The following is a 57,671-nucleotide window of genomic DNA, read 5'->3' as shown; positions in this document are numbered from 1 at the left end:
CCCCAACCCTTGGACCTGCAAAAGCCACAGTGGATGCTGTCAGGAGGAGCCCCCCTAAAAAAATGTTTGATAAGAATTTCATGGCAGTGGATTAAATGGCTGTTACTTATTGAGTTTTACATTACGAACTGCCTCTTGTTTGGCAGACTGGATTGACACTTTTTTCTGGATTTTGTCTTTCCCTGAAGTTACTTCTAAGGTGTATTCACCTTCTTCGAGCTGACTTACGTCAAAACGCGCATCGTACTTTTCTGACTTTTTGCTCATTACATCTTCGTGCAAGATGTTTTGCTTTGCATCGCGGAGGGTAATGACGGCCCTTTCGCCCTGTCCTTTACGCACCGCCATCTGAATTTTGGCTTCCTTTGTAGTAAATACGCCGATTTGAATCGGTTTCGCTTTTTTCTCTTCTGTTGGATCAGAAGCAAAAGTGGCAGTTGAACCAAGCGCTAAAGCGCAAACGAGTGTTGTTACGAAAGTTTTCATGGTTTTGGAAATTTAAAATTGGCTGTGTTGTGTATGATTAAAATTTGATTTTCAATGGCTGTTGTCTTAATGACGTTACAAAGATGCTTGTTTTATTTAGTACCTTGCAATACAAAGTACACAAGCGGTACTTAAAAAGGATGGGTGGCAAATGCCTGTTTTGTTATGTAATGAGGGAAATTTGAGTGAATGAATTACTTGTCTTCATGGCTGTAAAAAAAAATCTTGATGGCTGTTGTTAAATACTGTCTATCGTTCAAAAGGTTACATCGCTGTTATAATTATTTACTTTCAAAGGTTGTGCCAGTTATGCCACTCACCTTATCTTGTTGATTATCAATTAGTTGTAAAATTTTAACTATTTTAAATTTGTCCGTTTCCGAACATTTTAAATTGCAATAGCGGACACTTCGCTTTGTTTATGCTGTCATTCAGTAATTTCAATGAACCCTTCTGGTTGTTAACGCAATCTAATGATGCAAATGTATAACGGAAGGTTGCATCCAAGAATAAAAATGTGTTAAATCATCCTTTTCGGGGGATGAAACGTTTAAAATATCTTACAAGTCGTCTCGAAACGAACTTTAAAAGGATGCATGTCGTTACGATTTTCATGGCTATTTTTGCAGCCACAATATTTTTTTCAACTAATTCGGCGGACTTTGAATCCGTTTAGAACACACAAATGAGCAAACACGGACGTATTTTGGTCGCCATGAGTGGCGGCATCGACAGCTCTCTCGCATCTGTCTTATTGCACGAGCAAGGCTACGAAGTAATTGGCATGACCATGAAAACCTGGGACTATGCCAGCAGCGGCGGTACCAAAAAAGAAACGGGTTGCTGCTCGCTCGATTCTATCAACGACGCCCGCACCATTGCCGTTGAGCTTGGCTTCCCTCATTATATATTAGATATTCGTAACGAGTTTGGTGACTATGTAATCGACCACTTTACGGGTGAATATTTGGAAGGACGCACGCCCAACCCTTGCGTGTTGTGTAATACCCACATCAAATGGGATGCGCTCCTACGCCGCGCCGACCGCCTCGACTGTGAGTTTATTGCCACAGGACACTACGCCAACCTCCGCGAAGAAAACAGTCGGTTTGTCGTATCAAAAGGCATTGATGCTTGGAAAGACCAGAGTTATGTGCTTTGGGGTGTATCGCAGGAGAGCTTGGCACGCACGAAGTTGCCTTTGGGGAATTTGCACAAAAGCGAAATCCGTGAAATGGCCAAAGAGCGTGGTTTTATGGATTTGGTCAACAAATCGGAAAGCTATGAAATTTGTTTTGTGCCCGACAACGACTACCGTGGCTTCCTCAAACGCCGCTTACCCGAGCTCGAAGGACAAGTAGCGGGCGGAAATTACGTACTCCAAGACGGAACTGTGGTAGGAAAACACGAAGGGTATCCTTTTTACACCATCGGGCAGCGCAAAGGCTTAGGCATCGCGTTGGGGTATCCTATTTTCGTGACTGAAATTCGCAAAGAAACCAACGAAGTAGTGCTAGGTCGCGACAAAGAACTTGAGCGAAATGGCATGTATGTTTCAAAACTAAACCTTCAAAAATACGCACGTATTGAGTCGCCCATCGAAACCATCACGAAAGTACGGTACAAACACGACGGCGCTCCTGCCCTCATTACCCAAGTCGAAGACGACCGCATCAAGGTTCGTTTCCACGAATCGGTAAGCGCCATTGCTCCAGGGCAGGCGGCAGTTTTCTACGAAGGCGACGACGTGGTAGGCGGAGGCTGGATCAGCAAAAGCTTCAATGAAGAATAGTTTTTAATGTCGAACGTCGAGTGCAGAATGTCGAATTGAATGTCGAGCGTCGAGTGCAGAATGTCGAATGGATTTTTATTCGACATTCTGCACTCTGCACTCGACATTCTGTTATTGGCATTTTTATTAGCGTATTGCGTTCTTAATCTCTTCTCCTAGTTGTTTCATTTTTCGTAGTGAGCTTGCAGAGTTTTCCCGTTTGTCAAATTTAATTCTCAACTTCCCAGGAGATGATTTGATGTAAAAAAACATGTCATTTCCAGGGTTAATGTCACCGTCTATTTCGGCATTCACAAATGACATCCCCGACGGGTCAAGGCATTTATCCAAACACTTTTGAACGTTCCTTGCTTTGTCCTTGGGATAATCTGCCGATACTTTATAGATATTGTCCGAATCACTCACACTGATACTCACATTGTCACCGTTGGCCTCCTTGACAAAATACGGGAGACTCGCTATTCCGACTATAATACAAAAGGTAGCAAAGAAGACGGTTGTTTTCATAGCATTACTTATTAAACTTGATGGATGGTTGTTAATTTACCCACGAATATATGCTATGAAAGATACTTTGCAATACATAGTACCTTGTTGTAGTAAAATATTTTTATAAACGGCGACAAACAAGGATAAACGGAAACAAAAAATCCCTCAGCCAAAGCCGAGGGATTTTTTGTTTTTTGATCAATATTGATGGAAAGCATCCGAAATAAAGCCCAATACTTCGGGCAGGGCACGGCGCCAATACGTCCAAGTATGTCCCCCATCATGGATACGAAACTCGTGCGGAATCTCTTTTTTCTTCATCGCGATGTGTACCAACGAGTTGCCTTCATAAAGGAAATCATCGTCGCCACAGTCGATATACCAACGAACTGCCTTTTTCTTATCATCTGGAACGGCATTGATAAGCTCCAGTACACTTTGGCGTTTGTAATACGCATCCACTTCTGCATCGGTATATTCAACTTCGGGTTTAGCGCGTTTTAAAGTGGCCTTGGTCATTTCCAAATTCATAGGCCCAGTGGCAGCACTTAAAGGACAAGCCGATGAAAAAAGTTCGGGACGGCGAAGCGCATACGTAAACGTACCGCCTCCCCCCATCGACAAGCCCGCAATAGCCCTAAAACGCTTTTCAGGTTTGGTTCGGTAGTTCTTTTCAATGTAAGGCATCAATTCTTGAAAGAAAAAATCTTCGTACCGCCATTCGTTTTTAGGGTCATTGGCGTAGCCGCGTTGTCCTGTATTGGCATCTGGCATCACAATAATCATCGGAGTGGCTTTACCTTCAGCAAATGCTTTGTCGGCAATATGCTGCACTTCACCGAATTGCACCCAACCCGTTTGGTCATCTCCTGCGCCGTGTAGCAAATACAACACAGGATAGCTCCGCTGAGAGGCTTCATAGTTGGGAGGAAGATAAATGGCAAACTTGCGGTCGCTCTTGAGGATTTTACTCGGTAAACTCAGGTTGTCATATACTTTTGACTGCGCAAAAACTCCTTGCCCTACCAACAGCGAAGCAACGGCAATCATACAAAAGGCTTTTTTCATTTTCTTCAAGAGTTAAGTGATTGGTTTATCCCAAAAGACACCTTTCCTCTTATTTATACCCTTTGTGTACTTTACTCAGTACCCAATCTGATTTTCAATCCAGTCAAGTCCACGCATATACAAGGTTTTGGCATAATTGACACGGTTATCAAAATCATGGTAATCGGTACGGCCATTGTGCAAATACTTACGAATCAGCGTGGCGTTAACCTCAGCCGTGGGATTTGCGACAACATCATCGGCTTCCGTACGGAACTGCGAAAACATCGGAAAATCGTGCTCCAAGTGCGTAAAAAACAAATGTCCATTGGCATTTCTTACGGCACACAGCAAGCCATTGGCTTTGGAAGTGGCAGGGGCAAGGCTTCCCTCCAACCCACGTTTAAGCACCATCACGCCGTCAAAACCTGCCATCAAAGCCAACTCGGCCATTTTCATTTGGTACGTAATATGAAACACCGACGTCACCAATATACGAGCACCGCAAGGATTTAATACCTTTTCGAGGGTAGCCAAAAACGGGCGTTTTATGGACGTTCGGCGGCGTTCAACCCAACCATCAAGGGCGGGAGAAAGCAATTTTTGGTCGAGTACCCAGCCATAAGTAGGATTCATTTCGAGCAACTCGTGGTTGTCGGCCAGCAACCAACTGCCCATATATAAATATAAATCGTGGGAATTAAGTCCATATTTGGGCCCCGACGACCGTCCAAGTGCCGTAACAGCGTTGTAATTTCGTTCCTGAAAAAAGTAAGCCAACAGCGGTGTAATCATGTACGAATGTTCCACGCCATCAAATGGTTCGGCCAGTTGTACAATGGGGAATTTGGTTTTGACGTGCCGCTGAAACCCAGGCGTAAAAGTAGTTTTCACGGCATCGTACAAACCTTCGTATTCATCGTTTGTCTCGTATCGTACCCGAAGAATACTGACGGCCATTCCTTTAAAAGTTTCACAGCAATCGCTTGTAAATAAAAAATCCCCCAACTGATGCGCTTCTGACACTTGTAGTGAATGCCCGTTTAGCAGCTTCACCCCAATCGGAAACAATTGGGGTGGCAAATCTGGACATAGTCGGTTTAGAAAAAACACAGGGTTGCTAAACGCGTGTTTACCTATATATTCTTCTAATTTTAACTCTGCTTCGGTCGGGCCTTTCATCATCAGTGCACCAAAAAAGATGCCTTTTTGTAGATGACTAGCTGCACCTCGGTGAAGTTCGGTCAAACACTCTTCCACCAATTCGGCAGAAAGTGATTTGCTTCCATGTTTTCCTATCCCTACTTGTCGAATTCCTTTCGCAAGAGGTGTATCTATATTGTATTTTAAGGCGAAATCTGTTGCTGTCACAATTACTTATAGATTACTTAGTTTAAAAACTAATATTATCAAATATTACGATTTACTATTTTCAAATAGTACTTTTTCAAAGAAACTTTTTGAAAATATAAAGAACTTTTGACTTTTTACTCAAAAAACGAAACTAAAATTTGGCAGTTATACAAATTGAACCTAGCTTTAAGTAAAATTTTTAAGCAAGCACAAATAACAAATATTATTTTGCTTAAATCGAGTAGTAAATGTATAAACTTTTTCGAGAATCTTTTTTTCACAAACGATATTTTTCACAAGTGGTCTTTTAGCGAATTGATGCCAAAAAAAACAAAAAAAGGACAAATTGAATTTTTTTAAGAATATTAGCAATCACCCACCTCAATAACATCGAATGCTCTTACGTGAACTTATAACGGCGTTGGCGGACGCTCGTGGTAAGGAAAAAGAAAAACCCCGCAGAATGGCGGTTCTGACGGGGCTATTGGTAGTTCTAAATTAGGGATTAACTTAAAACGTTACAAAATTATGAAAAAATTGTTACACGTCCAATCGTGCAGCGTACTTCTTTTTGCTCTACTGGTAAGTAGAATTACTCATTCTCAAATCTCTCTTCAAGGCCAACTAAGAACCCGTACCGAAGTGCGGGATGGCCTGGGCAACCTTGCCAAAATCGGCGCAAAACCCGCCGCTTTTACCTCCCAACGAACCAGTTTGAACTTTGGCTACAAGTGGGATCGGCTTACGTTTGGCATGAACGTACGGGATGTACGCGTATGGGGACAAGATGCGGCGTCTATCAACAACGCCGATGGCTCTAAGTTGTTTGTCCACGAAGCGTGGGCCGAAATTGTACTGGCCAACATCGCCGATACCACCATTAAGTTCAAGGCGTTCGACAACCTTTCTCTCAAAGTAGGCCGTCAGGAGTTAATCTACGACGATGTGCGTTTGATTGGCAACCTAGACTGGCTTCAGCAAGGTCGCCGATTTGATATGGCGCTGCTTAAAGCAATGAAAAAAGGGTGGCAAATCGACCTAGGGGTTGCTTTCAACCAAAACTCGGACGCCTTTGGCAGAGCAGGCACGTTTTATACCGCTGGCAATGCTCCTACCACTGTCGCCAATTCCAAAGGGGCGTACGTCAGCATTCCTTCCGACTTTATCCCCACGTCGGGCAAAGGGGGTGCTCCTGTACTGGCCTCCCCGCTCAGTACCAACGGACAAAACCAGATGTTCAAATCAATGCAAATGCTCTACTTGAGTCGCAAATTTGGACAAACAAAATTCTCAGGATTGGTCTTCAAAGACGATTTCCAAAAGTACCGTATAGACAGCCTCGGTAGCACCGCCAACGGCGTAGTCTATGGCCGCCGCTACGACGTAGAAGGCACCAATAGTCGCATTACCTACGGGGCGATGCTTACGGGTTTAATTGGCAATGCCTCTTCTAAATTAGGCAAAATCGCTTGGCAAGCCTTTGCTTACCAACAAAGTGGTAAAAACCGCGACGAGCAAGACCTCACAGCCTACCACTACGGTGCCAACTTCTCCGTCCAGAAAGGAAAGTTCTCGTTTGGCCCTGGTTATGAAGTACTTTCGGGCAACAATACTGTATCTCCCGACGGTAAAGACCACCGTTTCGATCCATTGTATGGCACACCACACCGCCACTGGGGCTACATGGACTATTTCTACGTAGGGACGGGGGCAGCCGCAGGTGGCTTGGCCAATGCCTTTCTAAAAACCAAATACGTCGCCAATCCAAACCTTTATTTTACCCTCGACTTCCACAATTTTGCCTTGGCCAACGACATGAAAAATGGCCTAGATGCTTCGGGGGGAAAGATTGCACGGCAATTGGGCAATGAATTTGACTTTATTGTCAATTATCACCTCAACAAATTCACCAACATCGAATTGGGGTATTCGCACTTGAGTGGCACCAATAGCCTCGAATATGCCAAGTTGGGCACGATGGATAAATCAAAACACAGCGCTAACTGGGCGTACTTGATGTTAAACATCCGCCCTGATTTCTTCTATACCAAACCCGTGGCTATCAAACAATAATCCATTTTAACTGTCTAAATCAATGAAATTAAGCTATAAATTTCTCCTTGCTGTCTGTGCAGCCGTGATTCTCCTTGCTGGTATGTCGATGCGCAAAGCCGCACTTCCCCAAGTCAAATTAGGCTTTATTCCCCTCACCGACTGCGCACCTTTGGTTGCGGCCAAAGAACTCGGTCTTTTCCAAAAATACGGCGTTGAAGTCGTTTTGACCAAAGAAGCCTCTTGGGCCAATATCCGCGACAAAGTTCTTAATGGTGAGCTCGACGGCGCACATTGCCTATTTGGAATGCCTTTCTCGGTTTATACGGGGGTGGGTGGTAAAGCTGGCTCCGAAATGCAAATTGCGATGGTGCTCAGCAACAACGGACAAGCCATCACCCTATCAAAAGATTTCTGTGGGCTGGCAGGATACAAAGAAATCAACAAAGTAGCCGCAGCCGTAAAACAAGTACAAAGCCGTAAGGAAGTAACGTTTGCCATGACTTTCCCTGGAGGAACGCACGACATTTGGCTTCGCAACTGGTTGGCGGCGGCAGGTATCAATCAGAAAAGTGTAGGTATCATCACCATTCCTCCCCCACAAATGGTCGCCAATATGCGCGTCGATAACATGGAAGGCTATTGCGTGGGCGAACCATGGAACGGCGTGGCGGCTTCTCAAAACATCGGTTTTACCCAAATAGCATCGCAAGATATTTGGAAACACCATCCCGAAAAAGCATTGGTTGTCAACAAAGCATTTGCGACCCAAGAGCGTGAAAACCTCAAAAACGTGATGAAGGCTATTTTGGAAGCCTGCCAATGGCTCGACAACATGGGCAATCGTAGGAAAGCTGCGGGCTGGCTCTCCAAACCCTTCTATGTAAACGCCGCCCTGCCTGTCATTGAAGCCCGATTGCTCGGCTCAAGCGATTTAGGTTGCGAATTGGGTGTTGCCAAATACAAAGAAGATTACATGACTTTTTACAACAAAGGCTTCGTAAACACCCCGCGCAAATCGCACGGAATGTGGTTTATGGCGCAGTATGTTCGGTTTGGGTACCTCAAAGCAAACCCTGATTTTAAAGGAATTGCGAAAAAACTCATCCTAGACGATTTGTTTGCGGAGGTTGCCCGTGAGGCCAAAGTACCCGTAATGACCGACGACATGAAACCTTTCAAAACCACGTACGATGTGTCGTTTGATCCTAGCAATGTCGGTGCGTATTTAGCTTCAACAAAAAAATAGCTCCCCCATGAAAAAACTACTCAATCTCCAAACTTACTTGCCACTGTTGTTTGGCCTAGGTAGCGCAGTACTTTTACTGGGTGCTTGGTGGACGGTTTCATTACTGACCAATAACGAAATCCCGAATCCATTGGCCACTTGGACCGTTTTTAGCGAAATGCTCGCTACGCCTTTCTACGATTACGGCCCCAACGACAAAGGCATTGGCAACCAACTCTTCAGCTCTCTTCTTCGCGTATTTAGCGGTTTTGGGGCGGGGAGCCTGTTGGCCATTCCACTGGGGCTGCTGATTGGTTCGAGCAAAACCGCTTTTCGCCTCATCAATCCCATCGTTCAAATCCTCCGTCCTGTGTCGCCGTTGGCTTGGTTTCCGTTGGGACTGCTGGCCTTCAAGGCCGCCGAAGGAGCCACTGTTTTCATCATTTTTGTAACAAGCCTTTGGCCAACCTTGATTAACACCGCCTTTGGCGTAGCCTCGATTCCGCAAGACCACAAAAACGTCGCCAAAGCCTTCGGTTTTTCTCGTTGGAAATACATCATCAAAGTCATCATCCCCTACGCTTTACCCCACATTATCACGGGTTTACGCCTCAGCATTGGCGTAGCTTGGATGGTGATTGTGGCAGGCGAAATGCTCTCAGGTGGCGTTGGCATCGGCTTTTTTGTTTGGGATAGCTGGAACGCCCTCAGCCTTGAAAAAATCTTGTCGGCTATCCTTATCATTGGCACCGTCGGGTTATTGCTCGACAAAGGATTCGATTGGCTCCAAAAACGCTTTGCTTTTTCTTAACCTCTATCCACTACTTCCATGACTTCCAACCCAACCATTGCCCCCATAGACTCGGCGAGTGAGTTTCATAAAATTCAGTCGCGCCCTGCTTCCATCGAAGTAAAGGACATAACCGTTTCGTTCAAACCCCCCAAAGGTGTTTTTACGGCCATCAAGAACATTGACCTCACCATCAAAAAAGGCGAAATCGTGGCGCTGATTGGCCACTCTGGCTGCGGAAAATCCACGTTAATGGGAACAATTTCGGGCATGACGGCTCCTACGAACGGGCAGGTCATCGCCAACGGCGCAGTGGTCAAAGGCCCTGGCCCCGACCGAGGCATCGTTTTTCAAAATTATTCGCTTCTCCCTTGGCTGACGGTTTATAAAAACATTTACGAAGCGGTGGACTCCGTTTTTAAAGACAAAACAGCCGCCGAGAAACGAGAAATCGTCGAAGAAAACCTTAAAATGGTCAACCTTTGGGCGCACAAAGACAAACTCCCAGGACAACTTTCGGGCGGAATGAAACAACGCGTAGCCATCGCACGCGCCTTTGCCATCAATCCTAGCATTTTGCTGCTCGACGAGCCTTTTGGCGCACTGGATGCCCTCACCAAAGGGTCGATGCACATCGAACTTTTGAAACTCTGGAACTTAGACAACCGCAACAAAACCATCGTGATGGTAACACACGACATCGAAGAAGCCATTTTCTTGTCTGACCGCGTGGTAGTGATGAACAATGGCCCCGAAGCCACCATCAAAGAAATTGTGGAGATTCCCTTACCACGCCCACGCAACAAAAAGGAGATTGTGCACGACCCGATTTACATGGAAACCCATGACAAATTAATGGGTTTGCTCTTCGACAAGTTTTCGATTGAAGATGAATAAGTGGTTGCATTTGTACTCAGTTGGGCTTCCAGCTGAGTACAAACAATACTAATATATGCGTGTTGCTTTGGCCTGGAAATCACGTTCGACGGCATAGCAGCTTTGTACTTCTTTGATAATTTTAAGGTGTTGTTTGGCTTTATGAACATTTTTGCCCGTGCTGTTGGAGGCATGTTGCAGATAAAGTAGGTCAAAAATACGGGATGCGCGGTAAAGGTATTCTTTTAGCCTCCATGCTTCTTTTGGAAGGGCTCGGAATTTTGCTCAAGTAGGTTTTGCCATGTTTTTGAAAATGGCCAATGGCGGCACCTATGCGATTGTCCCCTTTGTTAACCCAAAAGCGGTAGGAGTAATTTCGGGGGTAGTAGGCGCAGGAGGCAACGTTGGCGGCATGTTGATGGGCTTTTTGTTTAAGTCCCAGTCGATTACTTACGGACAAGCATTTATGTACATCGGCGGATTAGTGGCTACCGTTGGCTTGCTGCTTTTCTTAGTCAATTTTGGCAAAACCATCACCATTGAGCAGCCTGAAGCAGAATTACAAGCAGTTTAACCCAAATTGTCCAATGGTAGAAATCCACAAAACCACTTGTTGTTACTGCGGGGTAGGCTGCGGGGTGTTGGTCAAAAAAAACCGCGACGGGCAAGTATCCGTCGAGGGCGACCCAAGCCATCCTTCCAGCAAAGGAATGCTTTGTTCGAAGGGCATGAACTTGCACTATACTGTCATGGACAACAGCGACCGCTTGCTTTACCCCCAAATGCGCTGGAATCGGCAAACAGCATTACAACGGGTGACGTGGGATACGGCATTAGAACGAGCGGCAGCCGTTTTTAAGACATTTATTGAGAAATACGGGCCCGATTCTGTTGGTTTTTATGCTTCTGGGCAATGCCTGACGGAAGAATACTACGTTGTTAATAAGCTCATCAAGGGTTTCATTGGCTCCAACAACTTAGACACCAATTCTCGCTTATGTATGTCATCGGCGGTGGTTGGGTATAAAATGGCTTTGGGGGAAGATTCGGTTCCGTGCAGCTACGAGGACATCGAGCTCGCCGATTGTTTTTTGGTGGCAGGAGCCAATCCCGCTTGGAATCACCCCATCGTTTTTCGCCGCATGGAAGCTCACAAAGCTGCCAATCCGCGCGTCAAGTTAATCGTCGTTGACCCACGCCATACCGATACCGCACGGATGGCCGACTTACACCTTCAGGTGAAGCCTGGCACCGACGTGGTGTTGCTCAACGCCATCGCCAAAGGACTGATTTCCAGGGGATACATTGATGAACATTTTATAAAAAACCATACCGAAGGCTTTGACAGTTTTCGGGTAAAAGTGGCCGAGCGCGACATGCGCGAAGCTGCCAAAATCTGCGGTATTAGTCTCCACGACATTCACCAAGCCGTCGAATACATCGGCAAATCCAAAGGATTTATTTCGATGTGGGCCATGGGCTTTAATCAAAGTGTGATTGGTGTCAATAAAAACTTGGCTTTACTCAACTTACACCTCATTACAGGCCACATTGGAAAACCTGGCTCAGGGCCATTTTCGTTGACGGGTCAGCCAAATGCAATGGGAGGGAGAGAAGTAGGTGGGCTATCGAATCTCCTGCCTGCTCACCGCAACTTGGCTGACCCCCAACACCGCCAAGAAGTCGCCGATTTTTGGGGAGTGCCCTCGCTCAACCCCAAACCAGGTTATACGGCCACCGAGATGTTTCAAGCACTCAAAGACGGGCGAATGAAAGCGATTTGGATCATGTGTACCAACCCACTGGTAAGTATGCCCAACGCTCGACTCGTAGAAGAAGCCCTCAAAACGGCTAAGTTTGTGGTAGTTCAAGATGTTTCCAACCGCTCAGATACCGTTGCTTTTGCTGATTTGGTGCTTCCCGCAGCGGCCTGGGGCGAAAAAACAGGTACCATGACCAATTCTGAGCGGCGGGTTTCGTACCTCAACAAATTCAATGAACCCCTCGGCGAAGCCCTACCCGACAGCGAAATCATCGTAAAGTTTGCTCACAAAATGGGTTTTGGTGATGCCTTTGACTACCCCAACTCCGCCGCGATTTACGACGAACACGTATCCCTCACCAAAGGTACAAACGTGGACATGAGCGGACTTTCGCACGAGCGACTCCGCAGCCAAGGTACGCTCCAGTGGCCCGTTCCTACGCCTCAGTCGGAAGGTACACCTCGGCTTTTTGCGGATGGGGCTTTTTTTACACCTTCTCGTAAGGCACAAATCAAGGCCGTTGCCGACGAAAATCAGTCCGAGCTGCTTACCGACGACCTACCGCTTGTCCTCACCACGGGGCGTATTCGCGACCAATGGCACACCATGACAAAAACGGGGCGGGTCAATAAACTCACCCAACACCTTCCCAAAGCTTTTGTAGAAATACACCCCACAGATGCCGCCGAGCGAGGCATCAAAGATGGTGACATCGTCGTCATTCAGAATGACCGTGGAAAAGTACAAGTACCCGCCAAAATCACGACTGACATTAGGCAAGGAGTAGTTTTTTTACCGATGCATTGGGGAAAAATTTTACAAAGCAACGCTGCCCGAGCCAACAACCTCACCAGCGACCTCGTGGACCCGCTTTCAAAAGAACCTGATTTTAAATTTGCGGCGGTTCAAGTCACAAAGTTTAGCAAACCCAAAGAAAAAATCATTGTGATTGGGGCGGGTGCAGCGGCCTACAAATTTGTCACTGCTCACCGCCAGCACAACCTCACCGACGAAATACATGTCTTCAGCAAAGAACCCTTTGCTTTTTACAATCGCGTGATGTTGCCCGATTATATAAGTGGGGCTATGTCGTGGGATAAACTGCTCAAAATGCAAGAAGACGAACGCTCACTTGTCCATCTGTACGAAGGTGTCAGCATTGAACAGATGGATCGCACAAAAAAAACAGTCACTGATTTTCAAGGAAATATCCATTCATACGACCGTTTGATTATTGCGACTGGAAGTCGTTCGGCACTCCCTCGCGACTATGATACGTCGTTGGCGGGGGTATTCACAATGCGAACGCGCCAAGATGCCGATGGCCTTACCAACTATTTGAATCAACTTGTATTAACTTCTGCTCCGCGCCACGTCGTGGTGGTCGGTGGTGGGTTATTGGGCTTAGAATTGGCGGCCTCGTTGAGAGAAATTGGCATCAAATCGACCGTTATTCACCGAGGGTCACGGCTTATGAATCGCCAACTGGATGGTCCAGCGAGTACACTCCTTCACGAAGAGCTGTCAGACCGTGGCATTGAGGTGTTTTACAACGATGAAGTAAAGTACATCACAGGCCAACAACGCGTAGAAGGTCTTCGCCTGACCTCGGGGCGCGTGTTGACTTGCGACGCCGTGATTCTGACCATTGGTACGACGCCCAATGTAGAAATTGCCCGCAAGTCGGGCCTTGACGTGCAACGGGGAATTGTGGTCAACGCTTACCTTCAAACCTCCGACCCAGCCGTATTTGCCATTGGTGAAGTGGCCGAATTTGAAGGGCAACTTTTTGGCATCACCGCTGCTGCCGAAGAACAAGCCGAGGCGCTTTGCGCTTACTTCAACGGCGACGTTCAAAGTTTTTATCGCCCTACCCTTTCAATGAATATCCTAAAAATGGAAGGATTAGACTTATGCTCACTCGGGATGACCGAAATTCCTGCCAATGGTGCAGGAGCCGATTTTGAAGAAGTTATTTTTTCAGATAAGCAAAAACGTTTTTACAAAAAGTGCATCATTCAAGGGGATAAACTGGTGGGTGCTATTTTGTTTGGCGACAAAGCAGAATTTACTGAATACAAAGCACTGATTCAGCACCAAACCGAACTGTCGGACAAGCGGCTAAAGCTGTTACGAAGTGGCAAAAGTGCCCCTGCTTTGAAAGGGAAAGTCGTATGCTCTTGCAATAACGTAGGAGATGGCAATATTCGAGAGGCGATTGTAGCGGGCTGCCACGATTTTCAATCACTTTGCCAACAGACGGGTGCGGGTACAGGATGTGGAAGTTGTAAATTAGAAGTGAAGGCATTATTGGAGGATGTTCTGGTCAAAGCATAATTTTTGGGCGAGGATGAACTTTTCGCAAATGCCGAAGGTTTTGCGATAATTGCCTAAAACGAACTAGCTTATGCAAGACACTATTTTCCACGCATTTATCAACAAAGTTGTCGCTGTTTTACAAGAATCTCCCGACATGCTAGGACTGGCGATAGCGGGTTCTTGGATTACGCAAGAAATGGACGCGTACTCGGATTTGGACTTAGTACTTGTTTCAAAAACGAAGCTCTCGACCGACCCCGCCCAAATGAAATCGGTTGCAAAACGATTCGGGAATATTCTTTCGGCATTCACGGGGGAGCACGTCGGAGAGCCGCGTGTATTGATTTGTTTGTACGGGAATCCGCTTTTGCACGTTGACATCAAGTTTTTGACACCCGACGAATTTTATCAACGCGTCGAAGACCCCGTCGTCGTGTGGGAACGGGATGAGATTTTGACAAAAATTATCCAGCAAACGACTTCCGCTTGGCCCTATCCTGATTATCAATGGATTGAAGACCGTTTTTGGGTATGGATTCACTATGGTGCGCTAAAAATTGGCCGAGGAGAGTTAACAGAAGCCGCTGATTTTCTGGCCTTTTTGAGAATGGTTGTTTTAGGGCCTCTTTTACACATCAAAAATGGCAACCAGCCCCGAGGTGTACGAAAAGTTGAAACCAAACTCCCCAATGCCGATTTTGAGGCACTGTCAGAAACCGTTGCCTTATTAGAAAAAACCTCGTTGGTAACTTCTTTGAACAAAGCCATTGTTATCTACGAACAAACCAGAACCGTCCTTTTTGACTCGTCCGTTCAGCTTAACAGCGAGGCCGAAAGAGAAGTAAAAAAATACTTAGCAGCTATTTCTACCTAACCAAACCACTATGCCGTACCTCCGCATCGCTACCCAAGGTGGGGTCATTACCCCCGACGAGCTCCAACGTTTGGCCATTTTAGCAAAAAAATGGGCTTTGGGCAAAATTGAAGTTGGTTTTCGCCAAGATTTGCTCATTCCTTGCACCGATTCTCAACGCTCGTTGCTTCGGTCGCAATTAATGTCGGAGGGGTTTGGCATAGAAGAAGCCGCAGCGGTGCATCCCAACATTGTTTCGTCGTTGGTTGCACAAAATATCTTTCCCCAGCTCTCTTGGCTTCGGTCGGGTGACTATCTGGATATTTTAGACGAATTTACCTTTAAACCACGTCTCAAGATTAACCTCATCGACCCCACGCAGGAGTTGATTCGACCGTTGACAGGAGAGCTTAATTTTATCGCTTCCCCTACCCCCTCATTTTGGTATTTGGTGGTCAATTTATCCGAATTAGGGGGTATTCATGTCTGGCCCAAACTGGTTGACGGGGAACAAATTGCGGACTGGGCCCAACACATTGAAAAAATATGGTTGGAAAATCCACCGCCTAATCGTTCTTTTGAAGAACTGTACGGGACTGTTTCAAAAACCTTTATGGGACGAACACGCCCCATTCAAAAAGAACTGAAGCTTACACCCAAACCATACCCGCACCACGAGGGTATTTACCGCTACGATGACCGCTATTGGATGGGGTTATACCAGCGTGAGAACGAGTTTGACACGGCTTTTTTAGAAGCCCTTTGTCAACTTTGCATCGATACCAAAATCGGACGTTTGTATCCAACACCTTTCAAAACATTCATCGTTCGCGATATACCAAAAGAAGCGATTTATCAATGGGAAAAACTCTTAGGAATCTGGGGGATACATACGCATTATTCGTCGCTCGAACTCAACTGGCAGCTCCCCGATGCCGACGCGTCGGCATTGCGCCTCAAAACAGAGCTCGTCGAAGCTTTTGAAAGACTGCGCATTCGGACATCTAGCCTTAGTTTTGGCATTGGCTATCGAAACGCAGAAACGACTTCTACCATTGTCATAGAGCCGTTATCGACGGACTATCAGCGCTTTCGCGTAGTTCATTCTCCTGATTTTTACATTGGAAATACAGAATGGGAGGTTTTTGCGGGCGATGTTGCACGCAAGAACCTCCCAGAGATCCTTCGACGCCTCACGCTGAAATACTACGAACAGCTTTCGACGGATAAAAAGACAAGTATCACCCGTAAAACGTCGGGACTAAAACCTGCTCCTACCCAAAGAGTAATGCAGTGTACGCATTGTCAAACGGTAGCCGACTTACCTCTTCCTTTACTGTCTTCTTATGTCTGTCCACTTTGCGATGCTCCCGTGGCTGATTTTGTCGAAGTTGAATTGGAAATAGCGCCGTGATTTGGGGTTTTTGAGTGTATGTAATTTCGGTTTCTCAGCGTACGTGTTTTCGGTTTTGAGAAACCAAAGACACGCTATATCAACAGATTGCACCCTCGTACATCCGAGTTGTCAAAACGACCAATGACCTCAAAATGAGTAGAAGAATCGCCCACAAACCGTCCCAAATCTTGGGTTTCAATAAATGAGCAAGAATCTAAGTTCCCCAAATCAACCACATTGATACCTCCGTACCGCATTCCCATTTTTGGAGAATCAGCCACCGAGAAAGGGTCATTTATATCTCTAAGTAAGATTCGCATCGTGCGGGAGATCTCAAAAATCCCGTCACCATTAGAATACGACTGCGACAGCAGTTCCGTCATTCCGTATTCCGAATGAATATTTTTAACCCCAAAAGCAGCCGTTAGTTCTGCATGTACTTCTTCACGCAGCATTTCACGGCGGCGGCCCTTCATTCCGCCCGTTTCCATCACCATTAATTCTGGTAATTCCTTCAGAAACGAGAGGTCATTTTTCGATTCCGCCAAATCCAACAATGCAAACGTCACCCCCCACAAAATTACTTTCCGCCCGTCGGGTTGCTGTACCAGTTTTTTGAGTGCCATTAATAGTTCATCTACATTGTGCAAAAAGAATCCAGAGACGGACGACTGCGTTTTTGCAATAAATTGTTGAACCATATACACCAACGAGGAGTTATTTCGTTCAAGATACGAAGGTAACAATGCCAGCAGGTGAAAGTCAGAAAGTGGGCCGTAGTTTTTTTCAAAAATCTCAGTACTGATTTCGTCATACCACCCCAAGTCTGCCACCAAATGACGGCTCGTCTGGGTGCCTGTTGTACCACTACTTTCAAAAATAGTTTGTATGTTGGGATTGCCAGTGACCACTTGATGCTGTTTAAAAAAGCTAATTGGTAAAAACGGCACCAACGACAAACGGTTAACTTGATCGGGGCGAATTCGCAAATGAGAAAGATACTGACGGTAAATGGGCGTATGAACCGCCTGATAATGAAACACCTGCAAGGCAACTTCCTCAAACGTATCAGCCGTTAAGGTTCGTACAGCATTTCGTAAATTGGGCAAAGTTGACATTTTACTAGGGTCGAATTTCAATTTCCGATTGACAAAGCATTAATAACTACTAAATTTATCCAATATTTGGAACAAACTTAACAAGAAAGATGAAGGGCTTCGTTCGTTTTATTGCTACTCTTTTACTATTTGCCATTTCGACAACTGGTTGTTTTACTCCTCCCAATTACAGCTCCGTTCCCGAAATCGGCTTCAATAGCATTGATAAGTTTGAGGTGATTGAGCCTTTTTCACAAGCCAAACAAGACTCGGTTGTCATCACCATTAATTTCAAAGATGGTGATGGTGATTTGGGGGAAAGCACTGACAACCGTACCAATCCGAAGTATGACACTTGGGGAAATTATGAGCTCAAAACCTTCCGCCGAGTGAGCGGAAACCAGTACGAAGAAGTAGTTTTGGCCGCCAACTCCAAACTATTTTTTCCTGTGCTAAAACCTGACGGCAAAAAAGGTCCCATCGAAGGACTCCTCGACTATGCCGTGTATTTTCCTTATTCAAGAAATTCTAAATTAACAACCGTTAAGTTCCAAATTAAAGTCCGCGATCGCGCCTTGAACGTAAGTAATGTCATTGAAACTGATACGCTATCAGTGCCACTTCTTTTGTAGAGAATACGCTTTAGCATTATACAAAATCCCTGTGAAAACACTCAAAACGAGGCTATCACAGGGATTTTGATTTAGAACCTATGCCACTTTACGATTCCACCTCCTCAATCAAGTCCCCCCAAAGCGCCATGGGGACGACCGACGTTCGGTGAAAGATGTCACCCCGATGGGGCTTTTAGACGGCCTTTACCCCCTCTTTTTCTACTAAGATTTAGCCTCGCTGAGGCCACTTTTTTTAATTCTTTTAACCTGTCACGCCAATGGAATTCCTTCAATAATGAACTTTAACAAAGTTAAATATTATCCATTAGCTGGAGTGCATAGTGCAATTGTACATCCTGTGCTTCAAGCAATTCTCTGATAGAAGGCAAAACCTCATGCTCTGGTATAACACCTCTATCAGCATAACGGCTCTTTCTCACTGCCAAGCCATAATTGAAGCGCGGAATGGTCATTATGAGTTTAGTGTGTGGGAGTTCTATACGTACAGTTTGCCCAGAGGTATTGCCATAATAGCCGCCAGCCGTTTCCTCTCCAATAAATTTCCCGCGTCGATTACTTTTAGCGATTGCACAAAAATCGGCCGCCGTTGAAAAAGTCAGTCCGTCAATCAGAAACAAGACTGTTCCCTTAAAGTTGGTTGTCTGAGGTTGCTGAAGCCCCAGCAGGTAATTGTCTTCGACCGTAAAAATCTTTGAAGTCGATTTCACGGAAGCAAAATAACGGAACGGTTTATCGGCCAAATAAGAATAAAGCAAAGGGCTGTAAGCATTGAAGCCGCCACCGTTACCTCTCAAATCAATAATCAATCGACTGATTTTCTTCGCATTCAATTCGGCAAAGGTGGTTTGCACAAACTCTTTAAAACTCAGTCCAGCACGCTGCAATCGACCTTCGTCAAATGTTTTAATCGTAATAATAGCTGCATCTTTGGGGAGATACTGTACATACAAGTCTCGGGGTGCTGTTGGCAGATTCTTTGTTTCACAATCAATTTGATTCGCTGGAATGGCCGCAATCGTCTCGGTTTTGATACGCCCCTGTCCATCTTTGTATTTTACCAAAAACAGACTATCGTTGCCCATCACCCATCGATACAAAAAAGCAAAAGCTCCGTTGTTTAAGGTATGAATTTTCTTCTTGGTAATACTACCATCTGAAGGTAAATACTCAAACAATTCCTGTGTAATTTGAGTAATGGATTGGTTATTAATGGACAAAATCTCCGTACCAGTCGAAAATATATTGGCATAATTGCATCGCACAAACGCCCGATCAGCAGTAAAATAAAGATATAAAGGAAAGAGTTTACCCTGCGCCTGATAGTTTTTCAACAGGAGCGAAGAAATGTTCCCAGTAGTATGACCATCCTGAATAAAGCTGATTACCTGCATGATTATTTTGCCGAATTCCAATCGTGTCATTGGCTTATTGATACTCAGTAAACAATCATCCAATAGTCTGTCCACGACTTTTTTGGACTTATACCGATACAATCCCGCATGTTCATTTTCCAATGATTTTCGAAAAACAACAAAGTCCATGGCCAATCGTTCGGCACTAATCATATCGGGAGTAGTTGCGGCACTTTCTGCGGGCATGGCTATGCGGGTGTAACAGGAATCCTTCCCGTTGAGCACCACGATAAAATCATAGTGTTGGCCTGGCTTTGCCTGAAAGGAAATCGAATCTATGTTCGTATAAAATGTAATTTCTCTTTCCAGTGCTGGTGATAAGGCGTGGTAAACATCTGGTTTTGCCTCAGGCGTCAAATTCCAAATTCCTTTTTGAATCACATAACCGTCTTTGATGTCAACTGTGGCAGAGGTTGCCTTGATGATTCGAGGGGTTTGCTGCGCTTTTACGAGAGAGACGATTAGTGACATTCCTACCCAAAGGACAATACGTCCCCAATCCCCGACGGGGAGTTTTTTACTGAATTGCATGTGATGATTTTTTTAGTGTGAAAAAGTTACTTTTCTGAATACTTACTAAAGAAGAAATAGCTTAGAAAACTGCCCGCGACACAGAAGGCCATGGTCGCCAATGAATGAATGCCCAAGGGTAAGTTGTAGTGAATAATGGTCAAAGCAATGCCGATTCCCATCAGAATAGCAAACCACTTGATGTTGTTGTTTCTGTCTTCTTTGGGGTTGACATGTAATAAAGCTGAAGCAACACTTTCTGGAACTCCTTTTTCGACAATTCTTTTTTTGATTCGATGATCCAAAATTCGTTTCATCACGGCGAGCACAAAGAGCATCATCAGTGCCAGAGTGAAAATGGAGGCCGTTATGTTGAAAACGTCTTCATCGACGCCAGAAGCGGCTACCTCTTGCGCTTGGACTGTGCAGGAGACAGTTAAAAGACAAAGGAAGCTGAAATTTTTTTTCATGGTTGTTCTATAAAAATGTAATAGTGAATTAGACTGACAAGGAGCCAAATTGTTGCAATTCTGACTGTAAAACTTTCATTTGTTTGGTGTGTTTCTGGAAGATATCAATGCCAAGAACCGCAAAAATGGCCAAAAAGGTAGTGACAGAAATCCCTAACGCCATAGGGGTAATTCTGCCAAACAGAAAGCCTCTGGAACTCATAAAAATCAGATAGATAAGTGCTCCTGCGCTCAAAAACACGCTTGCTCCGACCCAATAGATGGTATAGCTTTTCTCAAGAGCGGCGGGTTGCGGCACGGGCAGTTGTTGCATCACCGTTTGCGTTAGGTCAAAATCAAATATCGGTGCTTCGGGCTTTATTTCTGAAGAGAACATGAGTTGATAAAGCCCTGCCTTTTGGCGGCAAAAATTACATGATTGGATATGCTCATTGAGCTGTGGCGGACAATTTTCCCCGTACAACGCATACTCCTGAAGCTCTGGGTCTGAAAGATGTTCCTTATTCATAGAATTTCATTACTATAATTTTTCAACAAGCAATTTTTTAGCGCTTTTCTGGCGCGAAACAGGTAGTTTTTCACGGTTCCAACAGGCAAGTTGGTAATGGCGGACATTTCGTCGTAACTCAACTCTTCGTAATGATAAAGCGTGATTAAAAGCCTGTACATCGGCGGCAGGGTATCCAGAGCGGCTTGAATCAGTTCGGTAAGTTCGGCTCGAAACAACAACTGTTCTGTTTCATTGTCAGTTGAGGAAAGCGTTTTATTAGACAGATATTCCAATAGTGTTTCTTCATTTTCATGGACCGAATCGTGCCCGTCTGGCAGAACGAGTTTCTTTTTGTCGAGATAGGCAAGGCAGGTATTGTAAGCAATTTGCCCTATCCATGTACTGAGTTTAGATTGAAACTGAAAGGTTGATAAATTTTTATACGTCTTCAGATAAATATCCTGTGCTAGGTCTTTTCGGTCTTCGGGGTTTTTGACCAATTTAAATACAATTTGAGCAACAAGTCCTTGGGTTTGCTTGATAATAGCCGCAAAGAGTGCCGATTCTCCCCGCAAAATCCTATTGATCAAGTCTTTCTCTTCCACCTTGTTATTGAGTTATTGCATGATAATAGCACATTAGACAGGTGAAACAAAAAAAAGTTGCACTGTATCTCCCTGAAATAGCTTGACAGATTTGGGGTTCATTTTTGGAAAGCGGCTTTGTTTTTGAGATTAGGTCAGTCAATTAACGGATAATCATTCATCAGGGTTATTAAACATAAAGAATTGAGTGTATTTTTGCTCAAACTCTTCTACCTGACTTTCCCATGCCTGTAGTGAATCCTATTTATACTAAGTGGCTTCCCTTTTTGTTCCTGATTTTTTTTCTAAGCCGCTTGAAGGCTCAGCAAACTCTTACACAGGATGTTCTTAAAATAGATAGCCTAACGGAGCAAGGGATATTTCTGGATAAAGGTTGGCGTTGGCACGCTGGCGATAACCCTACGTGGGCAATGGCTGATTTTGATGACTCAAAATGGGAAAAGATTAACCCTTTTCAAGATATATCTACCCTGCAAAAGTTACCTCAACATGGTATAGGCTGGTTAAGAATTCGTTTTCAAATTCCAACAGCTTTGAAAGGGAAAAATATAAGTCTGTCTATTAGCCAAACAGGAGCTACAGAATTGTTTTTAAATAGTCAATTCGTCATTAGGAATGGAATAATAAATACCCAAAAACAGGTACAGCAAGGAGGGATGTACACCTATTTACCGACAGCAAATCTAAGTACCGATACAATACAGGTAATAGCTATTCGATATGCTTTCACTAAAGAAAGTTTACACATACAACCTGAGTCATTTCTTCGATTAAAATTAATGTCTTCAAAGCAAGGCGAAAGATTGTATGTTAACAATGTTATTAGCTATTTAGTGAGCTCAACTCTTTGGGGTATTTTCCTGATTCTGGGGATTTTGCAATTGTCACTCTATATTATCTACCCTACTCAAAGAGCTCCTCTGTACTTGGGATTATTTTTAATCATGCAGGCCATTACACATATATTGGGTGGGGGGCTGACAAGGATTCCATCGCCAAGTTATTAGCCATTAAAAATGTTTTGATGTTTAATGACATAACCTACTTGATTTTTACTATAGCGATTACTTTCTCTGCTTTTTTTTATCTGTTAGGTATTTACGAGTATTTTAAACAACCTAAAAGAATTTGGTTTTTTACATCTGCGCTACTCACTTTAGCTACTTTTCCTTCCTATATATTTATTACCAATCCTACAGTTGCTTATTTCTGTGTATTTATTTTGGGCTTTATTGTTCCTTGGTCTGAAATTTTGCGAATTGGAATAATACAAACCAAACATAAACAGCAAAAAGCAAAAACGTTTGCAATTGTTCATGGAATACTTTTATTAACATTTGTTCTATATACGATAACCATTTTTTCACCACCTAATTCTTTTACTGATTTTCTTTTAAAACACGGGGGTGAGGGCTTTTTTTCGGTAAGTTTTTTAGGTCTTGCTCTTACCATCTCGATTTTACTTTCGCAAGAGCAAGCCGTTGCCAATAAATTACTCCAAAAACAACTTGTTGATTTAGAAGTTCTTTCTCAAAAAACGTTAGCCCAAGAACAGGAAAAACAACATATATTGGCCACTCAAACCGAAACGCTTGAAAAACAAGTCGAAGAAAGAACCAGCCAACTCAAAGCGTCTCAAGCTCAATTGGTTCAAAAAGAGAAACTGGCCTCACTCGGAGAACTGACAGCGGGTATCGCTCACGAAATTCAAAACCCGTTAAATTTTGTCAATAATTTTTCAGAAGTATCCGCAGAATTGGTGGATGAACTTAAAGAAGAATTATCCAAAGGAGACATAGAGGAAGCCCGTTTTATTGCCGATGACCTGGCCCAAAATCTGCAAAAAATCAATCATCATGGCAGCCGTGCTTCCTCCATTGTAAAAGGTATGTTGGAACACTCCAGAACTGGAATTGGTGAGCAAGTATCGACCGATTTAAACAAATTGGCCGATGAATACCTGCGCCTCAGCTACCATGGTATGAAAGCCAAAAATAAAGACTTTCATGCCGACTTTGAATTCATTGCCGAACCAACGTTACCTTTTGTCAACGTAGTGCCGCAGGAAATAGGCAGGGTGTTGTTGAATCTGCTGAATAATGCTTTTTATGCAGTAAAGAATGTTAAATTGCCCAAAGTAACCGTATCAACTTCTCAATCTGGCAAGCAGATCATTATCCAAGTGCGAGACAATGGCACGGGGATTCCTGACCCTATCAAAGCCAAAATATTCCAGCCTTTCTTCACCACTAAGCCCACTGGAGAAGGAACGGGCTTAGGCTTATCACTCTCTTATGATATTATCACTAAAGGACATGGGGGAAAGCTGACCGTAGAAAGCACCGAAGGAGTAGGGAGTGAATTTATCATTACACTTCCGGTTGTATAATCTATACAAATAATCACTGCGTTTGAGAACCACAATTAAAGCGATGGATTGACAACAAAGTTTGCGGGGTGAGCGCATGAAACGGATTCGTCAACGTACAGTTGAACTGGTCTTAGGTAGTTTGGTGGAGTATTATGGGTTACGAAAGGTTAATGTACGGGGCAAAGCTGGAGCTCACAAGGGGATGGTAAGCCTTCAAAAGGCAATGCATAAATCAGAGTTGTGCAACAGCTTAAATGATTGGAATAAAGCTTTGGTCAGCGCAGCCTAAACAAAAAATCTAACCAACCACTTCCACCCCAAAATCACCTCCTCAATCAAATCACACGCTTCCTGAATTTGCGACTCAGTAATCACCAAAGGCGGGGCAAATTTGTAAAATGAAAACGTCTATTTAAAATCTGAAATTTTCTTTAGCGTCTCCTCAAAGCCCATGATTGTGAACTTTGGATTTACTTGAAACTTTGTGTCAGCAACTTTTTCCAATTTGAAATCGGATGCTGTCAAACGGGTCATCCAACCATATACGTTGAAAACAAATTGTAAGGGTGTGCCATCTATAGCACCCAGTAGAGAATCGAAAACTGAGCCCACAGGAACTTCAATGGCATTTGTTAGTGTCATTTCAGATTCCTCATTCTTTGCCCCTCCTTTCACCAAAACTCTTTGTGCTGGCCAATTAAACCAACTTGTGTTTTCAATCACTTTACTCACTTTGTAATGGCTGGCATTTTGTTCTATGACGCGTTCATTTTGAAAACGTTTTTCTTCCTCATAAGATATAAATATGGCAAAGTTTGCCAATGATGCCATCATCGAATCAGACGACTCCACAAGCATGTAAATCCCGCTCTTATTTCTGATATGAATATCCTTATAAAAATCTTTGTTATCGAATCTATTGACTCGCCAAACTTCGATTCGAAGGTCATTTGTTTTTTTGTAAACAACTACTTGTGACACAATATAAGCCGCAGGAGATGCTTCACGCTTTTCTAAGGTATCAGCTTTATAGATAAGAACCCCTTCAGTAAAAGACGATTGGGCCTTTACCGTTAAAGACAAAAAAAGGACTGCACAGACTTGTAAAAGGGTGTAGAATTTCCGCATTTTTAATATTACTTACTTTTTTGAGCAGTCACCCCCAAAATCACCTCCTCAATCAAATCACAAGCTTCCTCAATTTGCGATTCTGTAATCACTAATGGCGGAGCAAAACGAATTTTATTGCCGTGGGTTTGTTTGCAAAGTAGCCCTTTTTCTTTGAGTTTGAGGCAAATCTGCCACGCTAGTGGGCTTTCTTCGTCGGTCGCAATCACGATGGCGTTGAGTAATCCTTTTCCGCGAACGGTTTCAATCAGGGTCGTTTTTTGCTGGATTTGCCGCATTCTTTCTCGGAATAGTTCACCCAAGCGCTCCGCATTTTCGGCCAATTTTTCATCCTCTAGTACCTTCAACGCCGCTACTGTTACAGCGGCGGCCAATGGATTTCCGCCGTAGGTCGAACCGTGTTGGCCTGGCTTGATGGTGAGCATGATTTCGTCATTCGCCAAAACGCACGAAACAGGATACACCCCGCCCGAAAGGGCTTTTCCCAACACCAAAATATCAGGTTTCACGCCTTCGTGGTCACACGCCAAGCGTTTTCCCGTACGCCCAAGACCCGTTTGAACTTCATCCGCAATAAACAACACATTGTACTTGGTACACAATGCCCGAACGCCGCGCAAATATCCTTCATCAGGTACCACGACGCCCGCTTCCCCCTGAATGGGTTCTACCATAAAGCCTGCAATGTTCGGGTCGGCTTGGAACGTTTTTTCCAACGTTTCTAAATCGTTGTACGGTACAATAATATATCCTGGCAAAAAAGGGCCGTAGTCATCGGTACTTTCGGGGTCGGTTGAGGACGAAATAGCCGCGAGCGTACGCCCCCAGAAATTCCCTGCGGCATAAACGGTCTTGGCTTCATTTTTTGGAATCCCTTTGACCAAATATCCCCATTTTCGGGTCAACTTGAGCGCCGTCTCTCCGCCCTCTACGCCTGAGTTCATCATCAGCACTTTGTCGTACCCAAAATAATCACACAAAAATTTCTCACATTCGCCCAATACGGAGTTATGAAACGCCCGCGACGTAAGCGTCAATTTCTGCGCTTGATTGGTTAGCGCCGTCACAATGCGTGGGTGACAGTGCCCTTGATTGACCGCACTGTAAGCCGACAAAAAATCGTAATAGCGCTTGCCTTCAATATCCCACACAAAAACCCCTTCGCCACGCTCAATCACTACTGGTACGGGCTTATAATTATGCGCTCCGTAGCGCTTTTCAAGGCCAATAAGATAGTCGGTTTGAGTAAGTTCGGTCGTCATGGTGATTTTAGAGATTGGAGCCAACAATTTTTATTACTTTTGTAAACTTACATTTTAACTTATTTTCAATTTTTAACAAGTCAAATTTCTTTCAAACACTTAAATTTAAAACAGTTTTTTAATTTCAAACACGCTATAAAACCAAATCTAACTTTCGTTAACATGTTTAAACAACTCCTTTTTTTGGCCACAGCACTTAGCTTTTCGGCCATCGCGCAAGACCGTCGCCCCACCACGCCACCCGCAGCCAGTGGCACCCCAGCGGCAACGGCACCCGCCGCGCCCGCCGCTGCTCCAAAGGCAGGCCCCAAGCCCTACAAAGAAGTAATTACCGACAAAAGTAAGACGACCAAGGGCTTATTCATCGTTCACAAAATAGATGAAAAATACTTCTTTGAACTCCCCGATTCGCTACTTGGTCGCGAGATGATGGCCATCACGCGCCTTTCACAGTCAAGTACCACGCCTGGGTCGGTAGGTTTGCCTGCTTACGGTGGCGAATTGCTTAACCGCCAAGTAGTTCGTTTTGAAAAAGGCCCTGACAACAAGGTTTTTATGCGTTCGGTAGCTTTTATCAACGTGAGTGACGATGCCAATTCTCCCATTTACAAGGCCGTTCGCAACTCTAACCTTGACCCGATTGCCATGGCCTTTGATGTAAAAGCAGTGCGCAAGGACACCTCGGTGGTCATTGAAGTAACCGACTTCTTCAAAAGCGACAACACCGTGATTTCGATGTCTCCCCTCGTTCGTCAAGCCTATAAATTGACGATGCTTCAAAACGACCGTACCTACATACAGAGCATCAAGTCTTTCCCCATCAACACGGAAATAAAAGTAGTAAAAACCTACGGTGTGACCCCTCCTACACCAAGCTTTGGGCCTTCTACAAGCCCTATTCCTTCGGTAAACCTACCCGCTGCTTCGATTGCAGGCGCAGTGACAATGGAGCTGAACACCTCGTTTATTGCCCTACCAGCCGTACCAATGAAACAGCGTTTGTTTGACTTGCGCGTAGGTTATTTTGCCAATGGTTATACCGTTTATGGCGAAAACTCACAACGTACCGAAGACAAAACATTTGTGGTTCGTTGGCGCTTAGAACCTAAAAACAAAGCCGACGAAGAACGTCAGCGCCGTGGTGAGTTGATTGAGCCTAAAAAACCAATCGTTTTCTACATCGACCCTGCTACGCCGAAACAATGGCGTAAGTTCCTAAAAATGGGGGTTGACGATTGGAACGTAGCCTTTGAAAAAGCAGGCTGGAAAAATGCCATCCGTGGCGAAATTTTGGCCGATAACGACACCACCATTAGCATGGAAGATGCCCGCTACTCAGCGATTCGTTATTTTGCGTCCGACATTGAAAATGCGTACGGCCCCAACGTACACGACCCGCGTACGGGAGAGATTTTGGAAAGCCACATCGGTTGGTACCATAACGTGATGAAACTCCTCAAAAAATGGTACATGACCCAAGCCGCAGCCGCTGACCCACGCGCTCGTAAGAATAAGTTTGACGATGAATTGATGGGACAACTGATTCGCTTTGTGTCGTCACACGAAGTAGGACACACGCTTGGTCTTCGTCACAACTACGGCGCATCGACGGCGACCCCAGTTGAAAAGCTTCGTGACAAAGAGTTTATTACCAAAAATGGACACACTTCGTCTATCATGGACTACGCTCGTTTCAACTACGTGGCTCAACCCGAAGACGGCGTGACTGACTTTTTCCCTCGCATCGGCGACTACGACATTTGGGCGATTGAGTGGGCTTACAAACCCATCTACGACACCAAAACACCTGAGGAGGATAAATTAATTCTTAACAAATGGTACAAAGAAAAAGCGCTTCCTAACCGCCGTTTGTGGTTCTTGACCGAAACCAACCCGTACGACCCGCGTTCTCAAAACGAAGACATCGGTGACAACGCCATGCTTGCCAGCGGATACGGTATCAAAAACCTCCAGCGTATTGTTCCTAACCTCATCGAATGGACCAAACAAGAAGGCGAAGATTATGACATGTTGGAAGAAGGTTTCAACGAAGTGGTAACGCAGTTTCGTCGCTACATGGGCCACGTCACCAAAAACGTGGGGGGGATTTACGAAACCCCAAAATCATCCGACCAAGCAGGGCCTGTGTATGAACCTACGCCTAAAAAAATGCAAAAAGATGCGGTCGCTTTCTTGAATCAACAGTTGTTTAACACCCCCAAATGGATATTAGACGAAAATATTATGCGTCGTATTCGTCCTGATATGGGGGTTGATTTTATTTCAAAAATCCAAGAAACTACCCTTAGTAGCCTTTTTGCCAGCGACCGCCTCCAGCGAATGATTGAGATGACAGAAAAAACGGCAGATGCCTACTCAATGGATGAGTTATTTGCCGATGTAAAAGGGGGAGTTTGGGGAGAATTAAAAACGCGCAAAGCAGCCGATGCGCACCGTCGTAACCTTCAAAAAATCTATGTAGAGCGCATGATTGCAACGCTAAACGCACCTGCGGCAGTTGGTTTTCCTTCAACAACTCCGATGAAGATGTTTGGCGCTGTAGTCGCTCCATCGGTGGACATACGCAAAAATGATGTGCAGTCGATGGTACGTGCACACTTGGCTTCGTTGCAAGGCGAAATTCAAGCAGCACTTCCTACCATTACCGACAAAATGACGAAATACCACCTTCAAGATTGCGTTTTCCGCATTAAGAAGGCGTTAGACCCTAAATAGTCTAACGAAGACCTTGTGCGTCGGGTCAAAACCCGACGCACTTTTACTACATTTACTATCTTCTGAGTATCAAAAATTATGGAAGAACCACTTGACGAATTTGACCGACTCATTTTGCAGCAACTCGAACGAGACGCCCGCAAAGCTTATTCGGCCATCGCCGATGATTTACAGATTTCCAACACAATGGTGCATCAACGGGTAGGAAAGTTGAAACGAATTGGCATTCTAAAAGGAAGCACGATTGTATTAAACGAACGAAAATTAGGCTACGAATGGGGGGCTTTTACAGGCATTACACTGAAAGAAGACTCTGATTCTGAGAAAATTATTGACGCACTCAAGCAAATCCCAGAAGTTACTGAGTGTTATTATATTACAGGAAAATATACGCTTTACATTCGCATAGTAGCGCGTAGCAACGAGCACATGCGCAAAGTTTTATACGAAAAAATTGACCATATCCCTGGCGTTCTCAAAACCGAATCGCTGATTGATTTTGGGGCAGCCTTCAAACGTAATGTTCCCATAGAAGAATAAACTGTGTTTTCGGTTTCTCAAAACCGAAACAGGAGTTACTCGTATCGTGCTTTCGGTTTCTCAAAACCAAAACAGGGGTTACGCACAACCCCCGTCGATACCCATCAGTTACCCAAAATAACCTTTAAGAATGAAAACTTGGATTGGGGTTGACATTGGCACAACCAACGTAAAAGCAACTGCCATTGACGAAGCAGGAGAAACCGTCGCACACGCCTCAGCAGCCTGCGTTACTTACCATCCAAAGCCGCGTTACGTTGAGCAAAATCCTGACGAAATTTATGGGCTATTCGTGGCTGTAATCCAGCAAGTTGCGGAGCAATTACGCCACAAAAACGCCAGCATCGAAGCCATTGGCTTGTGTTCGGCCATGCACAGCGTCATTCCTATCGACGCCCGCAATCGTCGGCTTACGCGTTCGCTCCTCTGGGCCGACAACCGCAGTGAAGCCCAGGCCGATGTCCTTAAAACGCACCCACTCTTAACGAAGCTTTATCCGCAAGTAGGCATACCTGCCCACCCTTACGCACCATTGACCAAAATGGTGTGGTTTCGCGAACAAAAACCCGCTATTTTTAGTAAAATCAGCCGTTTTGTTTCCCAAAAAGAATACATCTGGTACCGACTTTTTGGAAAATTTCAAATCGACTATTCGATGGCTTCTGGCACCGCCCTGCTCGACAATCGACGGTTTCGGTGGAGTGCATTGGCCATGGATTATGCAGGTATAAACGCCTCCCAACTGTCCGACCTAGTTCCAACTTATCACCAAGAAAAACTTACCCAACGAAGCCTTGCCAAACAGCTAGGCGTTCCTGTTGGTACTCCATTTGTGATTGGTGCGGGCGATGCCTGTTTAGCCAATTTGGGCTCAGGAGCTTTGGACATGGGCGTCACTACCCTCACCATTGGCACCAGCGGAGCGGTGCGTCAAACCGCCGCTACTCCCGCTCGCGACCCTCAGCAGCGTTTGTTTACCTACGTTTTGGACGAAACCCATTACGTATCGGGCGGCCCCACCAACAACGGCGGCAATGTACTCGAGTGGCTTTCAAAACACTTACTTTTAAAAGACACCAGCGAACTGCTTGCCATGGCCGAAAGTATCGGCGCAGGCGCCGAAGGCTTGTTGTTTGTGCCTTACCTACTGGGTGAGCGCGCTCCCGTTTGGGATGCCCACGCTTATGGGAGCTACCAACGTTTGCAGTGGCAGCACACCCAAGCCCACATGGCGCGCGCTACGCTAGAAGGGGTATTGATGAACCTCAACCAAATTCGTCAAATTATCGACTCTCAACTCAACAAAACCCGCATCTTGCACGCCAACGGTGGTTTTACGCGTTCCAAATTTTGGGTGCAATTGTTGACAGATATTTTCAGTACGCCCGTTCGGGTCAACGAAAGCAACGAAAGCGGTTGCCTTGGGGCGACTTTGCTAGCAATGAAATCGTTGGGAAAACTTGAAAGCTTGGAAGAAGGAGTCCATCAATACGTTCGATTTGCCGATACTTATCACCCCGACCCTTCCCAGACCAAAGTCTATCAAAAAGCCCAGCGCGAATTTGTAAAAGCGATGGCTGTGAGGTAACTACAAAAATGGCTTGGTATTTGTATTGGAACAAATTGAAAACTTTAAACGTTAAACAATCATCTTAAAATAATACGCCAAACCATGAAAAAGATTGGAATCGCCGCCGTCATCACTACTGTAATGGTAAGCCTTATGGCTTTTAAATCCGTTGAACCCAAAACCGAAGAAGCCAAAATTCAGTGGGTGACGTTGGAAGAAGCCTACAAACTTAACCAAAAACAACCACGCAAAATTTGGATTGATTTATATACAGAGTGGTGCGGATGGTGCAAAGTAATGGATAAAAATACCTTCAAAAATGCGGAAGTGGTTCAGTTTACAAACAAGAAATTCTACGCCGTAAAATACAATCCAGAAAAAGATGCCGACGTCATGTTTGGAAAAGTGTCGTTCCGTAGCCTAATCAATGGCAAAGTGACGGGCTATCCAACCACGGTTTTCATGGATGAAAAAATGAACCTCATCCAACCGATTGCTGGTTATTTGGAACCACGTATGTTCCACCAAGTGCTCGCATATTTTGGCGACAATAATCACCAAAAAGAGCCTTTTGACCAGTTTCAACAAAAGACTTACCCTACTAAATACACCGCCAAAGCACAATAAGGGGGGGTATTTTAGTTCTTCTAATTACTCTTATGCAATTATCACTTTATCAACTCGACGCGTTTACCGACAAAGTTTTTGGCGGTAATCCTGCCGCTGTCGTGCCGCTTACCTCATGGCTTCCTGACGAAACCATGCAGGCCATCGCCGCTGAAAACAACTTGGCCGAAACGGCTTTTTATGTCCCGACGGAAGCAGGTTTTCACATTCGTTGGTTCACCCCTACGGTCGAAGTGGACCTGTGCGGCCACGCCACGCTGGCCACCGCTTATGTATTGTTCTCCATCGAAAATTACCCTCACAACGAAATAAATTTCGACTCACGAAGCGGCATTCTCAATGTTCGCAAAGAAGGCGATTGGCTCGTTCTTAACTTCCCCGTTGACAGCATTCACAAACAATTGCTTTCGCCTCCTGCTTTGTTGGAAGCGTTGGGTGACATCAGTCCCGTTGAAATTTTACGCGGAAAAACCGACTTCATGGCGGTATTAGAATCCGAAGAGCAAGTACGCACGCTTCAGCCCGATATTATTGTTTTATCGACTTTGCCTGCGCGTGGTGTAATCATTACAGCCCCAGGCGATTCGGTCGATTTTGTATCGCGTTTTTTTGCACCACAATCAGGCATTGCCGAAGACCCCGTCACGGGTTCAGCACACACCACGCTCACGCCCTATTGGGCCGACAAATTGGGCAAAACCGAGATGGAAGCCCTGCAAGTTTCTGCCCGTGGTGGTGTTTTAAAAACAAAGCTTATCGGAGACCGCGTAGAAATAGCAGGCCAAGTAAAACTCTATTTACGAGGCACAATTGAAATCGGGTAATTCTAGTTTTAACAAAAATACTTCAAAATCAATGGCAAAGCGTCGGCAGGGAAATTTTCCACCGACGCTTTTCTTTTCTCTATTTTTCCGTTACCGCTTTCGCCAAACGCCTTCCTTTTGAAGAAATTTCCTTTGATTCATCCGCTGGCAGCGTCAATGGGCGTTCTGGTTCTTCTTCTACAGGGGCAATTTCGAGGCCCGAGGCCCTCAATTTTTCGATAATGGAAATAATCTCATTTCCACGCCGACCTTGCTCCTCAATCGCAAGCTGGTTGTATTCTTTTTCGCGCGCGGTTTCCCAGGTAAACAGCTCTGTTTTAGCATCATAAATCCCTAAAGGCAATCCTTTTGAGATTTGGGCAAAGTTTTTAATCGCCTCTTCCGCCTCAGGACGCGTGGTGTAAGTTAGGTGATAAAAACTTCCTTTGAACAAATATAAAATTGAAAAACGGTTCATAGCAGTAATGATTGAAGTAGGGCTTTATTGAAAAGCAAAAACGAATAAAACAATGGATTCTTGTACCGAATGAATTTCGGTAGGGCTTCCTCGTTTGAGGGGTTTTTAATTTGTAGGTTGATTGATGAGCTGTAGCATTGTAGGGTAAGCTACATTAGGCTCCGAAATAGACAAAAGAAAGAACAAGGTATCTTTGAAGTGAGATATTTACTTAAACAAATATCAAGAAAATATCGCATTAAACAAAAGAACCGAAGAAAATATTTTTATACTTCCTTCGGTTCAATTTTGTCAAAATATGATTTTTTCTAGTTTTGAACCATATAAGAGCATCTAAGCTTTTCTTATAATCCCTTATATGTCTTATATGGTTTAAAAAAATTATTTCTTCAAAATCGTAAACTCTACCCGACGGTTTTTCTTGCGGTTGTCTTCCGTCGTATTAGGAGCAACTGGTCGAGTAGGGCCATAACCTTTGGTCTGGATTCTATCACCCACAATTCCTTTAGTACCCAAATAACGCTTCACCTCCTCTACCCTATCTTTTGATAATTGCAAGTTGGCATCAAAATCCCCGACGTTGTCTGTATGTCCTTCGATGAGCACTTCCATCGTCCCGTTTTCAGTCATCATTTGCGCGATTCGGTCTAACTCTGGCAACGACGCAGGCAACAAATCAAACTTGCTCTGGGCAAACCCAATCGTGTTCAGCGTCACTTTTTGGCCAATTTCAATGGGAGCCAAAATGAGTTCACGGCGAAGTTCGCGGTACTGCGTTTCTTTTGTCAAATCAATCACCATTCCTCCCGACTGATACCCTTTTCGTTGCGCCGTTAGGCCGTATTGTTTTTGGGTATCTAAGACCACTTTGAAATCACCCACGGCAGGATCATAGTCGATGCGTTGCGGGGTTTGTTTTTGGTCTAAATCTTCCACAATGACCTCGGCTGCCACGGGCTGTTTGGTAGTTTGATCAAGAACCACTCCCTTCAACATCACCGTCGGAACGGGGCGAATCTGCTCTGGAAGCTTCATTCTGAAAATATCAAATTCACCCAATGAGTTTTCGGACGAACAAAAATACGCGTACGCTCCTGAGGCAGGAATGGTAAAATGTGCTTCAAAATCGGACGTATTGAAGGCAGGGCCGAGATTTTCTGGTTCCGACCATCGCGTCCAAGTTTCGTCCAAACGACGACTTACGTAAATATCCATCTCACCGTATCCGCTGCGGCCACTGGAGGTAAAATAAATCGTTTGATTATCGGTAGCCAAAAAAGGCGTAAACTCATCGTCGGCCGTGTTCAAATCAGCACCCATATTTTTAGCGGGCGACCAAGTACCGTCAGCTTGTTGGAAAGACACGTACAAATCTGCTCCCCCTTTGGTATTTCCATCTTGCAACGACAACACCATTACTTTTCCGTTAGGGCCAATGTAAAACCCCGAGAAAGAGTGTTCGTTGACATAACTTTGAAGGCGTAACTCCTGTGGAGCAGTCCAGCCTGTACGGTTTTTACGGCTCACTGATACCCCCTTCGACAAGCTTCCGTCGGGGTGATAAATGTTCATTAAGAGCGCTGTACGGTCGTCGGGAGAGATATAACAAATAGAATTTTCTTGGGCGTTGTTGATGGGCTTACCCATGTTCTGCGCTTTTTGCCACACCCCATTCTTTTCCTCGGCGTACCAAACATCATAATCTTCGGATGTGCGAATATTTTCGGGGTGGTCGTAGCGAGTAAAGTAGATTGTGCGTCCATCGGGCGAAATTACGGGAGCTACTTCGTTGGCTTTAGAGTTAACATTCGGACCAAGATTCTCTTTTTTTAGCTCTTTCGGAACATTCTTAGCGAGGTTAATCACCGCCTCCACGGGCTTTTCTGAGGCTGATATACCAATGGCATCAATTTCGTTCCAGCCTTCTACCAACTGCGTGTTGAGGGTTACTTTCAGAGAAGTCACCTTAAATGCCGTCAGTTGTGGCAGCCAAATACGGTGCATTCCTGCGCCACGTTTAGTCGCGTCGGGCTTGGCTTTGTAGAATGTATATTCTTTGTTATCGGTATCGTACCCAACAACGCTCGTAACGCAGCCAGCACCGTGGTTTTCGGCAATCACAATTTGACGAATTTGAGCGGGTGTATCAAACCCCACTTTTATCCATTCTTCGCCCGCGTCAGGCTGTGCCGACCGCCAAGCCGAAGCGCCACTTTCTCCCTGAGGAAGTTTGTTAGGTTTGCCTAAAAGTTGGGAAGGGCGGTACTGCGCCCCGTTTCCTTGCGCATATTCCGAAGATACACCGATGACCTTTGAAGCCCACTGAACCTCCTGTGAATGAAGCACATAACTAGCAATAAACAGTACAAAAAACGAAAAAAAACGCATGATTACAAGTTTTTTTAGGTAGCTGCACATTTATCGTGCCAATTACAACAATTCGTCCGAAGGATTCCAAAAGACTTTTTTAAAATCCACAATTTTATCATTTTTCACTTTCACGCCTTCCTGCTCCAAAAGTTCTTGCATGGCCGTAGGTGTTCCGAAAAAATGTTTACCCGTGAGCATTCCGTCACGATTTACGACCCGATGGGCAGGGACGTCGGGCATACCGTGGCAGGCATTCATGGCCCAGCCAACCATGCGAGCCGTCAATTTTGTCCCTAAAAAATTAGCGATTGCCCCGTAAGAAGTAGCGCGCCCTTCGGGTATTTGTCGAACGACGTCATACACGTCATCGAAGAAGTTCTTTGATTCCATGGGTTGGTTTTTAAACCATATTAGGCATATAGGAGATTATAAGAAAATTTATGTGCCCTTATAATCTCTTATATGGTTCCAAATTCTCCTAAGGCTTTTCGATTTTATTGACCAACTCACCGTACCATTTTTCCCCATATTTGGTAATTAGCGGGTCTTTCAAGAACTTATACAAAGGCACACCCAGCTCCTGTCCATTGTCACAAGCAGGACGACAAATGTGCCAGCGATCATAATTCAGCGCATCAAAATGGTCGTATTTGGTAATACGAATAGGGTACAAATAGCAAGAAATCGGTTTTCGGAACGTAATTTTTTTATCCAAAAACGCCTGCTCAATGCCACATTTCAAAATTCCTTTTTGGTCATAAATGGCGTATGCACACTCTCGTCCATTGACCGTTGGAGTGACATAGTCTCCATCAGCATCTTGTTCGTACAAGCCCGTTTTTTCAATGGCGTCAAGCCCTTTTTTATTCAAATAAGGCTTCACTTTAGGGAAAACCTCTTCTAATTGCTCCAGTTCGTCTTCGTTGAGAGGGGCTCCCATATCGCCTTCAATACAACAAGCACCTTTGCATTTTGTCAATTCACAAACAAAATATTGATCAGCAATGTCGTCGCTGATGACGGTATTATCAATGACTATCATTGTTTCTTAATCTTAATTTGTTGACCAATCTTCACTCCCGTATCAGGCAGCTCATTCCACTCCTTGATTTGATCCACTTTTACGCCGTATTTCTGTGAAATGCTAAACATCGTTTCGCCTTGAGCTACGGTGTGCGTAATAAACTCCACTGCTTTGGGTTGTTGGTCAAGCGTATTTCCAACGGGACGAATATTTAGCTTTTGTCCACTCAACAACTTTGCATCTTGCGGTAGGTTATTCCAATACAAAATGTCGTTGACCGTTACATCATACATTTTCGAAATACTGTAAAACGTCTGCCCTGCTCCTACTACGTGTACAATTGCTTTACCAGTCGTCGAAGTTGCTGGTGTTGTGTTTTTAGGCGTTGTGGGAGCGGGTTCTTCGGTTGTAGGCTTAGTAGCAACTTTGTCCTGTTTTGGCGGAGTAGTAACAGTCGTCTGCTTCTGAGGGGTATCGTTGGTTGTAGGTTTCGTAGTTGGCGTTGTTGACGACGAAGCTGGCGTCGTATTTTTAGTATTCGATGGTTTAGGCTTTGAGCTAGAAGTCGTCGATTCATCATTGATAATGACCACGCGATCATCATCCCCAGGGTTAAACGATGGCGCGCGACGGTTCGGCTTAGTCGTTGAATTCGACGAACTTGGTTGTTTGCTTGGTTTAGGCTCTACCGATGTACCCAAGTCTGTAAACTCCACCCCTCCACCTTTGGAATCAGTCGTTGTTTGGGGCTGATTTTGGGCTGGTGTAGAGGTTGTTGTTGCAGGGGTATCTGCCATTTTTGGAGTATAAACCTTACGCTCCGACGCATTTTGTGGAACTTTATTGGTTGTTGTATTCGCTCCTGCCGTTTGTTCAGTACGCACAGGTTCCTGAACCGCTGGACGAGGTTGCGACTTATCCATTCCTGGCTTCCATTCATCTTGCGGAGCTTCGATGATTTCTACGGGTTTGCTTCTTGGGCGTTTTTTCGTCAACCAAAGCACACGTCCCGTTTGAAGGCGCGTGTTGCGGTTATCAATGCGGTTGTAACGAACCAAAAATTTCAAGCGAACACCATAAATCTGCGAAACTTTCCAAAGCGATTCTCCTTCACGCACGGTATGGAAAGGCACCACGGCGCGTTTGTTTTTCTTGGCCAAATAATATACTTCACCTGGCACAACAGGGCCGCGTTCCGACATGTCATTATAGCGTAAGAAACTACTAAAACTAACGCGGGCTTTTCTGGCCAACGATTCCACATTGTCATTACCACCCGCCATAATGCCTGGCAAACCATTAATTTCGTACAAAAGCAGGTCATTGCTATATCCTTCTGCCCGCACAAGCACTGGAAATCCAATGTCTTTTTGAGTAAAATTATCACGTTGATTTGGTTTTTTGAAAACCGACAAACGCGAACGCACCGTTTCGTACTGGTCGTTGGTTACTGGCAATAACAAAGAATATGCTCTATCAGACGGAATGTCGTTGGCTGTTAGCCAGCGGTTTTGAGCGCGAAGGTTTGTTTCATCAACTGCAAATTCTTTGGCAATTCCTTCCAGCGAGCGACCACCTGCTTGTGGATACTCCAACAACACAAACTGATTAGGCGATTGATAGCGTTCGATGGCCGACTCAATGGCAATTTTATGTGCCAAAAAGCGCAAAATATAACGGTCAGACTTGCCATCTAATTTAATTTCGCGGGCATACCCCCATTCTGCGGGTATCGTTTTACTAATTCCACCCGCTCCCAAATAATAAGAATACAACGACGCGACCCAATTATTAAACTGCGTATTGCTTTTTTTAAGGTACTTAGCCGCCGCCCGCGTTGACGAAGTAATGTTTTTACGCTCATCTATCTGGTCGTCCACACGCAGACCATAATCCAAAGCCGTTTCTTTCTTGAACTGCCAGAACCCTACCGCGTTTGACGCCGAAACTGCATCGGGCTGTAGATTGCTTTCTTGTACTGCTAAATATTTAAAATCAACGGGTACATCTTCATCAATCAAAATCCCTTCAACGATGGGAAAAAACAGCAGGCACCGATCCAATTTCGCTTCCCAAAATTTTTTGTTGCCCATAAGAGCCTTTACATCTGTTTGAACTACGGCCCGCGCATCTTCATCAAGCTGCACGTTCATCCCAGCAAAGCCAACGCTACGCGGTACAGTAGGCACGGCAGGGGCTTGCGCAACGACAAATCCTACCAAAAAGAATGAAAAAAGAGTGGTTAGGGCTACAATACGTTTCATTGTGGTTTCGGTTCGCTTCATAACTAATTTTTATATGCAATCATCAAGCCGTCGCGGATAGGCAAAAGTAGGTTGCTTACCCTTGGGTCGTTGTGTACTTTTTGATTAAAGTCTAAAAGGTTCTGCGTATCCTTATCTATTTTTTTGTCTGTTTGTACAACTTTTCCGCTCCAAAGCACATTATCGGCAATAATAACGCCGCCTGGGCGCACTTTGTCGATTACCAAATCGTAATAAAGCGCATAGTTAAGTTTGTCGGCGTCAATAAACACCAAATCAAACGTATCGGGCAAAGTAGGAATCAATTCTACGGCATTGGCGATTCGGTAATCAATCTTATTTTTATACGGAGATTTGTCAAAAAACGACCTTGTAAAATCCTCTAACTCTTCATTGACATCAATGGTTATCAGAAGCCCATCTTCAGTTAATCCTTCCGCCAAACACAAGGCTGAATACCCCGTATAGGTACCTATTTCAAGAACCCTACGCGGGCGCATCATGCTAGAAAAAAGTGCCAGCAAACGGCCTTGCACGTGCCCCGACAACATACGAGGCTGCAAAACCTTTGCGTGCGTTTCTCGATTGAGAAGAGCCAACAGCATACTTTCGGGCGAGGTATGCGCCTGCGAATATCCCTCTATGGCCTCAGACAAAAACTCCATTTAGTGTAGGTTGTTTAACAAATATAAACGGAAAAACGCCTAAAAGTATATAAAATGGCCTTTTTTCACAACAAACGACGCGAGGAGGATTACTCACAACCCGATTACTTAGCGTCGTCCTCAGGCACAAAGCACAAGCTACTCCATTGGCTTTCGTCGAGCATTTCTTGGGCGATATCTTGGAGTTGTGAGGCAGTTACAGCTTCAATTTCCCGAAAAATTTCTTCCAGCGAATCTATTTTTCCAGTATCTAAAATACTTTTAGCCATCATCAACATAAAGCTTTGATTTCCTTCTTCCGACATGGCCAATTGCCCCATAAGCTGCACTTTCAAATTACGAAGCTGAACCGTCGTCAACGGTTTTTCACGTACTTGACGCAATTCGCGATGTACCAATTGGATAGCACGATCGAGGTTTTTGGGTTCTGTTCCAAAAAATACCCCCAAAAAACCTGTATCCAAAAAGGGCGCATAAGTAGCTTCGATTGAATAAACTAGGCCATATTTTTCCCGAAGCGTCATGTTAAAACGGGAATTCATCCCAGGGCCACCGAGGAGGTTAATCAGCATAAAAAACGGCAAACGTTTTTCATCCATCATTGCATACGCTGGCCGCCCCATCGCCACTTGGGTCTGGGTCATACCACGGGCTACCCGCAGCGTTTGCGGTACATAAATACTCGGCGACGTACGAATCCGTTGGCTGGTTGAATGAGGGAGGTCGTACAGGTATTTTTCGGCTTGCTTCACCGCCTTGCTAAAAGGCAAATTGCTCACCAACGACACCACGATGCGTTCGGTATCAAGGTTATCTGCAATAAAAGTTTGTAAATCGTTACGACCAAACGACCGAACGCTTTCGGCAGTTCCGAGGATATTCTTTCCCAATTGGTGGTTTTGAAAAACCAATTCGTCAAAATCATCTTGGATGGCGTCCTCGGGAGAATCGTGGTACATGGCCATTTCTTCCAAAATTACCCCTCGTTCTTTTTCGATTTGTTTCTCGGGAAAAACGGAATGAAAAGTAATGTCAGACAACAATTCAATGGCTTTATCGCTGTGCGATGCCAGCAATGACGCGTGAAAACACACTTTTTCTTTGGTCGTATAAGCATTCAACTCCCCACCGACGGTTTCGAGGCGGTTGATGATGTGATACGATTTACGTTTTTGAGTTCCTTTGAAAGCCATGTGCTCCCAAAAGTGCGCGAGGCCCTGCTGGTGTGGTTGCTCGTCTCGACTACCAATGTCGAGCATAATTCCCCAGTGAGCGATTTGGGTATGTGGTACTTGTTTGTGTACAACACGAATGCCATTGGGCAAGGTGTGTAAGCGGTATTCTTCCATTCTTTGCGATTATCACTTCTACAAAGGTAACAGTTTTTGGTGGATGTGGGTTTCGTCAACGTACCTTAAAGCCTGCTATTCCTTGAGATTTTGCAGTTTTCTGCGTTGTTTTGAGGTTTAATCAACCCCTTTCCGAAAGTTTTTAAAACTTTTGGTAAGGATACAATTTAATAAACCGTATGGGCTTTCAAAAACTTTCCATGGACGAACTCAACCGCCTGTCGGTCGAAGAATTCAAGTCCACCGCCAAACATTCCTTTGTATTTATCCTCGATGACATTCGTAGCCTCAACAACGTGGGTTCGGTTTTTCGCACCGCCGATGCCTTTAAAGCATCGAAAATTTATTTATGTGGGCTAACAGGCACCCCACCTCACCGCGACATTACCAAAACTGCCCTCGGCGCCGACGAATCTGTCGAATGGGAGCACGTGGAAGAGGTTTTAGCCCTTATCACTCAATTGAAAACCGAAGGATTTACCGTCGTTTCTATTGAACAAGCCGAAGGGAGTACGCTCTTGCACGAGTTTAAGCCAGTCGTCAACCAGTCGTACGCGTTTATTTTGGGGAATGAGGTTTTTGGGGTCAATGAAGACGTTGTGAATCAAAGCGATATTTGTTTAGAAATTCCTCAATTTGGGACTAAACATTCACTTAACGTATCGGTAACTGCTGGGATTGTGGCTTGGGATTATGTTTCTAAATTGATGACCTAATTTCTACAAACGTTTCTACAAACGTTTCGCAGCTCCGCAGCTTTGTGGATTATAAGGTTTGTATTTATAATTTCTACAAACGTTTCGCTGCTCCGCTGTGTAGCTAAATTTTTATACATTTATGCGCCTCATCATTGACCCATTAGGCGACGGGTACCATGACCTTTTCTTAAAAATCGACGTGATGCCAAGTCAAATCAAAATTGCTAACAGTTATTACCTTTTTGATTTTTTGGAAATAAGTCAAGAAGAAATAAAAGCGATCAAACAACAGCAAATGGCTCCGATAGCCTATGGTGCCTTACGGCTTATCGAGTATTGGGAAAACCGTATCTTGTCCATGTCAAAAGGGCAAACAGTATTCTTGCTATTTGACTTATCAGATCAGTATGTCGGAGGCTTTCGAGTTGCGAACGTAAAATATGGGTATCAATTTGAAGAGGTATTTACTGAAGAAACAGCGGGCTACGCGGTCAATAAATCTACCCTTGATTCCGTTGTGTCTCTAACATCGCTCCGAACCGACAAAAACTCTCCTTCTGGATGGCTGATTAGCGAAGAAAGGCTGCGAGAGGGGTTGGATTGGAGTAAAAAAGAAATTTTAAATAAAAATCCCTGACCAAAGTTTTTGTTTTAACGACATTTGTTGTATCTATTTGTAAAATCTTTTCTTTCAAACTATATCCTCTGTTATCCCAATGAAATCAGACAAGAAAAAAGCAGCAAGCGATATTGCACAAAAAATATCGACTGCCCTTACCACCGAAAATGTATCGAAGAAAATAGCCAAAGCTATTGAAAAAGCTTCTGAGAAATTGGCTAAAAAGCTCCTAAAAATCAGCAAAGAGGCAAAGAAGGCTCAAGAAGCAGCCGAAAAAGAAGCAGCAAAAAAAGCGAAGAAAGCTGCCGAAAAAGAAGCTAAAAAGGCTAAAAAAGAGCCTAAGAAGAAAAAAGAGCCAAAAGTAATTACGCCAAAAGTGGACGAGTCTGTAAAAACAGTCACTTCTGAGGTGGCACCCACTGCTCCCAAAGCAGCACCAAAACCTGCGGCGGCTAAACCTGCGGCTCCCGCCAAACGCCCCGCTCCGAAAAAAGCTCCCGCTGTTTCGAAGCCAAAAGAATCAGATACATTAGCCGAAAGCTAGTTTTCTCATTAATTTCTTGGTCGCGGTCTGACTATCGTCTGACCGCGACCAAGGTCAGACGGCAGTCAGACCGTAAAACAACAAAAGCCTCCCAAAGACAATGCATGGCACAGAGCTCTTTGGGAGGCTTTTGTTAATTATTGCCCTTTTTATTCTTGTTTTGGTTTCTTCGGTACAAAAACAGGCTTAGGTCGTGCCCCCGTTCCCCCAATGGGGGCAGTTACGTTCGATTTTTCTTCCGTCGTCTGTGGACTATCGACCACGGACTCAGTATTTAAAATTGGCTTTTTAGGAACAAAAACAGGCTTCGGTCTGGCCCCCGTTCCCCCATTGGGGGCAGTTGTGTTCGATTTTTCTTCCATCGTCTGTGGACTATCGACCACGGACTCAGTATTTAAAATTGGCTTTTTAGGAACAAAAACAGGCTTCGGTCTGGCTCCCGTTCCCCCAATGGGGGCAGTTGTTTCAGGTTTTTCTTCCGTCGTCTGCGGACTATCGACCGTGGACTCAGTATTTAAAATTGGCTTTTTAGGTACGAAAACAGGCTTCGGTCTGGCCCCCGTTCCCCCAATGGGGACTGATTCGTCAGATTTTTCTTCCGTCGTTTGTGGACTATCGACCGTGGGCTCAGTATTTAAAATTGGCTTCTTTGGAACAAAAACAGGCTTCGGTCTGGCCCCCGTTCCCCCAATGGGGGCAGTTGTGTTAGATTTTTCTTCCGTCGTCTGTGGACTATCGACCGTGGGCTCAGTATTTAAAATTGGCTTCTTAGGTGCGAAAACAGGCTTCGGTCTAGCCCCCGTTCCCCCAATGGGGGCAGTTGTTTCAGGTTTTTCTTCCGTCGTCTGTGGACTATCGACTGTGGGCGCGGGAGTTGAGGCTGACTGCTCAACGCTCTCCGCTGACGGCTGCGCCACTGGCTTTTTAGGCGCGAAAGCTGGTTTAGGTCTAGCCCCCGTTCCCCCAATAGGGGCAGTTATGTTAGGTTTTTCTTCCGTCGTCTGTGGACTATCGACCGCGGACGCTGAAACTACCGCCTTTTGCTTTTTCAAGGCTTCCTTTTCCTGCATGAACTGCTCATATAACGACTTCTTTTCTTCTGCCTGTTCGGGCGTAAGATTAGAGTAATGGTAGTTCATGTCACGCACATCAAACTCACTGTAATCGAAGGTTTTGGTCATCGTTAAACACTCTGTTGGGCACACTGTCGTACAAAGCCCACAGTAGCAACACTTGGCCATGTCTATGTCAAACTTGGCGGCATACAAGCGAATGGGCGAACCGTCTGAAGCTTTTCCAACTTCACCAGTGGCTTTAATAGGCTCTATATCAATACAATCGACAGGACAAACCTTGGCACATTTATCACAGACAATACAATCGTCCATTTCATTATGTAAGCGATAACGGCCATTATCGGGTATAGGCATCACTTCGAGCGGGTACTGCAAAGTCACCATTCCTTCTTGCTCATTAAAATACCCCCCTGTACTGACATTGTGGTTGCTTCGACGATTTCGCGCTTGCCACAGGTGCCTGAAGGTCAGTTTTAATCCTCCTAAAGTGGTACGAATACCGTCGTTGATATGTTCAAAATATGTTTTCAAAGAATTTATTTTTTAACTCTTCCCAAATCGTTTCAACCAATCCATTAACCTTTCAACATCAGCGCGGAGAAAAAGTTGCGTTCCTTCGTTCATGGTCGCGGCCGAACCACAAGCCACGCCCCAACGAATCATTTCTGAGTAAGTCAGTCCTTGCGTCAGTGCCCACGTCATTCCTGCCACCATGCTATCGCCAGCACCTACTGTACTTCGCTTCTGAACAGGCGGCGCGGGGACATGCTCGCACAGGTCTTTTGTGACTAAAATAGCACCTTTGGGTCCCATCGACACAATCACTACTTCACATTTTCCATCCCCAATGAGCATTCGAGCGGCATCGTCCACGTCATCGATTTGTAAATCTTTCGCACCGACCAACGCTTCCAATTCTCCGATGTTGGGTTTCAACAAAAACACCCCTTCATCACAAGCAGCTTGTAGTGATTCACCCGATGTATCTAGTACAAGCCTAGCCCCCATTTCTTTACTGATAGCCGCTACCTTTTCGTAAAAATTGACGTCCATTTGTGGCGGCAAACTTCCACTTGCTACAACGTACTCGGCTTTTGACTGCCGTAATGTTTCCAAAACAGCCTCGGTTTCGGCTTCACTCAAGGCGGCCCCAGGCATCCCGAAACGGTATTGGGCATTGGTAGAAGTTTCGGCAACAATAAAATTTTCCCGTGTCCACTGTTCGGTCTGAATCACCTCACAGTCAATCCCTTCTTGAGATACCAAATCACGAAGAACTTGTCCCGAAGGGCCACCCGTCGTAAAAATAGCGGTACTTTTTCCTCCCAATCGCTTGATGGCTTTGGAAACGTTGATACCTCCCCCTCCCGCATCAAAACGTGGCGCATCACAACGCAGTTTTTGTTCTGGAATCAGTCGGTCGATATGGGTGCTTTTATCCACCGCAGGGTTGACGGTTAGGGTTACTATTTTCATCGTATGTCTTGTCGTTATTTATAGGATAATAGACTTATTTGGACGCCTTATTCCACTCCTCAATTTGGGCCAAAATATCTTGTTGCCCCACTCGTTTTTCCGAAGAAGTGACAAAAATAAGCGGCAACTCTACCCAAGTTTCTAACAGGGTCTTTTTATAGTTCTCTAGTCGAGTTTGCAACTGGTTTGCAGTCAGTTTATCTGCTTTTGTAAACACCAAACAGAACGGCACCCCTTTTTCTCCCAGCTTTTGCATAAACTCAAGGTCTATTTTTTGGGGCTCAATGCGGGAGTCAATAAGAACAAAAGTACACGTAAGACTTTCACGGTTGAAAAGATAATCATCTATCATTATCGACCACTTTTGGCGTTCGGTTTGCGATACTTGGGCATATCCGTACCCAGGTAAATCGACCAAATACCAAGCATCGTTTATCATAAAGTGGTTGATTACCTGTGTCTTACCTGGCTTGCCTGAGATTTTAGCAAGGTTTCCGTGGTTGGTAAGCGCGTTGATAAGCGACGATTTACCCACATTCGACCGACCGATAAACGCGTATTCAGGGCGGTCGGGCTTAGGACACTGTTCGTGCTGCGAAGAGCTTTTGACAAAAACGGCAGTTTTGATTTTCATAGTGCAAAATTACAAATAACTCACCAATGACGTCGGGATTTGTTTGTTTTGACCAAATTAGTTTTCATAAAACTCAATCGGAAGGTCATCAGGGTCGGCGATAAAGAAAAAACGTTTGTGGGTAAATTCATCCACCCGAATCGCTTCACATTCAACACCTTTTTCGGTCAGAAAGCCATGCGCTTGCGAAACATCTGCCACACTAAAAGCCAAATGACGCAGTCCAGCGGCTTCGGGGCGAGAAACCCGTGCAGGAGGGTTTGGAAATGAAAACAATTCGATTTGGTAGTGATCATTGATGGCCAAATCAAGTTTGTACGAGTCTCGTTCGGCACGATACACTTCCGCGACAACCCTTAAACCCAATAATTGAGTATAAAAATGCTTTGAACGCTCGTAGTTGGAACAAATAATGGCTACGTGGTGAATGTTTTGAAGTGAAAGCATGTTGTTACTTTCCTTGTTTAAAACCTCGTTGGTTCTCTAATGCTCAAATTTAAAAAAATTTAGCCATGCCTTATTTACCAATCTATGACTCTCGGTTCCAGGCCGCCCCATTAGCTCAGTACCTTCAAACATTATATCAGTTTTCAGACATCATCGAAGCTCGCATTCTCAAAACAGGGATTAACCATACCTACCTGATTCGCACGGCAACTGATTCGTACATTTTTCGTCTGTACTTTCATCAATGGCGTAGTCGGTTAGAGATTGAGGAAGAAGTCCGACTGTTGCTTCATTTAAAAGACTCAGAGGTACCTGTTTCCTACCCTGTTGCCGATAAAAATGGAGCCTATATTCAAGAAATTGAGGCACATGAAGGGTTACGTTACGGAGTGCTTTTTTCGTTTGCTGAAGGTGAGAAAACTCGCTTTTTTACTACCGAACATAGCTATACTATCGGACAAGCGATGGGACGTTTTCATCAAGCGACTCAGAACTTTGGTTTACAGCGGGTTACGTATTCGGCCGAAACCCTGCTCCAACACCCATTAGCACAAATCAGAAAGTATTATTCTGCCAACTCCGAACCCATGAAGTACATCGAGCGAGTTGTGCCTTTGTTGGCTGAGTTGCTGACAACAACCGATACCACCTCTTTACGACAAGGAGTTGTTCACCTTGATATTTGGTTCGATAACCTCAACATTTCGGCAGCGGGAAAAGCAACCCTTTTTGACTTCGATTTTGCAGGAAATGGCTGGCAATGCCTCGACTTGGCGTATTTCAACATCCAACTTTTTAATACCGAACCCGATACTAATCGCTACGAAGAAAATTTAGCTAGTTTTTGGGCAGGATACGAAGCGATACAACCCGTCTCAAACGAAGAAAAAACGTTAATTCCCCCACTTGCAGTTTGTGTCTGGCTGTTTTATTTAGGTATCCAATGTCAGCGCTACGACGACTGGTGCAATCTTTTTATCAGTGAAGATTATTTAAAACGATTTATTGGTATGGCACAACGCTGGAGTGATAACCATGGGCTGTTTACCGATGCTTAGAGTTTGATAATCAACCATATACTTCAAAACAAAGTCAGAGACTTTAGGCCGTGTCCGTCCCGACATCATGTCGGGACGAGCGATAAAACTACGAAGGAATTATTTCAATGTAAGTCTGTGTGACAATAACCATTTTTGCATTCGGCAAATACTCCATGATTACTTCCCATTTTAACGAAAAGAAATGGTGGAGCTCTTTAAGTAGCATATTTCCTAATTTGAAATAAATAACCTTGGGAGGTTCCGAATCAATTAGGCACCGATCATAGAAATCAGCATCTTTGGTAAGAATAACCAAATTATTCTCTTTTGCATATCGCCAAATGTCGCGGTCATTAGCCTTCCCATCACTATCTATGACAAATTGGAAATTTGGCGCATTGAAAAAGGAAAAATGCTTTGGCAAATTCACATCTACTAAAAATTCATAGGAAGACATTCTATCAGGCAGCTTTAAAAAAGTGAGTTTCGTTGTCAACTGCCCGCACTGCATACTGCAAGCAAGCGTCTATATCCTCCTTTTCAAGAAATGGATATGCCATTAAAAGATTCTCCACAGTTTCACCTGCCGCGATATATTCCAAAATTGTTTTTACGGTTATTCGATACCCTCTTATTATCGGTTTACCGTTGCAAACATTTTCATTAATGGTAATTCTTTTCAATAGATTTTCCATGATGTTCTGTTTTATACAAAATTAAGGATTTGTTTTCACGAAGACAAAAGGAAAGTTACCTGTAAAAACTGCCAACGAGTAGATAATCAACCATATACTTCAAAACAAAGTTAGAGACTTTAGGCCGTGTCCGTCCCGACATCATGTCGGGACGAGCGACGTGTCGGGACGAGCGACGCAGCCAAAGCTATTCGACAGAAAGCATTTTGGCGTTTACCTCTTTTTCAATCGTGATGTAGCCAGGGTAATTGATTTGTGAGTTACCAATTCCCAAGGTAGGGCGCAGTTTGATGGTCAACTTAGAGGGGGTCGTGTTGGCTTTCCCCGACAGATTTTGCATCATATTCACAATGGCTTCGCGGGCTTTGCTATCGGTAATAAACCGATAAGCGTTCGTTGTCAATTGCATTGGAACGCGGGTGGTGCCACCTTTGGGTTGCACTTCGATACGCTGGTCGTACAGCCCCGTAAATAGCTCATTTTCTGACAAAAACACCTTGTATTCAAACTGGTTGATACCCGCCAAGTTTTTGGTTGGGTTGGTAATATCAAGATTAAGGCGGAGGTTGAGCGGGACGTCTTTGGTCAATATCGCTAACCCAATTCTTGGCGACTGCGACAAATCAAGATTTTGTAAGCTCCGAACATCCACGCCTGCCAGCGTAATATTATCGGCCGACGCAACGGTGTATTTGCAGTCGCCAAGGGTTTTTACTTCCGAAATTTGTTTCGTAACGGCGCAGCGTTGAAACAGGCCAGCCAGGGCCAAAATCACTACCAAAAGGCTAATTCTTTTCATTCTAGTACGTATGTTTTGATGTACCCAACGTTTATTAGCCCGTAAAATTGCAGCAATGACTGCTTACTGACAAATCTTTTGTAACACTTTTTCGGTTGCCTCATCAAGTTGTTGACGCTCTTCGGGGCTGTGGTAAGTCGTCGAAAAAAGGCTATCCATTGTTTTTGTAATTTTATCGGCCAGTTCTCCCGTGCGGAGGGTATAATATTCTTTGACCGAATCTATTTCTGCTGCTTTTTGGAGCGACAGGCCAATTTTATTTTTGGCCAACGAGTCTTCCATAAAGCGAATGTCGTTGGCTACTTTAAAGCGTTCTTCTTTCAATTGGCGAGCCTCACATTCCAATTTCGCCATGAGTTGGGCATCTTTTTCGAGTTGAGCTTGATCCATTTTTTGGCAGCTCATCACCAATAATCCTCCTAAACTCGCCCAAATTAAAACCTTGATTTTCATCTATTTTCAATTGTTTAGGTTACTTCACATTTTGCGGCCATTGAATCGCACTAAGTACATTATTGCCAATACCACGCCCCATCAACAAGCCATTTTGGTTATCCATTTCGTAGTGAATACCGCCGTACAAGCGCGAATTGGCACATTCTTGAGACATGGCAGCGAAGTTTGTGAATTTACGTGGAGCAAAACCATGTTGAACTTGTGAGCGGTCGGTGAAAGTATAATTGCCATCACCAGTCGTAAATAACTTTACAAAAATACGCTCTCCAACCCCAATTTCTGTTGCATGTCCAGATGTATAGGCAGGAAAAGGAGGAGTCCCAATCACCGTTTTAAAAGCGGGGTCAATGTACTTTTGAATGTAGGATACTGGTCGAATCAACGAATAATCATATTTTGCTTTCCAACAAGCGATAAAGGCATCAATTTCGGCAATACCCAACATGGCATAGCCCACCACGGCTTTTTCGAGGGTCGCATTTGTTTCTTCCAACAATTGGGTTAGGATATTAAATGTGTGTCCCGTTGGGGTACAAGTAACAAACGGGTCATCTGCCCAAAATTTTGTAATTTCTACCTGCTCAGGTGTATTATTTTTTACTTGATTATACACCACCAGCGCTTCTTTGTAAAACGCAGAGCTCTTATCGGTAGAAAACGGAATGGGTTTTGATGGATTGGCATAAGTCATGTTAGAAGCCAAAATCGGGCGACATTTAAACCAATAAGGCGCAAGTGGGGTAGCATTATTGGCATCGGTAGGCACCCATTTATCAACCCCAGTTACGGGTGTAAAAGGGCGCGAAAATGGATTTAAGTACGAATCGTGCCCGCCATCGGTAAGCGAATATTCATAAATAGCTTGTGATACTGCTTGTCCATGTTTTATCGACTCATCTGCCAAGAGCTTTGAAGTAGTTTTCAAAAAAGCCGCTAGGTTGTCGGCCTCCATCTGATTGATTTTTGCCAAATTATCTGCACTCAGTTTTTTATCAAACATTTTACGCATCATGTCAGCTACGGCGGCATTGACCACTACCCCCCAATGATAACGCACATTGAGCGGAAGCGGCACGGGCATGGTTGCTGGCATTAAGCGGTTGATTTGACCTGCCAAAGGCTTCGCGCTTGGGATTCCGCTGTACACAGCTTCGTAGGCTGTAATACCCACATAACCAAAAGCCCGAGATGCCTGCGGGGGCAAAAAGCCCGCCGTCTCTTTCACGATTCGGCACTCTAATTTCATCCACTCTCGGAGAAAATCAGCCGAATAATCCGACACATTGTTTGTCTTGGCGGGTTCTACCACTTCGGGAGTGGTTGTACATCCTGCCAAGAAAGCTACCAGTAGCACAAAGGATAACAGTCGTTTCATAATAAGTACAAAGTAAAGTTGGTGTAGTTCACAAATCTGTTTTAAGTTTAAGCTATTGTCTTTTTCTAGACCTACCAAGTTTCTAAAACTTGGTAGGTCTTCTCCGTTTAGTTCTTGTCTTTTTACAATTTTACTCCTACCGACAGCGCCACACTCCGACCATCCGAAGGCCAAATGCCTGGGCCTGGGTAAAAAGTTGGGCGTTTTGTAAAGTATGACTCATTTAAGAGGTTATTGACACTCAACCGCACGGTGTATCTTTCGCCAATCCGAATGGTAGAATTCCAGTCAATGATGGTATAACTTGGGACCACGCCCTTTGCGCCATTGGCCGACGGCTGAATGGTATTGAGGGCATCGGCAAAGGTTTTTGATACATAGCTCCCCAACAACGTAGTACTTAACCAACGGTGGTTGAACTCTATCCCATTGCGGCTCGTCCACTCGGGTACCGACTCCACACGATTACCCACAATGTTTTGGTTTTCCTTTCCGTTGCTCACTTGGCCTTTTACATAACGGGCATCAATATAGGCTGTTGAGGTAAAGACCGACAACCGAGTGCGGCGTGTACGCAAAAACTCGTATTCTAAGTACATTTCTACTCCTTTATTGAGATTGTCGCCAACGTTGGTACGAAAAATATACGGCGTTCCGTCTGGGTCATTCAAAATCAGGCTACCGAGGCGATTTTTGTAGCTTAGGACAAAACCAGTGATATCGTAATGTAGCTTTCCAGTACGGCCGCTCATTCCTACTTCAAGGTTATATCCTTGCGCGTCTTTCAGGTTTTTATCTGCTCGCTCCAGCACAGAGGCAGGAATAATGTCCTTCAAAATCACAGGACGATACGCCTGCGACCAGCCCGCATAAATGCGATTTTGCTCGTTTAGGCGATACTGCGTACTCACCCCAAACAACGGAAATCGGTGCGGGATGCTGTTAGGTACAACCTCAGGTTTGAGATAACGGATGTATCCCGAAAAGTCGGTTTGACCACTCTCCAAACGGAAGCTTGGCGAGACTGTCCAGCGGCGGGTTAAATACAGCAAGTTTTCGGCAAAAAACGCCACGTTCTTCGTTTTGAAATGCATGTCCCGTCCCCAGCCGTCGGTACCAACCAGTGTTAAATCATAATCGCTGCCTGTTGTGCCTTTGCCCATCTGTCTGCGGTTCAAATCGTTGTTCATCACCTGTACTCCCGCAACCAATACCGAGCTCATGTGCCCAATTTGGTAGTCGTGAGACAGCTTTAGTTCCGACGTAAAACTGTTGAATTTGTCAACATCGACTTGGCGATTTTTGTACTGCAACGTACTGGCTTCGATGGCGTCTTTGACCGTAGCAAAGGCATCAATCATCACACTATTACGTGCACCCAGCACCATCGAGTTCACCCATTGCAAACGCGTGCGGGGCGTGATTTCCCAACGTAGCGTAAGCGAAGGCAAGTAAATGTCTGGTTCGTAATAATTACGCGAACGAGTTGACATCCGTGGGTTAGCCAAAAACATACTATCGGTCAATGGCCCAGGAATTTGATACACATAATCGGTATGCCCCAATTCTGCCTTTAAGGATAATTTTGGCGTAAAATCATACTGCAAACCCACATACTGCGACTCTGATTCCGAACGGCTATTCTGGCGATACCCATCCGACTTACGGCGGTGGTAATACGCATAGTACGTTAGTTTACCTATTTTTCCACCAATGGCATTATACGAACTCAACAACCCAAAAGAGCCGAGCGAGCTGATATTTTCAAACCCAAAACGGCGGGTAGTATCTGCTTGCTTACTGACGTAGTTAACCATTCCGCCAAACTGCGCTCCGTATTGTAACGAGCCCGTTCCACGAACAATTTCGATTCGCTCATACGACTCCGCAGGTGGGTTATAGTGACTCGCAGGGTATCCATACATATCGGTATTACCAATAACACCATTATAACGGACATTAAATTCCCAGCTTCGGTGAGGGTCTAAACCCCGCGTGGCAATGTTAATTTGATTGCCCGAACCATCCATGTCATACACAAATATGCCAGGGATTTTGGCAAACAGTTGACGAGGATTTCTTTCGGCGATGTTTGCATTTAAGCCCAGTAAATGAATCACTTCGCTTTTTTTACCCGCAGCAATCAGTAGCTGGTGCACGTCGGGTAGTCGTTCGATTTGGATTCGTTCTCGCATTCCGATCACCTCTACTTCTCTCAAGTTTCGAGTGGTATCAGCCTTGGCTTTTTGAGCAAACACCTGTTGGCTAAGGCATAACCCTAGTCCTACAAGGCATATATTTTTTACCATCTAATATTATTCCTCCATGATTTGATTCGTAAACTTTTTGAGCTGACATCCCACAACAAGGGACGCCCTAGATGTCGGCATCAAACCAACTAAATACCAGACCTACATAAGTCAGAAGCTGACTTAGTACGGCCTGCTATCAGAAAGGCTTAATACCATTACATCATGCAAGTTTACTACGCTCTGGAGGAGGAGATAGCAGATGAAAAAATGAATCAGGAATTAATTGAGGTGAAAAACAATAGACTGGCTGAAGTAAAATTTCTGAGCAAAGCAGTGGTGGCCAATCTAAGTTTCCGTTAGAAATATACGTCTTGGTTAATCCTAAGAATAACGCAACCGTCTTTTTCACAGGGCTCAACGGAGTTTTTGAGGACGCATCCAGTGCTTCCTGTATCTGAATTGAAAGCTCGGTAAAGCGCTCACGGGCATCGCGGTTGGTTTTCAGAACAATGTAAAGCGTATCGTCTTTGTGATACTGCTTCACAATGTTGTAAAAATCACCGTCTTTTCGAATCAGCCCTTCCTGTTCGGCAGGGATTTCTTGGTAAGAAACGTAAGGCAACTCTTGAAGAGGTATCTTAATTATATCCCATTGATCGTTTTGGGTCACGGGAGAAGCACTTTGGTAGTCATCTTCAAAACACAACAACGCCACCGACAGCCCAAACATGTGATAGAGCAGTACGATTAATAGACCGGTGGAGAGTAGTTTTTTCAATGATAATTAGCAAAGTAAAAGCACGAAATCATATCGTCAATTATCGTGCCAAAAATTATTTATACCTTTTTGAATCGGGGTGGAATGTTTGCCAACTGTGCCAATACTCTTGATAGGCATTGGCTCTTTCTAAATCGGGAATGCCTTTTCGGTGCGATTTTCCAGCCAAATCATACGCACACCCACCTTCATCATACAAAGAATCATTTTTCATACTCAACTTTTGCCCAGGCGTAGCACGATAAAGTGCAACAAAACTCTGTTTATCAGACGCTAACACCACCGTCACGGGCAAGTATCCAATCATATCATTGATGATTTTTTCTTTTTGTAACTGATTCCAATCGTACGCTTTCGTACCCCCATTTACCACCACACCCACTACCCACGATTTATCTTTCCACGAAGTTGTATCGCGTTTGGTCAACTCTCCTTTTCGTTTTCCCGTTTCATAATTACTGAGTGAATCGTATTTTTCTTGAAAAGTTGGGTCGGGCTGCATGACCAAACTCGCTGGATGTAACGCCAACCACTTGTCAAGCGTCACTTGCATGACGGGGATTTCGGGCAAATATTTTCCTTTCAATTCGCCTGCAATGGCTTCACCGTTGGCTTGTCGCCACCAACTGCCCGTCGTTTTGTCTTCAAACATGGCGTTAAAATGGTCCATCCCTACCAAACGAAACGTCTCTTTTTGGCCATTTACAATGGGCTCAAATGCCCTGCCCGTTCGGCAAACCGTGCAATAAGTCACGATGATAGGTTTCCCACCCAACGTATCTTGTACTTGGTGGTGATAACCAATGTATTGAATCGGATACGCCCGCGTTTGACCATTGACTTCCACGCCAATCACGAGGCGTTCTTTGGCTACTTTGTTGGTTGTGCTATTTTTCAGCGTCAGTACCGAAGGCTGATAAAACATCGAATCAGCCGCCATATTGAAATTGGCCATATAAACCACTCCCCCTAAAATTAATACACTCACAAGTAAAGCCCCCATTGGGGGTTTGGGGGCTGCTAATAATAGTACTCCAAACAACCCTCGAAATGCCCACCGCCACGTGTGTAAAAAATAGGCCGCGTCAATGCTGTTCATTCGTTGGCTACCTGGCATAGGCATGATGAAATACACGTTGGCGATTTCAAAAAGAATCAGGCCAATAATACCGATGTAAAAAAGTTTTTTCATAGAAATCAATGTCTTTTGATAGGGTTAGTTTTAGGTAAAAACTCCCAGCTAAAGACACTGGGAGTTTCCAATCACTCCAACCTATGATATTATCTTTTCAGAAGTGTATTTTCCTTCTGCTGAGTATCCTTTTTCAACAACTCTAGCAGCTCTAACGCGATATACCTCAGGGTTTTGAGGCGCAATCGTCGCCAATCCGTCCACGTACCGATTAAACATACAAAAGGCTGCCGCAATCAGCACCGTATCATGAATTTCGCGGTCAGTAGCCCCCTCGTTTTTGGCTACCTCTACTTGCTCACTTGTTACGTTTTTTCCGCCTTTTTGAACACTACCCGCAATCGCCAACAACGCCTTCATTTTCGGCGAAAGATTTGTCTGTTCGTAATCGCATTTAACGGCTTTGACAAACGACCAATCGTCATCTCCCAAGTACTCACTTGCCACTGCTCCGTGAATGGTTTGGCAGAAAAAGCAGTCGTTTTGGGATGAAACGTAGGTGGCTATCAGTTCACGTTCGCCGCGGCTCAGTCCTTCGTCGGTTTGCAAAAGCGCATTGGCCAGTGCATTCATGGGCTCAGCCGTATGGGGGCTAAAATTCATCGGGCCCAAAATCCCTGGTAAGTCGTTTTGAAATTGTATATGTGGCATTGTAAAATGTCAAATGTTAGAGTTCAGAGTGTCGTTTTTTTTTAGACCTTATAGGTTTTTGAAACCTATAAGGTCTAAGCTTTGGGCTTCGGCGGCACATATCCCAGCGTACCCATGCGTTCACCCATAGGGATATAATCAGCGACATCGGTGGGCGTCACCGTTGCCAAACCATCCACGTAGCGATTAAACATACAAAACGTCGCTGCAATCAGTACCGTATCATGGATTTCGCGGTCGGTAGCTCCGAACAGGCGGGCATTGGCAACTATTTCTTCCGAAACGGTGCGAGCGTCTTCTTGAACGCACTTGGCAATGGTCAGCAACGCTTTCATTTTATCAGAAATTGGTGCCGTTTGGTAATCCGCAATAACCGCATCGACGACGTCTTGATTACTCTCAAATAAAAACCGCGCCGCTGCCGCGTGGCTACAAGTACAGAAAGTACACTGATTGAGGGACGATGTGAAAGTGGCAATCAACTCCGCATCTGCTTGCGAAAACGAGGAATCTCCCCTCAAAAGGGCCTCTGCCAACGCATACAAAGCCGCCCCTGTATCAGGACGATAAGCCGCCAAACTGCGGATTCCAGGAAAACCATCGGGCAATGAAATATGTGGCATAGTTATGTTTTTAAATTATTTTTTCGAGTACCTATCGCCCCTATTACAGCGACAACAAACGCCGCCGAGAATGTCAGTAGGGCATTGCCTAAACCTCCCAAAAAGGAGACCATCGCCCCTACAAAAAAGACGGAGGTTGCCGTGAAAAATCGGCCAATGTTGAAACAAACGCCCGTGGCCGTGGCGCGTACTGCAATGGGAAAAAGCAAAGGAATATAGCTCGAAAGCGTACCTTGACTTATCCCAAAAAAGAGCGACAAACAGGCCATTTCGATATATACCAATTGACTAAAATGCTGATTGGTCAAAAACAGTATCAAAGACAGAAGAGCGCATCCCAAAAACGTTAAAATCAAGGTGGAACGAACGCCTAGTTTTTTGATTAAAAAACCCGACAAAATTCCGCCAACGATGCCTCCCGAACCAAGCAACATCATGGTAAAACCACGTTCTTGCTGACCGCTTTGCCCCTCAGGCAATAATGACTGCACCCAAGTTGGAATCCACGAAAAGATACCCCAAAGCCCAATCAGTACCGACCCAAAAATGACCATTCCCATTAGCAAATGATAGCGGTTTGACGTACTCCACAAGGGAGATTGTGAGGCTGTTGAAGCCATTTTTGACTCTCCCCAGGCCCATGATTCTGGAAGCCAAAGCGACATGGCAAGCGCCGTCCCGATAGGGATCAGTCCTAGCCAAAACGCTTGGCGCCACTCCGCAAAAAGGACGTTGACGCCACCCGTAGTCACAATGCCAATCGGAAAAGCCACCGCCAATATGCCCAATGCGATGGGGCGAGATGGGACAGGCCATATTTCTGAAATATAAACCGTTGAAATCAACAAGACTCCTCCAATGCCCATTCCCGCAAAAAAGCGACAGACCATCAGCGAGTACCAGTCTGGAACAAAGACCGTTAGCAAGGTAGCTGTGCCATAAAGCCCCGTCACCAGGGTCAATGATTTTACGCGGCCGATGCGGTCGCTTACCCAACCAAAAAATAGCCCTCCAAGCCCCCATCCGTATAAAAAAGCCGCTCCCACGTACGCGCCAATTTCGCCCAAACGCGCTTCCGAAATACGGGTTTCTCCCAATAGCTCTGGAATGGCCACAGGCAAATAGACCGACATAAGCGTAGCCGCTGTTCCGCCAAATAAATAGCTAATAAAACAGAGGAAAAAAGCACCCAAACCTGCGCGGCGTACAATCCTGATGGGGGCTTTGCCGACAGAAGTGCTGAAAGGTTGTATCTCATTCATAATTTTTCGCATTTATTCCCCTATTAGGGCGGTCCGCCGCGCGGGTTAGGGGGCAAACGTCAGACTCACATAATACAAACCTCCTACCGCTGGCGAACCAAACGCCTGCACTACATAGTTGTTCCCTAAGTTGGAAGCGCCCAACTTGAGCATCGTTTTTAGCTTCGTCAATTTGTACGAAACCTGCGCGTCAACCAAATTGTA

55 protein-coding genes and 1 pseudogene (2 of these 56 cut by a window edge) are annotated in these 57,671 nt (G+C 44.8%); 21 read left to right on the top strand and 35 right to left on the bottom strand.

Translation table 11 applies throughout. From position 1 onward, the window contains the following. Together AC23P2_RS13035 and AC23P2_RS13030 are read right to left on the bottom strand one after the other, a co-directional pair. Positions 1–82 carry the start of a T9SS type A sorting domain-containing protein gene (locus tag AC23P2_RS13035; RefSeq protein ID WP_183974040.1) on the bottom strand. It extends 329 nt beyond the left edge of the window, so the window shows 82 of its 411 coding nt (coding positions 1–82); it begins with the start codon at positions 80–82; its stop codon lies off the left edge, out of view. 20 nt (positions 83–102) lie between these two features. Then, positions 103–486, bottom strand: coding sequence for a T9SS type A sorting domain-containing protein (locus tag AC23P2_RS13030; protein ID WP_487773604.1), 384 nt, complete (start codon positions 484–486; stop codon positions 103–105). A gap of 685 nt (positions 487–1,171) precedes the next feature. Here AC23P2_RS13030 and mnmA point away from each other — a divergent pair. After that, a complete protein-coding gene (gene mnmA / locus AC23P2_RS13025; protein WP_487773603.1) occupies positions 1,172–2,278 on the top strand; it encodes a tRNA 2-thiouridine(34) synthase MnmA in 1,107 nt (368 codons plus the stop codon). Between the two features lie 126 nt (positions 2,279–2,404). Here mnmA and AC23P2_RS13020 read toward each other — a convergent pair whose 3' ends face one another. The 3 genes from AC23P2_RS13020 to AC23P2_RS13010 all read right to left on the bottom strand — a co-directional run bounded on the left by AC23P2_RS13020 (position 2,405) and on the right by AC23P2_RS13010 (position 5,185). Continuing rightward, complete coding sequence (locus AC23P2_RS13020; protein ID WP_487773602.1) at positions 2,405–2,785, bottom strand: hypothetical protein; 381 nt, start codon at positions 2,783–2,785, stop codon at positions 2,405–2,407. 180 nt (positions 2,786–2,965) lie between these two features. Then, entirely contained in the window at positions 2,966–3,835 is an 870-nt protein-coding gene (locus tag AC23P2_RS13015; protein ID WP_487773601.1) for an alpha/beta hydrolase, read from the bottom strand. Positions 3,836–3,910: 75 nt separating this feature from the next. Then, entirely contained in the window at positions 3,911–5,185 is a 1,275-nt protein-coding gene (locus AC23P2_RS13010) for an anthranilate phosphoribosyltransferase (RefSeq protein ID WP_487773600.1), read from the bottom strand. A 510-nt stretch (positions 5,186–5,695) separates the two neighbouring features. On the opposite strand from AC23P2_RS13010, the gene AC23P2_RS13005 reads away from it, so the two are divergent. From AC23P2_RS13005 to AC23P2_RS12970, 8 genes and pseudogenes are all read left to right on the top strand, one after another. Next, the gene (locus tag AC23P2_RS13005; RefSeq protein ID WP_487773599.1) at positions 5,696–7,240 is read left to right on the top strand and encodes an alginate export family protein; all 1,545 of its coding nucleotides are present in this window, start codon (positions 5,696–5,698) and stop codon (positions 7,238–7,240) included. Positions 7,241–7,262: 22 nt separating this feature from the next. Beyond that, a complete protein-coding gene (locus AC23P2_RS13000; RefSeq protein WP_487773598.1) occupies positions 7,263–8,468 on the top strand; it encodes a CmpA/NrtA family ABC transporter substrate-binding protein in 1,206 nt (401 codons plus the stop codon). Between the two features lie 7 nt (positions 8,469–8,475). Next, positions 8,476–9,258: a nitrate ABC transporter permease gene (gene ntrB / locus AC23P2_RS12995; RefSeq protein WP_487773597.1), complete on the top strand. Its 783-nt coding sequence runs from the start codon at positions 8,476–8,478 to the stop codon at positions 9,256–9,258. Between the two features lie 18 nt (positions 9,259–9,276). After that, positions 9,277–10,134: an ABC transporter ATP-binding protein gene (locus AC23P2_RS12990; protein WP_487773596.1), complete on the top strand. Its 858-nt coding sequence runs from the start codon at positions 9,277–9,279 to the stop codon at positions 10,132–10,134. Between the two features lie 48 nt (positions 10,135–10,182). Then, positions 10,183–10,687: pseudogene (locus AC23P2_RS12985) on the top strand (MFS transporter); the annotation flags it as partial. Between the two features lie 13 nt (positions 10,688–10,700). Further along, complete coding sequence (locus tag AC23P2_RS12980; RefSeq protein ID WP_487773595.1) at positions 10,701–14,213, top strand: molybdopterin-dependent oxidoreductase; 3,513 nt, start codon at positions 10,701–10,703, stop codon at positions 14,211–14,213. Positions 14,214–14,283: 70 nt separating this feature from the next. Then, complete coding sequence (locus AC23P2_RS12975; protein WP_487773594.1) at positions 14,284–15,069, top strand: nucleotidyltransferase domain-containing protein; 786 nt, start codon at positions 14,284–14,286, stop codon at positions 15,067–15,069. 10 nt (positions 15,070–15,079) lie between these two features. Further along, positions 15,080–16,462: a hypothetical protein gene (locus tag AC23P2_RS12970; protein ID WP_487773593.1), complete on the top strand. Its 1,383-nt coding sequence runs from the start codon at positions 15,080–15,082 to the stop codon at positions 16,460–16,462. A gap of 74 nt (positions 16,463–16,536) precedes the next feature. On the opposite strand, the gene AC23P2_RS12965 is transcribed toward AC23P2_RS12970, so the two are convergent. Next, entirely contained in the window at positions 16,537–17,562 is a 1,026-nt protein-coding gene (locus AC23P2_RS12965) for a LuxE/PaaK family acyltransferase (RefSeq protein WP_487773592.1), read from the bottom strand. An 89-nt stretch (positions 17,563–17,651) separates the two neighbouring features. On the opposite strand from AC23P2_RS12965, the gene AC23P2_RS12960 reads away from it, so the two are divergent. Next, entirely contained in the window at positions 17,652–18,173 is a 522-nt protein-coding gene (locus AC23P2_RS12960; protein WP_487773591.1) for a hypothetical protein, read from the top strand. Between the two features lie 293 nt (positions 18,174–18,466). On the opposite strand, the gene AC23P2_RS12955 is transcribed toward AC23P2_RS12960, so the two are convergent. Genes AC23P2_RS12955 through AC23P2_RS12940 form a run of 4 tightly spaced genes read right to left on the bottom strand, consistent with a single transcriptional unit; the run spans position 18,467 to position 21,663 of the window. Beyond that, complete coding sequence (locus tag AC23P2_RS12955) at positions 18,467–20,119, bottom strand: S41 family peptidase (protein ID WP_487773590.1); 1,653 nt, start codon at positions 20,117–20,119, stop codon at positions 18,467–18,469. Between the two features lie 26 nt (positions 20,120–20,145). Further along, the gene (locus tag AC23P2_RS12950) at positions 20,146–20,568 is read right to left on the bottom strand and encodes a hypothetical protein (RefSeq protein ID WP_487773589.1); all 423 of its coding nucleotides are present in this window, start codon (positions 20,566–20,568) and stop codon (positions 20,146–20,148) included. Between the two features lie 28 nt (positions 20,569–20,596). Beyond that, a complete protein-coding gene (locus tag AC23P2_RS12945; protein ID WP_487773588.1) occupies positions 20,597–21,076 on the bottom strand; it encodes a hypothetical protein in 480 nt (159 codons plus the stop codon). After that, entirely contained in the window at positions 21,073–21,663 is a 591-nt protein-coding gene (locus AC23P2_RS12940; protein WP_487773587.1) for an RNA polymerase sigma factor, read from the bottom strand. Before AC23P2_RS12940 ends, AC23P2_RS12945 begins: the two co-directional genes overlap by 4 nt. Positions 21,664–21,887: 224 nt before the next feature. Between AC23P2_RS12940 and AC23P2_RS12935 the strand changes: the two genes are divergently transcribed. Both AC23P2_RS12935 and AC23P2_RS12930 read left to right on the top strand, forming a co-directional pair. After that, positions 21,888–22,670, top strand: coding sequence for a hypothetical protein (locus tag AC23P2_RS12935; protein WP_487773586.1), 783 nt, complete (start codon positions 21,888–21,890; stop codon positions 22,668–22,670). 17 nt (positions 22,671–22,687) lie between these two features. Next, entirely contained in the window at positions 22,688–24,052 is a 1,365-nt protein-coding gene (locus AC23P2_RS12930) for an ATP-binding protein (protein ID WP_487773585.1), read from the top strand. Positions 24,053–24,442: 390 nt separating this feature from the next. Here AC23P2_RS12930 and AC23P2_RS12925 read toward each other — a convergent pair whose 3' ends face one another. Together AC23P2_RS12925 and rocD are read right to left on the bottom strand one after the other, a co-directional pair. Then, the gene (locus AC23P2_RS12925; protein ID WP_487773584.1) at positions 24,443–25,162 is read right to left on the bottom strand and encodes a hypothetical protein; all 720 of its coding nucleotides are present in this window, start codon (positions 25,160–25,162) and stop codon (positions 24,443–24,445) included. 8 nt (positions 25,163–25,170) lie between these two features. Next, positions 25,171–26,424 carry an ornithine--oxo-acid transaminase gene (gene rocD, locus AC23P2_RS12920; protein WP_487773583.1) on the bottom strand — a complete coding sequence of 418 codons (1,254 nt, stop codon included), beginning with the start codon at positions 26,422–26,424 and terminating at the stop codon, positions 25,171–25,173. 162 nt (positions 26,425–26,586) lie between these two features. Here rocD and AC23P2_RS12915 point away from each other — a divergent pair, with 162 nt between their 5' ends. From AC23P2_RS12915 to AC23P2_RS12895, 5 genes are all read left to right on the top strand, one after another. Next, positions 26,587–29,160 (top strand): zinc-dependent metalloprotease, encoded by a 2,574-nt coding sequence (locus AC23P2_RS12915; protein ID WP_487773582.1) that lies wholly within the window; start codon positions 26,587–26,589, stop codon positions 29,158–29,160. 78 nt (positions 29,161–29,238) lie between these two features. Next, on the top strand, positions 29,239–29,700 hold the full coding sequence (locus tag AC23P2_RS12910) for an Lrp/AsnC family transcriptional regulator (protein ID WP_183973990.1): 462 nt from the start codon (positions 29,239–29,241) through the stop codon (positions 29,698–29,700). A gap of 130 nt (positions 29,701–29,830) precedes the next feature. Next, a complete protein-coding gene (locus AC23P2_RS12905) occupies positions 29,831–31,288 on the top strand; it encodes a gluconokinase (RefSeq protein WP_487773581.1) in 1,458 nt (485 codons plus the stop codon). Between the two features lie 84 nt (positions 31,289–31,372). Continuing rightward, on the top strand, positions 31,373–31,897 hold the full coding sequence (locus tag AC23P2_RS12900; protein ID WP_122931575.1) for a thioredoxin family protein: 525 nt from the start codon (positions 31,373–31,375) through the stop codon (positions 31,895–31,897). A 32-nt stretch (positions 31,898–31,929) separates the two neighbouring features. Then, on the top strand, positions 31,930–32,721 hold the full coding sequence (locus AC23P2_RS12895; RefSeq protein WP_487773580.1) for a PhzF family phenazine biosynthesis protein: 792 nt from the start codon (positions 31,930–31,932) through the stop codon (positions 32,719–32,721). 79 nt (positions 32,722–32,800) lie between these two features. Here the strand turns inward: AC23P2_RS12895 and AC23P2_RS12890 are convergent, their stop codons facing one another. From AC23P2_RS12890 to AC23P2_RS12860, 7 genes are all read right to left on the bottom strand, one after another. Continuing rightward, entirely contained in the window at positions 32,801–33,178 is a 378-nt protein-coding gene (locus tag AC23P2_RS12890) for a hypothetical protein (protein WP_487773579.1), read from the bottom strand. A gap of 381 nt (positions 33,179–33,559) precedes the next feature. Continuing rightward, positions 33,560–35,566: an OmpA family protein gene (locus tag AC23P2_RS12885; RefSeq protein ID WP_487773578.1), complete on the bottom strand. Its 2,007-nt coding sequence runs from the start codon at positions 35,564–35,566 to the stop codon at positions 33,560–33,562. 42 nt (positions 35,567–35,608) lie between these two features. Beyond that, on the bottom strand, positions 35,609–35,938 hold the full coding sequence (locus tag AC23P2_RS12880; RefSeq protein WP_487773577.1) for an MGMT family protein: 330 nt from the start codon (positions 35,936–35,938) through the stop codon (positions 35,609–35,611). 88 nt (positions 35,939–36,026) lie between these two features. After that, positions 36,027–36,590, bottom strand: a complete 564-nt coding sequence (locus AC23P2_RS12875; protein ID WP_487773576.1) for a DUF3109 family protein — start codon at positions 36,588–36,590, stop codon at positions 36,027–36,029. Continuing rightward, the gene (locus AC23P2_RS12870) at positions 36,587–38,836 is read right to left on the bottom strand and encodes a LysM peptidoglycan-binding domain-containing protein (protein WP_487773575.1); all 2,250 of its coding nucleotides are present in this window, start codon (positions 38,834–38,836) and stop codon (positions 36,587–36,589) included. Before AC23P2_RS12870 ends, AC23P2_RS12875 begins: the two co-directional genes overlap by 4 nt. Positions 38,837–38,859: 23 nt before the next feature. Beyond that, the gene (locus AC23P2_RS12865; RefSeq protein ID WP_487773574.1) at positions 38,860–39,501 is read right to left on the bottom strand and encodes an O-methyltransferase; all 642 of its coding nucleotides are present in this window, start codon (positions 39,499–39,501) and stop codon (positions 38,860–38,862) included. A 104-nt stretch (positions 39,502–39,605) separates the two neighbouring features. Continuing rightward, positions 39,606–40,850 (bottom strand): M16 family metallopeptidase, encoded by a 1,245-nt coding sequence (locus AC23P2_RS12860; protein WP_487773573.1) that lies wholly within the window; start codon positions 40,848–40,850, stop codon positions 39,606–39,608. 179 nt (positions 40,851–41,029) lie between these two features. Between AC23P2_RS12860 and AC23P2_RS12855 the strand changes: the two genes are divergently transcribed. From AC23P2_RS12855 to AC23P2_RS12845, 3 genes are all read left to right on the top strand, one after another. Continuing rightward, the gene (locus AC23P2_RS12855) at positions 41,030–41,566 is read left to right on the top strand and encodes an RNA methyltransferase (protein ID WP_487773572.1); all 537 of its coding nucleotides are present in this window, start codon (positions 41,030–41,032) and stop codon (positions 41,564–41,566) included. 121 nt (positions 41,567–41,687) lie between these two features. After that, positions 41,688–42,185, top strand: coding sequence for a hypothetical protein (locus tag AC23P2_RS12850; protein ID WP_487773571.1), 498 nt, complete (start codon positions 41,688–41,690; stop codon positions 42,183–42,185). 79 nt (positions 42,186–42,264) lie between these two features. Then, the gene (locus AC23P2_RS12845) at positions 42,265–42,711 is read left to right on the top strand and encodes a hypothetical protein (RefSeq protein ID WP_487773570.1); all 447 of its coding nucleotides are present in this window, start codon (positions 42,265–42,267) and stop codon (positions 42,709–42,711) included. 149 nt (positions 42,712–42,860) lie between these two features. Here the strand turns inward: AC23P2_RS12845 and AC23P2_RS12840 are convergent, their stop codons facing one another. The 4 genes from AC23P2_RS12840 to gloA2 are packed head-to-tail and all read right to left on the bottom strand — an operon-like array spanning position 42,861 to position 46,344. Beyond that, a complete protein-coding gene (locus tag AC23P2_RS12840) occupies positions 42,861–44,318 on the bottom strand; it encodes a 4Fe-4S binding protein (protein WP_487773569.1) in 1,458 nt (485 codons plus the stop codon). 12 nt (positions 44,319–44,330) lie between these two features. After that, the gene (locus AC23P2_RS12835; RefSeq protein WP_487773568.1) at positions 44,331–45,263 is read right to left on the bottom strand and encodes a 1-phosphofructokinase family hexose kinase; all 933 of its coding nucleotides are present in this window, start codon (positions 45,261–45,263) and stop codon (positions 44,331–44,333) included. Between the two features lie 34 nt (positions 45,264–45,297). Continuing rightward, on the bottom strand, positions 45,298–45,897 hold the full coding sequence (gene yihA / locus AC23P2_RS12830; RefSeq protein WP_028522953.1) for a ribosome biogenesis GTP-binding protein YihA/YsxC: 600 nt from the start codon (positions 45,895–45,897) through the stop codon (positions 45,298–45,300). 57 nt (positions 45,898–45,954) lie between these two features. Beyond that, positions 45,955–46,344: an SMU1112c/YaeR family gloxylase I-like metalloprotein gene (gloA2, locus tag AC23P2_RS12825; RefSeq protein ID WP_472488133.1), complete on the bottom strand. Its 390-nt coding sequence runs from the start codon at positions 46,342–46,344 to the stop codon at positions 45,955–45,957. 65 nt (positions 46,345–46,409) lie between these two features. Here gloA2 and AC23P2_RS12820 point away from each other — a divergent pair, with 65 nt between their 5' ends. After that, positions 46,410–47,402, top strand: coding sequence for a phosphotransferase (locus tag AC23P2_RS12820; protein ID WP_487773567.1), 993 nt, complete (start codon positions 46,410–46,412; stop codon positions 47,400–47,402). A gap of 88 nt (positions 47,403–47,490) precedes the next feature. Here AC23P2_RS12820 and AC23P2_RS12815 read toward each other — a convergent pair whose 3' ends face one another. The 12 genes from AC23P2_RS12815 to AC23P2_RS12760 form a co-directional block, all read right to left on the bottom strand. Further along, entirely contained in the window at positions 47,491–47,841 is a 351-nt protein-coding gene (locus tag AC23P2_RS12815) for a DUF5615 family PIN-like protein (RefSeq protein ID WP_487773566.1), read from the bottom strand. Positions 47,842–47,845: 4 nt separating this feature from the next. Next, positions 47,846–48,079 carry a DUF433 domain-containing protein gene (locus AC23P2_RS12810; RefSeq protein ID WP_487773565.1) on the bottom strand — a complete coding sequence of 78 codons (234 nt, stop codon included), beginning with the start codon at positions 48,077–48,079 and terminating at the stop codon, positions 47,846–47,848. Positions 48,080–48,266: 187 nt separating this feature from the next. Next, positions 48,267–48,878 carry a hypothetical protein gene (locus AC23P2_RS12805; RefSeq protein WP_487773564.1) on the bottom strand — a complete coding sequence of 204 codons (612 nt, stop codon included), beginning with the start codon at positions 48,876–48,878 and terminating at the stop codon, positions 48,267–48,269. Between the two features lie 63 nt (positions 48,879–48,941). Further along, positions 48,942–49,331, bottom strand: coding sequence for a hypothetical protein (locus AC23P2_RS12800; protein ID WP_487773563.1), 390 nt, complete (start codon positions 49,329–49,331; stop codon positions 48,942–48,944). A 19-nt stretch (positions 49,332–49,350) separates the two neighbouring features. Then, the gene (locus AC23P2_RS12795) at positions 49,351–50,709 is read right to left on the bottom strand and encodes a vanadium-dependent haloperoxidase (protein WP_487773562.1); all 1,359 of its coding nucleotides are present in this window, start codon (positions 50,707–50,709) and stop codon (positions 49,351–49,353) included. A 122-nt stretch (positions 50,710–50,831) separates the two neighbouring features. Then, the gene (locus tag AC23P2_RS12790) at positions 50,832–53,018 is read right to left on the bottom strand and encodes a TonB-dependent receptor family protein (RefSeq protein WP_487773561.1); all 2,187 of its coding nucleotides are present in this window, start codon (positions 53,016–53,018) and stop codon (positions 50,832–50,834) included. Positions 53,019–53,181: 163 nt separating this feature from the next. Beyond that, positions 53,182–53,739, bottom strand: a complete 558-nt coding sequence (locus AC23P2_RS12785) for a hypothetical protein (protein WP_487773560.1) — start codon at positions 53,737–53,739, stop codon at positions 53,182–53,184. A gap of 55 nt (positions 53,740–53,794) precedes the next feature. Further along, entirely contained in the window at positions 53,795–54,931 is a 1,137-nt protein-coding gene (locus AC23P2_RS12780) for a DUF3179 domain-containing (seleno)protein (protein WP_487773559.1), read from the bottom strand. A gap of 81 nt (positions 54,932–55,012) precedes the next feature. Further along, on the bottom strand, positions 55,013–55,582 hold the full coding sequence (locus AC23P2_RS12775; protein WP_487773558.1) for a carboxymuconolactone decarboxylase family protein: 570 nt from the start codon (positions 55,580–55,582) through the stop codon (positions 55,013–55,015). Positions 55,583–55,656: 74 nt separating this feature from the next. After that, on the bottom strand, positions 55,657–56,205 hold the full coding sequence (locus tag AC23P2_RS12770; RefSeq protein ID WP_487773557.1) for a carboxymuconolactone decarboxylase family protein: 549 nt from the start codon (positions 56,203–56,205) through the stop codon (positions 55,657–55,659). 2 nt (positions 56,206–56,207) lie between these two features. Further along, the gene (locus AC23P2_RS12765) at positions 56,208–57,467 is read right to left on the bottom strand and encodes an MFS transporter (RefSeq protein WP_487773556.1); all 1,260 of its coding nucleotides are present in this window, start codon (positions 57,465–57,467) and stop codon (positions 56,208–56,210) included. 45 nt (positions 57,468–57,512) lie between these two features. Next, positions 57,513–57,671, bottom strand: the final stretch of a protein-coding gene (locus tag AC23P2_RS12760; protein ID WP_487773555.1) for a TonB-dependent receptor. 2,613 nt of this gene lie beyond the right edge of the window; the window shows 159 of its 2,772 coding nt (coding positions 2,614–2,772); the start codon falls outside the window, past its right edge; the stop codon is at positions 57,513–57,515.

This window comes from Runella sp. R0.1_18, assembly GCF_057652155.1.
This window is presented reverse-complemented; position numbering and strand designations above follow the sequence as displayed.

Coding starts and splice junctions, on each gene's coding strand:
- AC23P2_RS12855 (WP_487773572.1), top strand. CDS start 41,030: ATGGGCTTTCAAAAACTTTCCATGGACGAACTCAACCGCCTGTCGGTC.
- AC23P2_RS12860 (WP_487773573.1), bottom strand. CDS start 40,850: ATGGAAGAATACCGCTTACACACCTTGCCCAATGGCATTCGTGTTGTA.
- AC23P2_RS12935 (WP_487773586.1), top strand. CDS start 21,888: ATGCCTGTAGTGAATCCTATTTATACTAAGTGGCTTCCCTTTTTGTTC.
- rocD (WP_487773583.1), bottom strand. CDS start 26,424: ATGACGACCGAACTTACTCAAACCGACTATCTTATTGGCCTTGAAAAG.
- AC23P2_RS12870 (WP_487773575.1), bottom strand. CDS start 38,836: ATGAAACGTATTGTAGCCCTAACCACTCTTTTTTCATTCTTTTTGGTA.
- AC23P2_RS12845 (WP_487773570.1), top strand. CDS start 42,265: ATGAAATCAGACAAGAAAAAAGCAGCAAGCGATATTGCACAAAAAATA.
- AC23P2_RS13000 (WP_487773598.1), top strand. CDS start 7,263: ATGAAATTAAGCTATAAATTTCTCCTTGCTGTCTGTGCAGCCGTGATT.
- AC23P2_RS12810 (WP_487773565.1), bottom strand. CDS start 48,079: ATGGAAAATCTATTGAAAAGAATTACCATTAATGAAAATGTTTGCAAC.
- AC23P2_RS12990 (WP_487773596.1), top strand. CDS start 9,277: ATGACTTCCAACCCAACCATTGCCCCCATAGACTCGGCGAGTGAGTTT.
- AC23P2_RS12900 (WP_122931575.1), top strand. CDS start 31,373: ATGAAAAAGATTGGAATCGCCGCCGTCATCACTACTGTAATGGTAAGC.
- AC23P2_RS12805 (WP_487773564.1), bottom strand. CDS start 48,878: ATGAAAAGAATTAGCCTTTTGGTAGTGATTTTGGCCCTGGCTGGCCTG.
- AC23P2_RS12910 (WP_183973990.1), top strand. CDS start 29,239: ATGGAAGAACCACTTGACGAATTTGACCGACTCATTTTGCAGCAACTC.
- AC23P2_RS12835 (WP_487773568.1), bottom strand. CDS start 45,263: ATGAAAATAGTAACCCTAACCGTCAACCCTGCGGTGGATAAAAGCACC.
- AC23P2_RS12850 (WP_487773571.1), top strand. CDS start 41,688: ATGCGCCTCATCATTGACCCATTAGGCGACGGGTACCATGACCTTTTC.
- AC23P2_RS13030 (WP_487773604.1), bottom strand. CDS start 486: ATGAAAACTTTCGTAACAACACTCGTTTGCGCTTTAGCGCTTGGTTCA.
- AC23P2_RS12915 (WP_487773582.1), top strand. CDS start 26,587: ATGTTTAAACAACTCCTTTTTTTGGCCACAGCACTTAGCTTTTCGGCC.
- yihA (WP_028522953.1), bottom strand. CDS start 45,897: ATGAAAATCAAAACTGCCGTTTTTGTCAAAAGCTCTTCGCAGCACGAA.
- AC23P2_RS12795 (WP_487773562.1), bottom strand. CDS start 50,709: ATGAAACGACTGTTATCCTTTGTGCTACTGGTAGCTTTCTTGGCAGGA.
- AC23P2_RS12765 (WP_487773556.1), bottom strand. CDS start 57,467: ATGAATGAGATACAACCTTTCAGCACTTCTGTCGGCAAAGCCCCCATC.
- AC23P2_RS12975 (WP_487773594.1), top strand. CDS start 14,284: ATGCAAGACACTATTTTCCACGCATTTATCAACAAAGTTGTCGCTGTT.
- AC23P2_RS13005 (WP_487773599.1), top strand. CDS start 5,696: ATGAAAAAATTGTTACACGTCCAATCGTGCAGCGTACTTCTTTTTGCT.
- gloA2 (WP_472488133.1), bottom strand. CDS start 46,344: ATGCTTTCACTTCAAAACATTCACCACGTAGCCATTATTTGTTCCAAC.
- AC23P2_RS12970 (WP_487773593.1), top strand. CDS start 15,080: ATGCCGTACCTCCGCATCGCTACCCAAGGTGGGGTCATTACCCCCGAC.
- AC23P2_RS12965 (WP_487773592.1), bottom strand. CDS start 17,562: ATGTCAACTTTGCCCAATTTACGAAATGCTGTACGAACCTTAACGGCT.
- AC23P2_RS12885 (WP_487773578.1), bottom strand. CDS start 35,566: ATGCGTTTTTTTTCGTTTTTTGTACTGTTTATTGCTAGTTATGTGCTT.
- AC23P2_RS13020 (WP_487773602.1), bottom strand. CDS start 2,785: ATGAAAACAACCGTCTTCTTTGCTACCTTTTGTATTATAGTCGGAATA.
- AC23P2_RS12775 (WP_487773558.1), bottom strand. CDS start 55,582: ATGCCACATATACAATTTCAAAACGACTTACCAGGGATTTTGGGCCCG.
- AC23P2_RS12945 (WP_487773588.1), bottom strand. CDS start 21,076: ATGAATAAGGAACATCTTTCAGACCCAGAGCTTCAGGAGTATGCGTTG.
- AC23P2_RS12950 (WP_487773589.1), bottom strand. CDS start 20,568: ATGAAAAAAAATTTCAGCTTCCTTTGTCTTTTAACTGTCTCCTGCACA.
- AC23P2_RS12960 (WP_487773591.1), top strand. CDS start 17,652: ATGAAGGGCTTCGTTCGTTTTATTGCTACTCTTTTACTATTTGCCATT.
- AC23P2_RS13015 (WP_487773601.1), bottom strand. CDS start 3,835: ATGAAAAAAGCCTTTTGTATGATTGCCGTTGCTTCGCTGTTGGTAGGG.
- AC23P2_RS12930 (WP_487773585.1), top strand. CDS start 22,688: ATGTTTAATGACATAACCTACTTGATTTTTACTATAGCGATTACTTTC.
- AC23P2_RS12980 (WP_487773595.1), top strand. CDS start 10,701: ATGGTAGAAATCCACAAAACCACTTGTTGTTACTGCGGGGTAGGCTGC.
- AC23P2_RS12955 (WP_487773590.1), bottom strand. CDS start 20,119: ATGCAATTCAGTAAAAAACTCCCCGTCGGGGATTGGGGACGTATTGTC.
- AC23P2_RS12780 (WP_487773559.1), bottom strand. CDS start 54,931: ATGAAAAAACTTTTTTACATCGGTATTATTGGCCTGATTCTTTTTGAA.
- AC23P2_RS12875 (WP_487773576.1), bottom strand. CDS start 36,590: ATGATAGTCATTGATAATACCGTCATCAGCGACGACATTGCTGATCAA.
- AC23P2_RS12880 (WP_487773577.1), bottom strand. CDS start 35,938: ATGGAATCAAAGAACTTCTTCGATGACGTGTATGACGTCGTTCGACAA.
- AC23P2_RS12770 (WP_487773557.1), bottom strand. CDS start 56,205: ATGCCACATATTTCATTGCCCGATGGTTTTCCTGGAATCCGCAGTTTG.
- AC23P2_RS12865 (WP_487773574.1), bottom strand. CDS start 39,501: ATGGAGTTTTTGTCTGAGGCCATAGAGGGATATTCGCAGGCGCATACC.
- AC23P2_RS12905 (WP_487773581.1), top strand. CDS start 29,831: ATGAAAACTTGGATTGGGGTTGACATTGGCACAACCAACGTAAAAGCA.
- AC23P2_RS12895 (WP_487773580.1), top strand. CDS start 31,930: ATGCAATTATCACTTTATCAACTCGACGCGTTTACCGACAAAGTTTTT.
- AC23P2_RS12790 (WP_487773561.1), bottom strand. CDS start 53,018: ATGGTAAAAAATATATGCCTTGTAGGACTAGGGTTATGCCTTAGCCAA.
- ntrB (WP_487773597.1), top strand. CDS start 8,476: ATGAAAAAACTACTCAATCTCCAAACTTACTTGCCACTGTTGTTTGGC.
- mnmA (WP_487773603.1), top strand. CDS start 1,172: ATGAGCAAACACGGACGTATTTTGGTCGCCATGAGTGGCGGCATCGAC.
- AC23P2_RS12890 (WP_487773579.1), bottom strand. CDS start 33,178: ATGAACCGTTTTTCAATTTTATATTTGTTCAAAGGAAGTTTTTATCAC.
- AC23P2_RS12800 (WP_487773563.1), bottom strand. CDS start 49,331: ATGAAAATCAAGGTTTTAATTTGGGCGAGTTTAGGAGGATTATTGGTG.
- AC23P2_RS12820 (WP_487773567.1), top strand. CDS start 46,410: ATGCCTTATTTACCAATCTATGACTCTCGGTTCCAGGCCGCCCCATTA.
- AC23P2_RS12925 (WP_487773584.1), bottom strand. CDS start 25,162: ATGCGGAAATTCTACACCCTTTTACAAGTCTGTGCAGTCCTTTTTTTG.
- AC23P2_RS12815 (WP_487773566.1), bottom strand. CDS start 47,841: ATGTCTTCCTATGAATTTTTAGTAGATGTGAATTTGCCAAAGCATTTT.